Below are 49,198 nucleotides of genomic sequence, written 5' to 3' on the forward strand. Positions count from 1 at the left end.
TTGAATCTATGAGCCTAGAAAAATAATGCCTCAGATTAAGGAAGAATTTATTTGTTTTTTACCTCAGTTCTTTGTTATGCAACGTAATTATTTAATTTTCATTTTTTCAGGATTCCAATACCCAATATGACTTACAATCTTGCCTTTTTCGTCATAGGTAGTGACATTTATTCCCTCAAAAGTAGCTTCTTTTCCATCATTGGTAATTCCTTTACCTGTCCATTTAGAGGTAGCAATTAGTCCATTAACGTAAATGTAGTCGGGATAAAGTCCAGCTGATTTGAATGCGGACATAAAGTTTTCACCAATCTCAATAATTTCTTCTCTGCTATTGGGTGTTGGGCTACCATATGGGTCGTTAATATATGCATTGTCAGCAAATGAGTTCGCCCAAGTCGTGGCATCTCCACTTTGGGTTGCTTTGAAATAGTCATTGGTCCACTTTAATACTTGTTGCTCATTTATTTCTGGAATCTCTCCTAGAATTATTTCCCCTTTCCCATCTTCAAAAAAACCATTAATTGAAGTTACTGTTAGCCAACCTCTTGCATCTTGATATTTTCCAGTTCCTCCAGTAAATTCACCTGATACTTTTATAGTGACCTGACTTCCTTCAACTTCGAATTTTTGAGATGTATAGGATAAGAATAATAAATCGGTTTCAACCGCAGAACCTTCTAACTCAAACATGCTAATTTTCATTGTTCCAAATAGTTCGTGTTTTCCATTGAACATAACTCGGTTTGCTGTTGCTCCATTAATGTGAGTGTTACCTTTTTTTCCCCTTTCGAATTCCCAATGCCAAGAACCTGTTAGTTGGCCTGCTTGAGCTAAAATAAATGGTTCTTTGTTTTGAATAGAATAACCTTCTGCGAATTGATATCCTCCAATTACTTTAAATTTTAATGTTTCTTGTGCTTTCATCACTGTAAATGTTATTAGTGTTACGAATAGTATTATACTTTTTTTCATCATGTTTAATTTTGTTGATGTAAAAGTATTCCAGTAAATCCAGCCTGGATATAACAAAAGAAGGAAGCAATGTTCTATTTCTCGGATTGGTGTTCTTTCCGGTAATTAGCGGGTGTTTTTAGCGTATTTTTTTTGAAAAATTTACCAAAATGCGAAGGTGAAGCAAAGTTTAAGGTATAAGCAATTTGCTTAATATCTTCATTGCCATATTTTAAAAGATTCTTTGCCTCTAAAAGAAGTCTTTGGTTGATATAGTATAAAGCATTTTTTCCTGTAGAAGATTTGATGGCATCGCTCAAGTGATTTGGTGTTACGTTTAGTAAAGCTGCATACTCTTTGATACTCCTTTTCGACAGATAATAGTTGTTGATTAGATTCTGATATTTCACAAACAGTCCTTGATTTTTGGGTAATTCATCGACTGTTCTCACTCTTTTCTTATACAAGTCAAGGCATTTGTAAAGTACTACCTGTAAATAATGCCTTAGAATTTCTTCTGAAAATGAATTTCTCGGTTGATGATATTCTGAATAAAATTCTTCGAAAATATCAATCACCCGTTGTTTTTCTTCTGGCTCGATTGGGATGGCGTTTAGCTTATCAAGTCGAAAGAACGAAAACTGACCTTGAAAGTCTTCAGGTTTTATCGGGAGAAAGCCTTGTTTAAAGTTTAAAATGTAGCCGTCAATTTTTTGATCCCTTACCCATGAGTATATATGATTTGGTGAAATAAAGTATAGTACACTATTCAGGTCGTTTACTTTCTGGTCATTTATGTTTAATTCAGAGTTTCCAAATCCTAGTATGAACGATACTTGATGAAAATCTTTCGTGTGTGGTTGAATAGATTCGATTGAGTCCTTAGTAAAGTCAGAAAACCTGTAGATGTGAAGACTAGAATTTGAAGTTTGCACTGGCACATTGATATGCCTGTACAAATCATTCATTTGTTTAAAATTAAGAATATTGTTTTTATCAGTCATTCATCTTATGTGGCATAACGTTTCTTGTATGTTGCGTTTGCCTGCCGAAGGTGGCATATGCAATATACGAATTGTTGTAGTTAGTTTTTCTTAAGGGCAAAAAATGTCCATTAACAAATATTCATTTTTTAGTTCGACAAAAAAGCACCCATCTTTCGAGTTATTATTTACTTCAATAGCAGATACAAATCTGTCAAAATCTATATAGTCTGAAAGATTTCCACAAGATTCTTTCATCTTCATTTTCAAGTTTTCAAGATTAATAGGGTTGTAGGTTCCACCATCCAAATCAGTACTAAAATCACAGTCATCAACTTGAACTTTAGAAACAGCATTTAGCCAAAAAACAAAAGCGTTTTCAAATGATGATTTTTTTCCTTTCAATATAACGCCATTCACTTGTTTATATTGATACTCAAAATCGTATTGATTTAAATTGATTAACTTCTTTTCATAATTCTTAAATTCTTTTAAGCTAAATAATTGATATTTCCTTAATGATATGAAATCAAGAAGCCCTCTTTTATTTAAAATACTATAGAACCAATAATTTGAATTCTTTTCATTAATTCCAATCGGTTTTATGAGTTGTTGGTATATTGTTTCGGCTACATCAAAATCAGAACAAATTGCAATTTCAAATGATATTTGATTATCACTTTCAATTCCAATAAGAGAGTCTCTAATATTTCTCTTTTCAGTTTTTTCGATATGAATGAATATACTTTCTAATTGTTCATCTAATTTTTTAGTTGGATGTTCAGAAATTATATAGAAATACTTATTCATTATTTGTTTTCTCAATTAACCACAACGTTTAATATATGTGTCGTAGCAGAGCAAAATGTTACCTTGCTTTTCGATTTTTTCTGCGCATTGGTTGCTAACTTTTACTTTTTGCAAGCATTGCGTCTTACCAAAAATACAAGAACCTTTCGATTCATTACTTAGCTGCTATGATCACATATATGTTGTTGTGGCCAGTTTATTTATTTAATATTGTTATCATAATCATAATATTCCAGAGAGAGAATAAGTCACTTCCTTTTTTCGTAATAAAAATCGTTTCTTTTCCGTCAAATTCAGTAACTAACAATTCGCGTTCGTTGCGTTTTTTAATTTTTTTGAGTTTAGTTTCACCAGCTTCTGCTTTTTCGAAATATTCTTTCCGATTTTTAGAATCCACATCTTCAATTGCATCTAATTTTACAGAGTTGAGTTTTGTTCCATCATACCCAATAATTCTTTTTGTTCCCAATGCTGTCCAATTATTCTTCGAATCCGTAAATAGTAAGATTATTTTCCCACTATCTTTTTCGTCAAAATGATTTAAGTATTTCATTTTGAATTCGTCAGTCAAGTTCTCAAATAAAAATGCAGTTTTATTCGGTAGATTATGTTGAGAAGCTCTCCATTTAATTCTATCTTCTATAAATTCGACTGTTTTTCGCATTCAGTTTAATTGGCTACAACATGTTTATATACGTACTGGTACATATATTTCTATTATAATTTTTGACTGTAGCCGTTTGTAACTATTTATAAACGTTTGTAAACGGTAAATATAGCGTAAGTTATAATTTCATAAAGAAACGTAAATTTCCCTGTAATTAAAAATAGGAAAGTGAGAATGTGTAGTTTATTAAGAAATCAAACTTGCTTTTTCTTGTTATATAATCGATAGTAATACCAGGCGGCAATACCACCAATACAAGAAAACAAAGCCAACATCCAGAATACATGCTGGTGTCCTTGTATTCCTGGTGAGTTGTCTAAAAGATATCCCATCGCAGGGCCGGCAAAGATATCGGGGGTATACCCGATTAAAGAAATGAGTCCAACAGCAGTTCCGGTTAATACCAATGGAATTTGACCACGTTGCATCACAGCAAAGTACAGAGAACGTGCTGCATACACTCCCGTTGCTACTACTAATATGGAAATAAAGAATAATGTGGTTGCCGATGTTGTGATTATACCCATCGCAAATAATAATGCTCCAAAGAATGATATTACAAAACTAACTACCAACCAGAAGGTAGTTCGTGTACGATCAGCTAATACTCCGATCAAGACGCCAATTATCGGACGGATAAATAATAGAAAAGTGCCTACTTGCGCAGATTTCACCTGGTCGTATAACATTACATCTTTTGCATAGAGTGAAAATACATCCGTAATTTTGTAGCCTACGTATGCACAAAGAATAATGATCATTAGTAACCATACAGAGGGTAATCGAAGGACAGCCGTAATTTGTGAGATTGTGATTTTTTCCAAGATGATCTCTTGCTCTGTTTTTTGATCTAATTTCATAAAGAACCACACAAGAATACCGACCAGACTTACAATACCAGAAGATACCAATATAACTTGTTTAAAAGCAGCTCTGCTTTCTAATACTGTAGCTTCCGAAATTTCAGAACTAATGAATAATGAAAAAATAAACACGCCCATTGCGCCAAATAGTGCTCCCACTAATCCACGACCACCATCTAGAAATCCAAATGCTTTTCCCTGTGATGTCGATCCGCCCCAAACTCTGGTTGCTTTAATCATAGGTGCCCAGAATAAAAAAATAGTTGTAAATCCCCAATATCCATATAATATTTTAAGTGTAGCATATCCAGGAAATGTAGCATAGACCAATCCTCCAAGAGCTGTCATCCATAGTGCCACTGCTATTAGTTTTCTAGGAGGAAATTTATCGGCAATCGGACCTCCAAAAAGATACGATAGTAAAGCAACTATACCGTATACAGAAAAGCAAAGCCCTAACTGTAGGTTGTCTAGTCCAAATGCCTCTAGTACTGTAGGTCTAAAGACCCGTGCAAGTACAAAGGGAAGAATAAATACAGATTCTCCAGCCAAAATAAGTAGTAAAAGAAAGTACCAGGGAGCTTTTTTTTGGTTCATAGAGTTTTAAAGGTGTGCTTTTATATATATTGATATTTGCTTAAAGATAGTGTTTGTAATTGGTTTTGAGATACAAAGAGAATTTTTGAGGATAAAAAATAAACCATCTATGCCTAGGTAGCACTTCCATAGGTTTAGTGTGACTGCAGAGCATTAGGTTTTGATAGAAAAAGGTGTGGTTTGACATTTAGGATCTCCAGGAGTTCCTTCTCCTTTGGGGAGAAGGTTAGGATGAGGGGATTTCAGAATAAAACCCTCATGACTGAATCTAGTTCAACGTAGGCTTCAATCTTCGGGAATTCTAACATAAAAGTAAGGAAATAGAGGGTAGGGAGTTGGACGTTTTCTACCAGTTATAAATTCTGATCTTCTACATTCATTCGCATACGAACCAGGTATTTTTCAAACCCTGCTTTTTCATAAGCTCTAATAGCTCTTGGATTTTGGTCATAAACATCCAACTGAATTTCGTCAATACCCTTCACTGCAAACCAATCTGATATATACTGAATGATTTGTTGGCTAATTCCTTGTCCTCTAAAAGCTTCTTTTACATACATAAAACCAATATATCCCATTTGACTTTGTTTGAAGAATTCTTTTCGATCTCTGATCTGACCATAACCACTCCCCACAATTTCTCCTTCAACCTCTACAACTACGACTTCCGTGTGATCAGCCTTTATGTAGTCGCCAAGATCATAATAGTTGATTTTTTCATCGGTTTTTAGGGTAGGATCCATAGGTCTTTCTGCTTGTACGATTCCTTGTTCAAAATCGAGTAGTATAGGCAGATCTTCAATTGTTGCAGCACGTACGATCATTTCTCTAATTCTTTTTAAAAATACTAAGTACTAAATGTAAGAAAAGTATCGGTTGCACGATGAGTATAATTAGGAAAAGTATTAGCTGAACAAGGAATAATGTTTCTTTGGTTTCCCAATCGGATTCAGAAGTAAAGAGAAGAGGGAGTAGAGTAATAACAAGAATTCCACCAAGAGTTCCAATTACGTGGATGTGTGTTAATAGAAGTCTTCTTTTTTTATTCAGTTTGTGAATAGCATAATAAGTTAACCCCATTCCAAAGAATAAAAAACAAAGAAAATTTAAAAAATGAATTATGGAAATGACGAAATACGTATCATGAATATTGACATCCAACGTCTCATCATCAAAAGAAAAACCGTATATCCATAAGATTGGAATCAAACTCCAAAAAATGATATACGGTTTATGGATTATGTAGTTCACCAGAAATTATTCTCCTAAGAAAGGATATCTATAATCAGCAGGTGTAACAAAAGTTTCTTTGATGGTTCTTGGAGATACCCAACGTAATAAATTAAGGTATGATCCGGCTTTATCATTCGTTCCTGATGCTCTAGCTCCACCAAATGGTTGTTGTCCTACAACTGCACCAGTTGGTTTATCATTAATATAGAAATTACCAGCGGCATTTTCTAAAGCTTTGGTAGCTTCTGCGGCAGCATATCTGTCCGTAGAGAAAATAGCTCCTGTTAATGCATATTCACTAGTGCCATCAACTAAAGCTAATGTTTCTTCCCATTTGTTATCATCATATACGTAGATCGTAATAACCGGTCCAAAAAGCTCCGTACACATGGTTGTGTATTTAGGATCTTCTGCTAGAATAACTGTTGGTTCGATGAAATATCCTTTGGATTTATCATAACCACCACCAGCAATGATTGTTGCTCCATTATCTTCTTTTGCTTGGTCAATATATTTGGCTAGCTTGTCAAAAGAACCTTCGTGGATTACAGCAGTAATAAAATTACTCATATCTTCTGGTGATCCCATTTTAAAGGATTTGATATCTGCTTTTAAGAATTTCTCAACATCAGCCCATAAACTTTTAGGAATATATGCTCTGGATGCTGCACTACATTTTTGTCCTTGGAATTCGAATGCTCCACGAGAAATTCCTGTAGCCACTTGTTTAGCATTTGCACTAGGGTGCGCAACGATAAAATCTTTTCCACCTGTTTCTCCTACGATTCTTGGGTAGGTTTTATAGTTATGAATGTTAGTTCCGATTTTAGCCCATATGTCTTTAAATACATGAGTACTACCAGTAAAGTGAATCCCTGCAAAATCTGGACTTGCCAATACTGTATCCGTAATCATTACAGGATCTCCATATACTACATTGATAACTCCGTCAGGTACACCAGCTTCTTTAAAAATGTCTACGATTACTTTTGCTGAATAGATTTGGCTATCACTAGGTTTCCAAACTACTGTATTTCCCATCAAAGCAGCACTTGCAGGTAAATTTCCAGCAATTGCGGTAAAATTAAATGGAGTGATTGCATAAACAAAACCCTCTAGAGGTCTATATTCTAATCTGTTCCAAGCTCCAGAAGTAGAATCTGGTTGATCTTCATAGATCTGAGTCATAAATTCTACATTAAAACGTAGGAAATCTATAAACTCACAAGCAGCATCAATTTCAGCCTGGAAAATATTTTTAGATTGGGCAAGCATAGTTGCCGCATTAATTTTAGCTCTATAAGGTCCAGCAATTAATTCTGCAGCTCTTAAGAAAATAGCAGCACGTTGTTCCCAAGCTAAATCTGCCCATTTTTTACGAGCTTCGATAGCTGTATCGATAGCTGTTTGTACATGTTGCTTTTCGGCTTTGTGATATGTTCCTAATAGATGTTTGTGATCGTGCGGCGGTGACATTGTTCCTGTGTCGCCAGTTCTGATTTCTTCTCCATTTATATATAGCGGAACATCAACAGATGAATTGTACATTGATTTGTATGTTGCCAAAACTTCTTCTCTTTCGGGAGTTCCTGGAGCATATGATTTTACAGGCTCATTTATCGCTGTTGGAACTTGAAAAAAACCTTTTCCCATGATCTTGTGTATTTAGTTTGATTTGTAAGATGTGTTAGTATACTTCAAGCGGCAAAGATAGGAAATTATGTAGGGTAATATTGATTTTAACCTTTTATAAACATCTGCGGTATGTATTTTTTTTCGTAAGTTGTGCGAAATTTATCCGACCCAAAAATCTATGTGTACAGTAACGTTGATCCCCACCCAAGAAAATGGTTTTATATTAACCTCTAATCGTGATGAGGCCATAGACCGGAAAACATTAGTGCCTGAATTTTATCAAGTTGATAAAACCAGAATGCTATTCCCAAAAGATGCTGTGGCTGGAGGAACCTGGATAGGAATAAGTGATAAAAATACGATGATTTGTCTTCTTAACGGAGGTTTCGAAATTCATGAAAGACTCGTTTCTTATAGACAAAGTAGGGGAGTGGTAGTAAAAGATCTTTTAGGAGCAAACAATTTACAAAAAGCTATTTTAGAGTATGATTGTAAAGGAATTGAGCCTTTTACAATAGTTGCGGCTAATTGGCAATCGGATCTTGAGTTTTTTGAGTTGGTTTGGGATGGAAAACAAAAACATTTTAAAGTTTTAGAAAAAGAAACTCATATTTGGTCTTCTTCTACTCTCTATACTAATGAAATGAAGAAAACGAGAGAAGGTTGGTTTGGTGTATTCGAAGATGAGAATATATTAGGTGCCGATACATTGTTGGATTTTCATAAGAATGCAGGAATTGGAGATAAGGATGTAGATCTGCAAATTGATAGAGGTTTTTTGAAAACAAGAAGTATTACTCAGATTGTTAAAAATGAAGAAGAGCTTGCAATGCGTTATGAAGATCTTCAGAATAAGGAAGTAAATGTCGTTACTTTTGAGGCAATAACAGCTTAGTCGAAACAGATACTAAGTTACATTTTGAAAATAAGTATAATTAAAATTTTAAACGTGTGATGAATTACACGGGCAAAATAATATCCCTTGCTTTTCCAGATACTTTTGTTCGCTTTTCTGACGAAGAAAAAAAATCAACTGGTTTACTGCAGTTTTTTGGTTTAGGAAAAAACGGAATTATTAAAGCTGGCCATGCAGCTTTTGTCCTTATAGAGAATAAAACAGGTCTTGCAGAATATTATGATTTTGGAAGATACATAACTCCTCCTGGCAAAGGAAGGGTGAGAAGTGCAGTAACTGATGTGGAATTAGAAATACCCTTTAAAGCCGCTTTTACAACTGATGGTAAATTATCTAATATTGAAGAGTTTCTTTTATGGCTAGAAGCAAATCCCGAGAAGACTCATGGTAGTGGTCGTCTAGTAGCATCAGTTTGTGATTATATCGACTACGATAAAGCAAAAGAGTATGTTCTGGAGACTCAAAACAAAGGAAGTATCCCGTATTCTACTTTTAGAAAAGAAGGAAGTAATTGTTCTAGAATAGTTACGGATACAATTCTAAGCAGTACTGATAAATCCAGAATAAGAACACCGTTATTACGTAATAAATTATTTACTCCAAGTCCTTTGGGTAATGTAGAAAAAGGATCTATGGAGAATAAGATATATCAAGTAGAAAATGGAATTTTGATAGAGTACCCGAATTCTGTTTTTAAAGAGAATCTTACTAATTATTTTGATAAAAGAGCACCGAAATTAGACGAGAAAAAGAATATTAAACTACCTGATTTCTTAAAAGAAGCTCATTTTTTGTCAGGAACAGGGAGTAGTGCGTATTTTATTTTAAAAGAATCTTCGTCAGTATCTTTATTTGAAATTAGAAGATATACAGAATATGGGTATGAGGATTTTAGAGGTCTTTTTGAAGCAAAATCAACTTTTTTTCATACTAAAAAATATAAGTTTGTGTATGATTCGCACTGTAAATACTGCCATATAGAACAAGAAGGTAAGATAATACGATTTGATCTTGTAAAGCAACTTAATTCAAAGCAAAAGGAGAACTAAGCTTAAAACTAGGGATAATTACTTTGAATTTTCGAGTGGATGTGAAATTCACCATGTTATAGTGGCCTTTCATGGCGCCAAACGGTGAACTTAAGAGACATCCACTATTATAAGTATGGGATTCTCCTGGTTTTAATACTGGTTTTTTGCCAATGACACCTTCGCCTTCTACAATTTCTGTACTGCTTAATGCATCTTTGATTTCCCAAAAACGAGAGGTAAGTTGCACAGAGTCTTTACTTTGGTTTTCTATGGTAATTCGGTATCCAAAGGCAAAATGAATCTTATAGTTCTTAAAGAACGTACCCTCGAAGGTGGTGTCCACCGAAATTTTTATGCCTCTGGTTATTTGCTCAACCATATTAAAAAATAAACATTGATCCTACAATAGTTATAACAGATCCAATTCCTGCTAAGATAAAAAATAATACGTTCACTAACAGAAATTTAACAATAGTTTTCGCTCTTCCTTGCTGATAAAATTTACGCATGGCTTTATACAAATAAAATAAGAAAACTAGCATTGCAATACTCGATGTAACTTCGCTTTTGGTGATTTGATCAATTAAAACCGCTATTCCGATTAGTATGAAAAACATAGTTTGTGTATGAAAGATAAAAACCAAGTGCTCCATATAATTAAAAGGTTTTCTTATATAAAGTAACCACATTATTAAGGCAAAGAATGGTAGAAAGAAAAATATGATAAAAGGGAGTTTATTAAAAACAAATATGAGCAATTCCATAGGATTGTCATTTAGATTTTTTGTTTTAATACTTCTTGTGTATAAATATTTGGTGTATGTATTTTGTTTGTGTTTTAGACTATCTAAGGCTACTGATGGTAATACCTCTTCGGTTTTTTTATAATGAGACTTATACGTTTTCCAGCGTTTGTTTATTGCTGTGAACATACTCATTGTATCTAATTGTGCTTCTGTAAAATATATTTGTTCCGATGAATTCTTAGTGGTTTTTGATGAATCTGATGAACTTGTATTAATTTCAATAACGCCAGCTTTTGTACGTTTTGAGTCTTCTGCTGCTAGTTTTTGACCACTATTAAATTGAAGGGCCATTTGGTCAAAATCGATAAATAGTCCGTTAATGATAAAAAATAGTATGGAAACACTTAAGAAAAACCTGAAAGGGTTGGCATATTTTATTCTTTTACCTTCTATATAATCTTTAGAGATCATTCCCGGTTTAAACAGTAAGCCAACTACTGTGTGTCTAAGTCGTGAATCATATGAGAATATACTCGCGAAAAACTCATTAAAAAAATCTTTGAAAGAAAGCTTTTTTGTGGTGTTAATCTGACCGCAATTATGGCAATAACGATCAATAATGTCAAGTGGAACACCGCAGTTTAAGCATTCATTACCCCTATACTTTTTAAGAAATCTCCCCTTTTCTTTCATTTTTAGTTGATAGTTTTCGTAATGGGACTAAAGTAAAGGTATTTCATTACAAAACATAAAAAAAAATGATGCGTACGGATTGTGTGTAAACATTAAGAGTATATAGCAAGAAAACGCAAACGATATAATTGTGATGTAGGAAAAAATATTTATAACGTTTTAGGTCTCTTTTAGTTATGCTTTTAGGCAATTTTATTGGTTTTTTATCGAAAAAAATAATTTAACCTTTATCGATGTAGGTAGTTTTAATTATTTGATTTTTAGTTTCTTAAGTGGTGTTTTTGATTGTTTGAGTAATGGTTTTTAGAAGATCTAGCATGTACTTTTACGTAGTTGTATTACGGTATAACTATAATGTTTTATTAAATGCTTTAAACCAGATAAATGAAAAAAACAATACCTTTCTTAAAAGTAGCTTTAGTGCTTGTGTTTATTTTTTTAAATTTTACTCCTGTAAATGCTCAATACAATGTAGATGCACCATGGATGCCTGAAATTTTATCAAAAGAAAAATCTAATAATAGTGCTTTTGCATTTGATGAAGTTGTAAATGCTTTTAATAGTTATTGGAAAGAGAAGGATGATACTGTTAAAGGAAGTGGACATAAACCCTTTATGAGATGGCAGGAGTTTTATAAGAATGCTGTTATGCCGGATGGCACGCTACCTACTCCTGATTTCTATTGGAACATTTGTAAGCAGAAACAATCTAAAAAAACTTTTGGTCATAAGATGGCAAATACTTGGTCGCCAATGGGACCTTTTGATCACGATCCTTCTAATTCTTGGTCACCTGGACAAGGTAGAATTAATGTAGCAATTGTGGATCCAAATCAATCTAATGTGATGTATGTAGGTGCTCCTGCTGGAGGAATCTGGAAATCTGTAGATAGTGGACAGCATTGGGAACCATTGTCAGATTACTTACCTCAGATTGGAGTTTCCGGAATTGCAATAGACTATAATAATTCTAATATCATCTACATTTCTACAGGTGATGACGATTCTAGTGATGCACTTGGTATTGGTGTTTTGAAATCTGTAGATGGAGGTGTAACCTGGAATAAAACAGGTCTTGATGCTGCTGATAGATATGAAATTGGGAATGATATTTATATAGATCCTAATAATTCTAACAAATTATGGGTAGCTACAAGTAGAGGAGTTTATAAAACCGAAGATGCCGGAGTAACTTGGGTGAAAACATTATCTGGTAATATTAAGGACATTAAGATAAAACCTGGAGATACTAATGTAGTATATGCAGCAACTTCCAATACTTTTTATAAGTCAACAGATGGAGGAAATAGCTTTTTTGCGATTCGTAATGGATTGCCAGCTAATTCTTCTAGATTGGTTATTGATATAACTCCTGCTAATCCCGAGTATGTGTATTTGTTAAGTGCTGATTTTAACCGTTCATTTCAAGGGTTATATAAATCTACGGATGGAGGTTCTAATTTTACCAAAACTCAGGAGACAATAAATATTTTTGAAAGTACTCAATCTTGGTATGATCTTGCTTTAGCGGTTTCCGATCAGGATCCTAACGTAGTATTTGTTGGATGTTTAAATGTTTGGAAATCTGTTAATGGAGGAGATGATTTTACTAAGATTAATAACTGGAGTAGTCCAACTCAGGTAACTTATACTCATGCGGATATTCATTTCTTACGTTATTATAATGGAAGATTGTTTTGTGGAAGTGATGGAGGTGTTTATGAATCTCAAGACAATGGAGGGTCATTTACTGATTTGACCAAAGGACTTCAGATTGGACAGTTTTATAAAATTTCGGTAGCAGAAAACAGTAGTGTTGATTATTTGGTTGGAGGTTTACAAGACAATGGAGGGTATGCTTTGGATGGTTCTCAATGGAATGTGTATCACGGAGCAGATGGAATGGATTGCGCAGTAAAAGGAAATAATCCGGATACATATTTTGGTTTTATACAATACGGAAGAAATCTATATAAGACAGAAGATAGGGGTAAAACCCGAAGTTTTCTTGCATCAGGACCAGATCGTGGAAATTGGGTTACTCCGTTAGTTTCTGATCGTAATGGTAATTTATATGCAGGGTTTAAGAGTTTTTATAAACTTGAAAATAATTCTTTTGAAAATCAAACAGAATTTGACTTTGGAGGGAATAATATAGAACATATTGAGTTGGATCCTTCTGATGTGAATATTATGTATCTTGCTAATGATTTAAGTTTATACAGAAGTATGGACGCAGGAGCTACTTGGTCTAAAATCTATTCTTTTCCAACATCGATCACTTCTATAGAAGTTCATAATGATGATAATCAAATTATTTATGTTTCTACTTCTGGGTCTGTAAGTGGAAAGGTTTTTCGCTCAAGTGATCAAGGAAATAATTTTATAGATATCTCCGGCAATCTTCCCGAAGAAGGAAAATTTGTGGTTAAACACCATAAAGGAACCGAATCGATATATTTAGGTACTTATTTAGGAGTGTACTTTAAGGATGGAGATCAGTATTGGCAGGATTATTCAGTGAATCTTCCTAATGTAGCTGTAAGAGATTTAGAAATTAATTTAAAAGATAATTTTTTAGTAGCAGCTACCTATGGTAGAGGTGTATGGAAAGTACCGTTAGAAATTGAGTTAGCTCCAGATGATGCAGCACCTTCAGTTCCTACCAATCTCATAGTTTCAGATATTAGTCAGACTTCTGTAGCTTTAAGTTGGAGTCCATCATCAGATAACATTGCTGTAACAAGTTATGAGATATACGAAGATGAGGATTTTGTGAAATCCGTAACTGACATAAATACTGTAGTTACTGGATTATCTCCTAATACAAATTATAATTTTAAAGTAGTGGCTAAAGATCGAAAAGGAAATCAATCGATTGCTAGCGAAACTACTTCGATAACTACAGAAGGTTTAACTGAAATTACTTTTAGTTTTTATAAACCGGCAGCCTGGGGTGATGTTGTGAATGCTTACTTTTTTAGTGCAGCTTCTAATTCAACATTGTTAGGAACTAATGAATGGCCAGGTCAACAAATGAATAGATATCCTGGTACCAACTGGTATCAGTATACTCTGGCTTTAACTGAAGGAGTTAATCCTAATGACATAAGAATCGTTTTCAATGCTAATGATAATCAAACCGATGATTTGGCAAGAAGTACAAGCGGGTGGTATCAGGATGGTATTTGGAGCGACGAGTGTCTAAATGATTGTGAAGGATTAAATGCAACGGTAGTAGATATTTATTTTAAAACACCTACTTATAGTTGGAATGGAGCTTCTAATATTTATGTGTTTGATAATAAGCGAAATATTAGATTAGAAAATACAGCGGCTTGGCCAGGGCAGAATATGAATACTATATCGGGATCTCCTTGGAGAAAATGGTCTTTTGTAGTTCCTAATGGAGTCTCTCCGGATGATGTAGGGATTGTATTTAATGATGGTAACGGAATGCAAACCATAGATTTAGAAAGAAACAGAACAGGATGGTTTACTGTTGGTTATATAGATAACGGCAAGTATGTAGGATTCTGGAGTGATTCTTGTCCTTCTTCTTGCGATCAAATACCATCTAATGAAGAATTAGAAACTACACAACCTGCTTTTAAACCTTTGTTTGCTCAAGTACAAAAAGCATTTATATCCCCTAATCCAATTAGTGGGCAGTCAATGTTGAATTTTCAAGCAAATAGTACTGGTGTTTTAGAGATTACTGCTGTAAATGTTTTAGGTCAGAAAAAAGTAATTTACAATCAGAAAATCGAATCTGGTGCGCAAACTGTAGTGTTGAATAGAAATGATGTAGATAGTAAAGGAATTTATTTTTATGTAATTTCTGTTAACGGAGTAAAACAGGAAACTTTAAAAGTAGTCGTAGAATAATAACTGAGGTGTTAGTCTAAAAAGGTGGAGCATTAAACTCCACCTTTTTTAATTAGTTATATTTCTGGAATTTCCAATTCCTTTGCCAATAGCTCTGTCATATCTAGCTCCTGGAGCTCTATAATATGGAATTACCATATATTCATTTTCGGTTTCATCAAAATTACCGCTTATGAAACCTGGGTCTATAGTTCCATCTGGTTTTACTAAGACATATTTGTAATTATTGAAACCTTGTTTGAATAATCTTTTTGTCGTATAAATTGCATTCTCTTTGTCATATGTTAGTCGTGTAGATGCATCTGTTACGTAATTATTAAAATTACCATAAATATGGATTTCGCCGCCATCCAATGGCTCATAGGACTCAAGAGAGAAGTGTATCCAAGCATAATCAGCCTCTGTGTTGCTATTTTCAGCTCTTAAATTTCTCACCACAAAACTACCATTGATATCAGGATAATATGTGTATATCCTATTACCTCTAACGATATCGGTGTATAGATAATTATGATAAATCTCTTGAAGATCAATTCCTCTAATATTTGCAGTAGGTGATCTTACTTCTTTATTGTCAAAGAAAAGATATTCATTGCCACCCCAGAAACTAGATTCTGTGTCATATTTATATACCAAACTATTTGCGATAGTGAATTGTGGGACTAAGTTGGTTATAGCATTTTTTAAGTCATTATTTTGTATTACTAATGTCTTTACATTACGCTTTGGGTTTTTTAAAATTTCACTAGGAGAGCTGATTTCAAACTGAACGGTTTGTCGTGTGTCTATATATTTCAGGTTTCTAGATCTTTTTGTATACACTTTTACGTTCGCCAAACTTTCATAAACTATAAATTTTCTGGAGAAAACAATTTCATCATCATCATCATAAATTTCAATCATATAATTCCCACTTACTTTTAGACCTCTAGTGTCTTCATTTGGGATTCTTAACATATAATGACTGTATAGCTGTAAGGTGTTAAATGAATTTTCGTAATTGACAATTCGGATATCATCAAAACCATTTAAGTACTCGTTTTTGTATAACGAAGAAGGAGTCCAATCAAAATTATAATGGGTTATTTTATAATAGTAATCTACTTCATCACCATTTATGTCATCAAATTGAATATTAAGTGGTTCTCCGAGTTTTATAATAGGTGTTCCCGAAAATTCTTCAGTACCAAATAATTGAATTGTTTTGATATGATCGGGTGGGTTTATTTCTTCCTTCCTTTCTTGAGCCGAAATAAATGATTGAAAGCCAATAAATAATCCTAAAATTAATAGGGTTTGTTTAAGTTTTTGTGACATTAATTCAATAGTTAACACCGTAAAGATAAACAAAATGTATGCCTGAATGGATTCATCTTGTTTTAGAGCTTAAAAATTCATTATTTAGAATTGTTATAAATAAAATCTTATAACAGAAGCAGCTTTCACTTACGTGTTTTAATTAGTAAATTTGCACGATTTTTTTAGTTAATTAACATAGACTACAAATATGTCAAAAGACATTCGTATCAGAAAAGGTTTAGACATTAAGCTGGTTGGCGAAGCAGAAAAAATTACTGCAGAAGCTACCAAAAGTAATGTTTACGCAATTAAGCCTGACGATTTTCATGGTATCGTACCGAAAGTTATTGCCAAACAGGGTACAGAAGTTAAAGCCGGCGAACCACTATTCCACTCTAAAACTAATGAAAAAATGCTTTTTCCTTCACCAGTAAGTGGTGAAGTTGTGGAAATTATTCGCGGTGCTAAACGAAAAATACTATCATTTAAAATTTTAGCAGATAAAGAACAGCAATTTGCAGACTTTGGAACAAAGGATGTAAAAGCAATGAGTGGAGAAGATATAAAGTCTCACTTGTTATCTTCTGGTTGTTGGCCTTTTATTAAACAACGTCCGTATGATGTTATCGCTAATCCTGATGTTGCCCCAAAAGCAATTTTTATATCTGCTTACGCCACTGCACCTTTAGCCGCTGATTTAGAGTATGTGCTAAATGGTAAAGAAAACGAACTTCAAGCTGCTGTTACCGCATTAAGCAAATTAACAGAAGGAGATGTTCACGTATCCGCAGGTAAAAAAGGAAATTCTCCTTTTTCTGGATTGGACAATATAACTTTACATAATGTAAGTGGGCCTCATCCCGCAGGAAATGTAGGAGTACAAATTGCTAAACTCGATCCTATTAATAAAGGAGAAGTTGTTTGGATCGTAAACCCACAAGATCTGGTTATTATAGGAGAGTTGTTATTAACAGGTAAGTTTAACTCTGAACGAATCATAGCGTTAGCTGGTTCTTCTGTTAAAAGTCCAAAATATTTTAAAACTAGAATAGGTGCTGAGGTTTCTTCGGTTATATATGATTCTGGTGTAAAAGATAATAATATAAGAGTAATAAGCGGAAATGTGCTAACTGGAGATAATGTAAAACCTGATGGGAATTTAGGATTTTATCACGATATGATTACCGTAATTCCTGAAGGGGACGATTATGAATTATTTGGTTGGAATAAGCCAATCTTCAATAAGATATCGCCATCTAGGGCATTAACTTTTTCTTGGTTGTTTCCAAATAAAAAATATGATTTGAATACCAATACAAATGGTGAACATAGAGCATTTGTAGTTACAGGTAATTATGAAACTGTTTTTCCTTTAGATATTTATCCATTACAGATCTTAAAAGCTTGTGCGGTTAATGATCTTGATGCTATGGAACAATTAGGGATGTATGAAGTAGCTCCTGAAGATTTTGCGCTGACTGAGTTTATATGTGTTTCTAAACAACCACATCAGCAGATCATTAGAGAAGGACTAGATTTAATGTTAAAAGAAATAGGATAAAGTCATGGGTTTAAAAAGTAAATTACATAACTTAAAACTTAAGTATAAGGACAAAAAGATGGCGCCAGCATTTAATGCACTCCATACTTTTTTATATCTGCCAAATGAGATTACACATTCAGGATCTCATGTTCGTGCAGCAGATGATTTGAAGCGTACCATGAACACTGTGATTATGTCATTAGTACCATGTTTAATTTTTGGTATGTTCAATGCAGGTTATCAGCATCATTTAGCTTTAGGGGAAATAGAAGCTGCGGCTAATGGTTTTTTTAGTGCTGCATTTTGGTCGTTAGATAATTTGGTTATCGGATTATGGAAAGTTTTACCGCTAGTTGTTGTCTCTTATGGAGTTGGATTAGCTGTAGAATTTTTGTTTGCAGTAATTAAAGGACACGAAGTAGAAGAAGGATATTTGGTTACCGGAATGTTAGTTCCGTTAATTGTTCCTGTAGACACTCCTTTATGGATGTTATCAGTAGCAGTTATTTTCGGAGTGGTAATTGGTAAAGAAGTTTTTGGAGGAACAGGAATGAATATTCTGAATCCTGCACTAACGATTAGAGCATTTTTATTTTTTGCGTATCCAACTTGGATGTCTGGAGATAAAGTATGGGTTCATGGAGCAGTAGAAAGAGCCAATGAGATTGCTGGAGGCGCACAATTAGATGCTATATCTGGAGAGACTATCTTAGGAGGATTAGCACAGGGTAAAAATATATTAGCCGAAACTGCTTCACATGGGAAAGAAGTTACATATTCGGTAGCTGAGGCTTTTTACGGATTCATACCTGGTTCTGTTGGAGAAACATCAGCCTTATTAATATTATTAGGAGCTGTTTTCTTGATTTTTACGAAAATCGGAAGCTGGAGAATTATGGTAAGTGCGGTATTAGGAACATTAGTAATGGGATTGATATTTAATGGAGTTACTAATGCAGGATGGATAACAGAATCCAGTAAGTTTTATGGATTAATGAGTTTAGAATTCTGGAAACATTTAATTGTGGGAGGAATAGCATTTGGTATTGTATTTATGGCTACCGATCCGGTAACAGCATCTCAAACTAATAAAGGAAAGTGGATCTATGGATTCTTGATAGGATTTATCTCTATATTAATTAGAGTATTTAATCCGGCATATCCTGAAGGTGTATTCTTAGCAATTTTGTTGATGAATGTATTCGCTCCTACGATCGATCACTATGTGGTTCAAGGAAATGTTAAGAAAAGAATGAAACGTCTAAAATTAAAAACTGCTTAGTTATGGCGATTAATACAGATAAAAATTCATATACAATCATCTTTGCCGTCGTAATGGTGTTGGTGGTTGGAACAGTGTTAGCAGGTATATCTTCGGTGTTAAAACCAAACATTACTGCCAATAAAATAACAGAAAAGCAACAGAATATTTTATTCGCAATGGGTATTGCGGATACAGAAGATCCTAACGAATTTGTGCCTGCAGAAAAAGCACAGGAATTGTTTGATCAATATGTTGGTGATGAACAGTATATTATCACAGGAAATTCTGCTCAAAAAACAACTGATGCTTTTAATATAGAAGTTAAGAAAGAAAATGATAAGCTAAAGCAGGATCCGAACTATGAGCGTAAAATGCCTTTGTTTATTGGTAAGAAAGATGGAGAAGAATTTTATGTAGTACCTATGAGAGGAAATGGTCTTTGGGATGCAATCTGGGGATATGTTTCTTTAGATAAGGAATTCAAAACTGTGAAAGGTGCATTTTTTGATCATAAAGGAGAAACTCCTGGATTAGGGGCTAATATTAAAGAAGCTTATTTTAGAGATGATTTTATAGGAGAGCATATATTAGATGCTTCTGGAAACTATAAAGGTATTACCGTGAAGAAAGGTAATGGAGATCCTAAGAATGTCAGAAAAGATGATAATGCAGTAGATGCTATGGCTGGTGCAACAATTACTGGAGATGGAGTAACTGCAATGGTGAAGAAAGGAATTAGAATGTATCAACCTTATTTCGAAACTTTAAAAAAATAACAAATGGCTGAAGTAACAGAAGAAAAAGTTGTAGCTAAAGTAAAAGAGCCTAAAGAGCCTTTGTTTTCGAAGAAAAACAAGAAATTATTAACAGATCCATTAGCGGATAATAACCCAATTACAATACAAGTATTAGGTATTTGTTCTGCATTGGCAATTACGGCACAGTTAAAGCCATCAATTGTAATGGCAATCTCAGTAATTTTTGTTCTAGGTATTGGTAATGTAGTCATCTCGTTAATGAGAAATATCATACCATCCAAAATTAGAATTATTGTTCAGTTAGTGGTAGTAGCTGCTTTGGTAATTGTTGTGGATCAGGTATTAAAAGCATTTGCGTATACATTAAGTAAAGAGCTTTCAGTATTTATTGGTTTGATTATTACCAACTGTATTATTATGGGGCGTTTTGAGGCCTTTGCTTTGGGTAACGGACCTTGGAAATCTTTTCTAGACGGTATTGGTAATGCTGCTGGATATGGAGTGCTGCTAATTATTGTAGCGTTTTTTAGAGAATTACTAGGATCTGGTACTTTATTCGGAGCAAAAGTATTAGGAGATCCAATTGAAAAAACTGGATTATATGCATATGGATATGAGAATAATGGTTTTATGGTATTAGCGCCAATGGCATTGATTACTGTAGGAATTATTATCTGGATTCAGAGAAGTAGAAATAAAGCATTAATTGAAGATCATTAAAATAAAGAAACATGGACTATTTAGAATTATTTTTAAAATCGATCTTTATAGATAATATGGTATTCGCATTCTTTTTAGGAATGTGCTCATACCTTGCGGTTTCTAAAAAAGTATCTACTGCAGTAGGTCTTGGAGCAGCAGTTATATTCGTTTTGGCAATTACGGTACCTTTAAACTTTTTATTGGATAAGTATATCCTTAGAGAAGGTGCTTTAGTTTGGTTAGGACCAGAATATTCAGACTATGATTTAAGTTTCTTAACCTTTATTCTGTTTATTGCTACCATTGCAACGATGGTACAGTTAGTAGAAATTATAGTCGAGAAATTTTCGCCATCATTATATAACTCTTTAGGTATTTTCTTACCGCTTATAGCAGTAAACTGTGCAATCCTTGGTGGATCACTGTTTATGCAACAAAAGGAATTTGCTACTATTACTCACGCTGGTGTATATGGTATAGGGTCAGGAATCGGATGGTTCTTAGCTATTCTTGCTATTGCGGCGATTAGAGAAAAGATCAGATACTCTAACGTGCCTGCTCCATTAAGAGGATTAGGAATAACATTTATCCTCACAGGACTTATGGCGATAGGCTTTATGAGTTTTGGAGGAATGCTAACTGGAGGAGAAGAAGAAGAGACCAAGAAACAGGAAACTGTTCAGGTAAAAGAAAAAACTGCTAAAGAAGTAGCAGAAAACACTAACGTTTCAATACTTAAATAATATGATATTTTTAGCGTCAACAGTTGGAACAATCGCTATCACCATTATTTCATTTTTGGTGCTTACATTGGTTTTAGTAGGAATTTTATTATTTGCAAAAGACAAATTATTACCATCAGGACCGGTTAAGATTACTATTAATGGTGAAAAAGAGATAGAAGTAGCTTCAGGAGGTACTTTATTATCTACATTAGGTAGTGAAAAAATATTTTTACCATCGGCTTGTGGTGGTGGTGGAACTTGTATTCAGTGTGAATGTCACGTATTAGAAGGTGGAGGAGAAGCATTGCCAACAGAAACACCACACTTTTCTCGTAAGGACTTACAACACGGAGCTCGTTTGGCTTGCCAAGTGAAAGTAAAACAAGATATGAATATTGAGATTCCAGAAGAAGTATTCGGAATCAAGAAATGGGAAGCTACCGTTGTTCGTAATTACAATGTAGCATCTTTTATCAAGGAGTTTGTAGTAGAAATCCCTGAAGATATGGGGTACAAAGCTGGAGGATATATTCAGATTGAGATCCCACAATGTGAGATCAAATATGCTGATATTGATATTACAGCACATCCAGAAGAGCATGAGACTCCAGATAAATTCCAGGCAGAATGGGATAAGTTTGGCTTATGGCCATTAGTGATGAAAAATAATGAAACCGTAGAGCGTGCATATTCTATGGCTTCTTATCCTGCAGAAGGTAGAGAGATTATGCTTAATGTGCGTATTGCTACACCACCTTGGGATAGAAGTAAGAATGGATGGATGGATGTTAATCCTGGGGTTGCATCTTCTTATATTTTTGCGCAGAAGCCTGGTGATAAAGTAACTATTTCTGGACCTTATGGAGAGTTCTTTATCAATGAATCAGAAGCAGAGATGTTATATGTTGGTGGTGGAGCCGGAATGGCGCCAATGCGTTCTCATTTGTATCACCTATTCAGAACATTACAAACTGGACGTAAAGTTACCTATTGGTATGGAGGACGTTCTAAAAGAGAATTATTTTACTTAGAGCATTTCTATGATTTAGAGAAGAACTTCCCTAATTTCAAATTCTATCTGGCACTTTCTGAGCCATTAGAAGAAGATAACTGGAAAGTTAAAAGTGATATAGATGCAGAAGGTGATGGATTCGTTGGATTTATTCATAACTGTGTAATTGATAATTATCTGAATCATCACGAATCCCCAGAAGATATAGAATTGTATTTCTGTGGACCACCATTGATGAACAAAGCAGTTCAGAAAATGGGAGAAGATTTTGGTATTCCTGATGAGCATATCAGATTCGATGACTTCGGAGGGTAAATATATCCGATCTTTCTAAATAATTATAAAAAAGAGGCTGTCTAAAAAGTATTTAGGCAGCCTCTTTTATGGTGTCATTATCTATATCAGTTAGAATTTGAATTGGAGCCCTATACTTAAATCTTGAATTCCAGATCGATAATCAGTCCTTTTATTTTCAATTTGGAAAAAATCTTCTGATGTTTGACTTTTGAATATGGTTCTGGAGAATTTCCATAAATCAGCTTTTGCAAATACTGAAAATTTCTTGGTAATAAAGAAGTTGATCCCTGTAGATATGGTAGCACTTAATTGATGGACTTCTGATTCAGTATTACGGTTGAGAAAAGTGGATGTTCTTTTCTCTGTAGTTTTATCAAGAGCCAGTTCGGCGAATACATTAAACCTTTTTTTTGGCATAAAATAATATCTACCGTTTATTCCTATTCCAAAACTATTGATTGAAGAAAAGTTGCTAGATTCACTTACTAGAAATTCTGATTGTAATCCTAAAGAAATATTAGAGGTCAAGAAGTAACCTGCTGATGGTCGAATATAGAACGCATCAATAGAGTCAAAACCTCCATAGTTTAAAGCTGTTGAGATAAATATATCTCCTTTATTAAAACCATAACTCTTTTTTTCTTCTTGAGAATATGCCATAGAAGATATAAACAAGGCAATGAGTGCATACTTAATTGTTTTCATATTACTTTTTGTTTTGTATTATTTACCTTAAGACGAATAAAGAAATGGATACACGTAATAATTGTATTTAATTTAATGTTATACTCCTTTAGTAATACTCTTGGGCGTATTGTTTAATGAATTGTTGATACAAAATAGAATGAAGAAATACCTAATGATAATAGGCGGAATAATAGTTTTAATTGTAATTTTTAAAGTAACTTCTAAAGGAAAACAGTTAACAAATCATGTAAAAGGAGCTATGAAAAATATCGTTTCGGCTCCTGATTATATTAATGAGTCAGGAGATGCTATTAGTACCAGAGTTACACTCCCTGAAGGATATAGGAGAACAGTATATCCAGAAGGTTCTTTTCAGGAATATCTTCGTCATTATCAATTGAAAAAGCATGGATCACCGATTATTAATTATGATAATACCAGATACTTCGCACAGCATTGGCATGATGCCATTTTAGAAATTCCTGTTCCTGCTAATGGATTGCAACAATGTGCGGATGCTTTAATGAGAATGAGAGCAGAATATTTATGGGATCAAAATAGAAAAGATAAAATAGGTTTTAATTTTACCTCAGGACATTATTGTTCCTGGAAAAAGTATGCAGAAGGATATCGTCCTAAAATAAAAGGTAACAAAGTGACTTTTCATAAAACAGCTTCACCGAATGCTTCTAAAAGCAATTTCTATAAATATCTGAACTTGATTTATACCTATGCAGGTACTTTATCATTGCATACAGAACTTCCTAAAGTAAAAGTAAAAGATTTGACCATTGGTGATATGTTAGTCAAACCTGGATCTCCAGGGCATATCGAAATCATAGTAGATGAGATTGTAAATGACCAAGGAGATAAAATGTTCTTGCTTGCACAGGGAAATACACCTGCACAGAATGTTTGTTTGCTTAAAAATTTTGAAGATACCAGTATCTCTCCTTGGTATCGTTTTAAAGAAAATACTTCAGTGTATACGCCTAGTTATTATTTTGAGGAAGCATTATTTATTAGGTTTAAGTAATATTAGAATAAAGAAACGTTTACTCAATCAAAGAGTATGTTTACTCATTTTCGGTTTTGTCAATGGTTAATAATGTAGAGTTTTACTTCAAATTGAAAAATACACTAACCATGAAGAAATCAATATTATTTATATTCTTTGTTTCATTTACAAGTTTATACTGTCAAGAAGTTCCTGTTGTTCAGTTAAATGATTCTACTCAATTGAGACTTTCAGTGTTGAAAGTAGATGTGAAAATTGTAGGGAACTTTGCTATCACTACGTATGATATGAAATTCTATAATGGTCTTGATCGTACATTAGAAGGAGAATTATTGTTTCCTTTGGGTCAAGGACAAGCTGTTTCAGGGTTTGCAATGGATGTTAATAGAGAAATGAGAGAAGCAGTTATTGTAGAAAAAGAACTGGCACGAGTGGCTTATGAGAGTACAGTTAGGCAAAATATAGATCCTGGTCTTTTAGAAAAAGCTCAAGGAAATAATTACAAGGCTAGAATCTATCCAATTTTACCAAGAGGATATAAAAATATCATAATTACTTATGAGCAAGAATTATTTGACAATAATAATTCAATGGTTTATGAATTACCTCTTGGTTTTACTGAAAACCTTGATGAGTTTTTACTTAATATAGAAGTGTATGGAAATAAAATGCCCTCGGTAAGGAGTGATGATTTGGTTTTTCTTCAAAGAGATAATAAATATCAGACATTAGTAAGTGAAAAAAATTATGCAGCCTCTTCTTCAATTATTGTTGATATACCAAAAAACTTAGATTCTAGTCAGGTAATTACCTATGATAATTTCTTCTATATAAATAAACAGTTAACACCTAATTCAAGACTAAAAAGAAAACCAAAAAGTATTACAATTTTATGGGACTCGTCTTTTTCTAATAATCATAGAAAAGTTAAAAAAGAATTAGAGTTATTAGACTCATATTTCGCCTATTTAAAAAATGTCAAAGTTCAATTTATATCTTTCAGTAATGAAATAAATAGTAACGAAGAATATAAAGTTGTTAATGGTGATTGGTCAATTTTAAAAGAACAAATTGAAAAGATAGCCTATGACGGAGGTACCTCTTTATGTTTCTTAGATGATATGAAAATAAAATCTGACGAGATTTTGCTCTTTACAGATGGGTTAATCAATCTGGGTAGTTTTACTAAGAAAATTAACAAAAGTATATATACCATTAATTCTTCTGTTTCGGGAAATCATGAATATATGAATAGTATCGCCACAACTTCTGGAGGGAATTATATAAATCTTACTCGATTCTTAGCAAAAAATGCACTAGAAATATTAAAACAAGAAACGTATCAGTTTTTGGGAATAGCTAAAAACAATGACGTAGAAGAAGTATATCCGGATCAAAACACCAATGTTTTATCCGATTTTTCTTTATCAGGAAAGTTTAAGGAAAATACTGCTATCAAATTACTTTTTGGATACAGGAATAAGGTGACAGAAGAAATTGAAATCCTTATTACTACAGAAGCAGAAGATAAAACGATAAAAAGACTATGGGCGAAGCAAAAACTTATTTCTTTAAATAAAGATAAAAAGACAAATAAAAAAAAGATTATCTCCCTAGCAAAACAATATAAATTAATTACAGAATACACTTCTATGTTAATTTTAGATAGAATAGAAGATTATGTTAAATACCGTATAGAACCACCAAAAGAATTAAAAACAGCTTATAAAGAGCGAATTGCTAATATTGAGGAAGAAGAACTTTTTAGAAGAGAAGAAATAGAAGAGAGACGAGCAGATTTGTTTAAAGGTTATAAAGATTTACTAACCTGGTACACTGCAAAGTTTCCTGAAAAAGTAATAAAACAAAGAAATCAAGTTAATTCCAGTAGCGAAAACAATAGTTCCTCTTCTCAAAATACGAATACAAATTTGTCTTCAGAACAGCATTCTGAAATTGTTAGATCATCTGTTGAAACCAGAGTAAATCCAATAGATACAACAAAAAGAATTGTATCTGGAGTAATTACAGATGATAAAGGTCTACCACTACCCGGTGTAAATATTATCGTAAAAGGAACTACAAATGGTACTCAAACGGATTTTGATGGTAATTTTCGTATTAATGCAGAAATTCAACAAGAGCTAGAGATCTCATATATAGGTTTTGCATCTAAAAACATTACTGTTGGAAATGCAAATACTATACAAATTAAGTTAGTAGAAGATGCAGCACTTTTGGAAGAAGTTGTAGTTACGGGATATAGTACTCAAAAGCGAAAATCAATGACAGCATCAGTTACAACGGTAATAACTGAATCATTTTCTGAAGCTATTGCTGGAGTTTCTGTAGAGAAAGGTCAAGTGGGAGCGAATTCTTCGGTTGAGGTAAGAAGTGCAGCTTCTCTTGCTAATAATTCTCAGCCATTGTACATAGTGGATGGTGTTCCAGTGCAGGGAAATCCAACAAATAAATTATTACCTGATGAAATTGAATCCATGCAAATCTTAAAAGAAGCGAGCGGAGCTGCATTGTATGGTGCTAGAGGACATAACGGTATAATAGTTATTACAACTAAAGAAGGTAAAGAGAAGAATTCAGAAAAAATAGAAGAATTGAATCAAAAAATTTCGAATAAAATAGAATTAAAATCCTGGAATCCTGATACTGCTTATTTAAAAACTCTAGCAAAAGAAAAGACAATTAAATCTGCGTACTCAAAATATTTAGAAATTAGAAACCAATATGCTAATACTCCTTCTTTTTATCTTGATGTTGCAGATTTTTTTGATAAAAAAAATAAGCCTTCGATCGCAATCAAAATATTAACAAATCTAATGGAAGTAGATTTGGATAATCACGAGTTAATGAAAGCGTTGGCATATAAGCTAGAATATTTTGGTAAATACCAAATGGCTGTTTTGGTGTATGAAAAAGTATTGGAATTAAGGGCCGAAGAACCACAATCTTATAGAGATTTAGCTTTGGCCTATGAAAGCGTAGGCAAAGTTCAAAAAAGTTTTGATTTACTATATAAAATATACAATGGAGATTTGTTAGAGAAAGATGAGGATGAGCGATTTTTAGGAATTGAACAATTAGCATATGTAGAACTTAATAGATTGATCTATAAGTATAAAAAGAAGCTAAGATTACCCAAATCTGTAAAAAATAAATTTAAAGAAATTCCGGTGGATGTTCGAGTAGTAATCGATTGGAATCATAATGATACAGATATAGACTTATGGGTAATAGATCCAAATGGTGAAAAAGGATATTACAGTAATTCAGAAACAGAAATAGGAGGTAGGTTATCTGATGATATAACGGAAGGCTATGGTCCTGAAGAGTTTATGCTTAAAGATGCTATTAAAGGTAACTATAAAGTAATGATTGATTATTTTGCTGATAATATTCAGAAAATATCCGGCCCAACTATTCTTAAAGTTACATTGTTTACTAATTATAGTAGGAAGAATGAGTCAAGAAAGATAGGCATTGTTAGATTAGATAAACAGGAAGAAGAAATAGAAGTTGGAAGCTTAAAGTTTTAAAAGAAATTGTTTAATAGTAGTATCTTTGTCTCGCTATGACAAGGATACTAACTAAACAAGAATTACATAACCTGGCAATGAACATTGTTGGTGAAGAATTAGAGAAAAAAGGGTTTGAGTTTATTGCTATTAATAGCAAACTTGGTAAAAATCCACAGTTTGTCTGTATTGATACATCAAATCAACGTTATTTTGTGATTGTAAAAGCGATTGCGTATCCGGATAATCCACATAATTACGATATGGTTTGGATGGAAGCGTTTAAAAAACATGCCTTAGAACATGAAGCTAAAGTATTTTATGCAGGTGTGGGATTACAGAATTCTACGAATCCAAATAAGCCCGTTTTTTTAAATGAAGAATATGTTTTGGAATATGCAGGATTACAAATGATCGAAACGCATCTTAATTAAGCAATATGGTTCATAAGTTTCTTGTTTGTTCTCTAATGATATGTTTGTTTTCTTGTAACAAAACACACAAACAGTATCTAAATTATACAAATGGTAATGCGTTTGGAACTACTTTTTCTGTTCAGTTTATAGATGAAAAAGAGATTGATCTCACTGAATCATATGATAGTATTATAGCGGTTATAAATACTTCAATGTCAACATATCAAAATGATTCTGATATATCTAAAATTAATAGAGGGGATACTATCGTTTTGGTGGATACGCATTTTAGAAATGTGTTCAATACTTCAAAAAGAATCTACAAAGAAACAGAAGGAGTTTTTGATCCTACAGTTGGCGTTTTAGTGAATGCATGGGATTTTGGCCCAGAAGGTAAAATCATAGCGTTAGACAGTCTTAAAATTGATAGTTTATTACTTTCTGTTGGTTTAGATAAAGTGGAGTTAAGAAATAATAAAATCGTAAAAAAATATAAGAATACATTTATTGATTTTAATGCTTTGGCAAAAGGATATGCCGTAGATGTATTTGCTGAGTTTTTGGAGACTAAAAATTTTGAAAATTACTTGGTAGAAATAGGAGGAGAGATCAGAGGAAAAGGAAGCAATCTTATAAAGCAAAAACCTTGGAAGATTGGCGTGGAAGATCCTAATTTTGATCAAACACAATCCTATAGTAAAGTACTTTCTTTACAAAATGAAGCAATGGCTACCTCCGGGAGTTATCGTAAATTTAAGTTGGATGAGCAAGGAAATAGATACGCGCACATTATCGATACTAAAACAGGGTATCCTCATAAATCCAACCTCTTGAGTGTTTCGATTTTAGCTAAAACGTGTATGGAAGCAGATGCATACGCTACTGCTTTGATGTCTATGGGACTAGAAAAATCCAAACATTTTCTAAATAATCATCCGGAATTGAAAGTTTATTTTATTTATGAAGATGAGAAAAAGGAATTAAAAACACTTTCTCTAAATGGCTTTCCTGAAAGCTAATTACTCTTTGTAAAATCCCTTTGGCTCTTCCAAACATTATGTTCCCTCATTTACACTATTAAATCTTCGGGTTAATAGCTAGTTTTATTTTAGCAATATAAATATCAGATACATCATTACTGAATTTGTTTTTTGAGATTATTCTTAATCACGTTGTGTTATCAATGTAACAATGGAACAAAAATTGATGCTGACATAATAGGCTAAAACAACTAACTAAAACTTAATTCATCAATATGGGCTACAATGATGAGATCAAAATTTTTAATGGTATATTGAAAGGAAATGAAAAGGTGTTAAAAGATTTTTATACCAGGAATTTTACTGTAATTAATAGTTTTATAATTAAGAATTCTGGTACTGAAAGAGATTCTGAAGATATATTTCAGGATGCGCTTATTATATTATATCAAAAACTAAAATCCGATTCTCTGGTTATAAATTGTTCAATACATACATATTTTTATGGGGTTTGTAAAAATATATGGAGAACCAGATTAAGAAAAAAGAGTAGGATATCGTGTGGTAATAATGTTGATGATTTAAAGTTGGAGGATAGTACGAATATTATAAATGAGATAGAACAAAGCGAAAGAGAGAAATTGTTTAGAAAGCACTTTGTAAACCTTAATTGTAAATGTAAACAAATATTAAGCTTGTTTTTAGAAGGGAAAAGTATGAGGGAAATAGGTTTGATAACTGGTCATTCTGAGGGATATGTTAGGAAAAAGAAGTTTGAGAGTAAAAAGCAATTACTAAAAATGATCGAAAACGATTCATTGTTCTCAGAATTGATGTTTATATCAAAGCCTGAGGTTATAAGTAAAGAAGTTTCTTGACAATTAATAGATTATAAGAAGTTGTATTTATGGCTTATAACATACCGGAAGTATTTCTCCAGCAGCAAGGCAATATTTAATCACTTCTTCTTTAGAAAGGTCATTAGTATAATCAACTTCGTTTACTTGAAAACCTATCGATCGTAGTTTATCGAAATAATCTTTACCATAAACTCTTACATGATCATATTGTCCAAAAATTTTAGCACGTTCTTTAGGGTCTGTGATACTATTATCTTCAAAAGTAGTTGCTCGACTGAGTTCTTGTGGAATCTGTAAAATTGCCATTCCACCAGGTTTCAGAACTCTTAATAGCTCCTGCATTGCTTTAGTGTCGTCAGGGATGTGTTCTAAAACGTGATTACAAAATATAATATCATATTCGTTTGTTGCAAATGGGAGATTACATATGTCAGCTTTTACATCTGCCAGTGGAGAGTTAAGATCCGTAGTTGTATAGTCTAAATTTTTTAAATTTTTAAATTTTTTAAAAAAAGCCTGTTCTGGGGCAAAATGAAGAACTTTTGCTTTAGCACTGAAAAAATCTGTTTCATTTTGTAGATATAACCAAAGTAATCGGTGTCTTTCTAAAGAAAGGGTAGAGGGAGAGAGCACATTTTCTCTTTGATTGCCATAGCCATAAGGCAAGAACTTAGAAAAACTTTTTCCGTCGATTGGATCGGTATATTTATTTCCTCTTAAGAAAAATGAAATTAGTGGTCTCGCCACATAACTCAAACGAATTAGTAGTGGTCTAGGTATTGTGTTTAATATAAGTTTAAAGAGTTTTTTCATGGATAAAGGTTACAACAAAGGACACAAAGAAGTCTCAAAGCTTCACGAAGTTTACATAATAAAACGTTTGATTCCATTTTTAAGCAAACTTACATGGAAATTAATAAGAAGACCAAGTTTATACTCTCCTAATTTTAAATATGTAAGAACTTGAGCAGAATGGACATCCGTAAAGTGCTCAACTGTTTTTAACTCTATTACTACTTTATTTTCGACTAAAATATCAATTCGATATCCTTGGTCAAGTTTAATATCTTTATATATAACTGGTAAAGGTTTTTCTTTGTGAAGTTTTAAGCCTTTCTTCTTCAGCTCATAGCATAGACATTCCTGATATGCAGATTCAAGTAAACCTGGTCCCAGGTTTCTATGTACTTCTATTGCACACCCAATAATAATTTTAGATATTTCATCCTCTGTCATTTTTCTTTGTGAGTCTTGGCGAATTCTTTGAGAAACTTCGTGAAATAAAAAAAAGTATTGTAACTACACAGCTAATAATTCTTGTCTAAAAGCATCTTCTTCATCGGATTCGATACCTAATGCTTGATAGATATATTTAAACGTAGAAAGAATCTCTGGTTTACCATCTATAATAGCGACATCATGTTCAAAATGCGCACTAGGCTTTCCATCTGCGGTAAGAATCGTCCACCCATCTCTCAATTGTTTGATACGTTGCGTGCCCATATTTGTCATAGGTTCTATGGCCACTACCATTCCTTCAATAAGTTTTTTACCTCTACCACGTCGTCCATAATTAGGCATTTCCGGATCTTCATGCATTTTACGACCTAATCCATGTCCTACAAGCTCTCTAACTACTCCATATCCAGCTTCTTCTGTAAATTTCTGGATAGCATATCCTACATCACCTACTCGTTTTCCAACTTTTAATTCTGCAATACCTACATAAAGTGATTCTTTAGTAATCTTTAATAATCGATCAACTTCTGGAGACACTTCTCCTACAGGAAAAGTATATGCGTGATCTCCATAGAACTCGTTTTTAATAGCCCCACAATCGATAGAAATAATATCTCCTTCTTTTAATGGAGTATTATTAGGGATACCGTGTACTACCTGCTCATTGGGACTCATACATAAGGTGTTTGGGAAATCATATAATCCTAAAAAACCGGGAACAGCACCATGATCTCTTATGAATTCTTCAGCTAACTTATCTAGTTGTAAAGTAGTTACTCCTGGTTTTACCTCCGTAGCAAGCATACCTAGTGTCTTAGAGACAATTAGTGCACTCTCGCGCATTAATTCTATTTCTTCACGTGTTTTAACGATAATCATAATGTTCCTAATTATGGGAAGGCAAATTTACAAAGAATATTATTAGTGAAACTGTATTTAGAGAATTCGATATTGATGAAATATTTAAAATATTTAGTTGGATTATTATGTTTAAAACAGCAATCATGTCTTTTAAACATCGATGAGAAATATTTTTTCTAATAGTTTTAAAATGCAGTATAACTATATCCTTGAAGGTTTTTATCATTTTTTTTGAAAAAAATAAAAAAATTACGCAGCGTTTTTACTTTTTCAGGTTTAATAGATAGAAAACCCAATATAATATTCATTTAAAAAAAGTAAACCATGAGAAAATTATTGATTTGTACAGTAACTTTAGGATTAATAGCAAGTTGTAGCGTAGAAGATATGGATGATACTATATCAATCCAGAATAGTGATAAAGAAAATTTTGAAATGTTTAATAGCCTGGATGGTGCTATGGATAGTTTTGATTTAATTTCGGAACAAGCCTTTGTAGATGTTCAAAGTTCGTCCAAAAGTTTTCAGGAAAGTTGTGTTTCTGTTGAGCTGTTAGTTTCTAACCGCGAAAATCCTTTGTTAGGTTTTGAGGAATATGATTATTATAGTAAAATGATTTTGAACTATACTGAAGAGCAATGTCAGTTTGATGATTGGACTGGTAAGTTGGAGTATTATGTTGCCGGAGTATTTAATCAGAAGTGGAAAGATTCTACAATATTCAAAAACGTAAGAGGGAATGATGGTTATATGTTTGACGGTTATAGAGTAGCTGAGCAAAATGAAACTTTAAGTACAGAAACGACAAAGGTGTTCGATGTAATCATAGATGGAGTTATTACTGAACCTAACGGAGACTCTTATCATTATACTGCTAATAGAAATTTTGAGTTTGAGAACCGATTTACTGCAGAAGAAGTTATTACACTAAAGGAATCCTCATCATTAGAAGGTATTACTGAGACATTCTTTATGAGATCAGAGTCTGTAGAAGGCGCACCATTAGTTTATAAAGTTGCTTGTTTTAATAGATATAATTTTTTAAAGTACCCTGTTCAAGGATCGTTGGATTTCTCAAGTAGTTTTGGTGTTAATTTCAATATTGATTTTGGAGATGGAGCTTGTGATAAAGAAGTTATATTAACAGGTGATAATGGAGAATCTATTGTTTTTGATTTATAATAGGTAGTTTAGTTAACTATGAAAACCGTCTGTACACCTACTTACAGGCGGTTTTTTTGTGCATTTTTTTGAGTTTAATTATTCCTCTATAAAGATTCAAAATCACTTTTAGATAATAATTTGAAATTAAAAGTATTATGCTTGATAAAATAAGGAATAATAGAAATGTAAAAAGTAAAGCTTATCCTTACTCGTATAAACAGGAATCTGTAGAAATAGTAAGAAGCTTACTCAATCATCTTAATATATAATAATTAATATATAGTAAATGTTCTTGATTTTATAGTAAAGTATATGCGGATTGAATCAATTCGTTATTGTACTTATATTCAAATACTTTCTTCTTCTTTTGAAAGTAAAATTCTTGACATATTTAGGTGTAATTGTTTTGCCAAAACCTTTCCAAGGCTTCAAGAATTTTTAACGCAAAACAAATCTTATACTGGTGAAAAAAGATTTTCAAAACCCCGCTTTGTAACGTCAAAGTCCTACGCTAGATAAAATTTTATCTCAAGCCTCGAATTGACGCTTTTCTTTAACATTTCCTTCAAAAAGCACAACAGATTATACTTAATTCAAGTGTAGGATTACCAGAGTTGATATGGCTAATATTCAGAAACACTTAATGTTGGTGTAAAATTCTCATCGGAATTTCATTTTATCCAAAGTGTTTTTATTATTTATTACAACCTTTTCCTGTAATTACAAATATATCCTCTTCTTTAGTTAATTGTAATTTTAACGCAGTTGTTAGCTTTTTTAATATTTGAGGAATATTGGCGTTTTCAAAAGCCCCAGAATATTTGCAGTTAAGAATATTAGCGTTTTTCAGCCAAATTTTAGCATCGTAATTCTCTCCAAGATCATGAATAATTTCATCAACAAGAGCATCCTGGTAGTATAATTTTTTTGTTTTCCACGCAAATCGATTCGGAGATTTTTCTAGTAAAGAAAAACCGTTTTGATCAACGCTAAAGCTTTCTCCAGGAATTAAAGTTCTAACTTCTTTAGTACTATTGTGGACCACTTTGGCTGTTCCATCAATAAGAGTCATAAGATCTCCTTTAGTATCGGAATGTATCGCAAAAGAATTACCTGTAACTTGTATTTTGGAATATTTTCCGAACATGATAAATGGTTTAGAATCATTATTCTTAATATTAAAAAATACAGTACCAGTTATATCCGCTCTACGATACCCTTGTTTCGTAGCGGTAAAATTTACGTTGCTATTTTTTCTGACTACAATGGTACTGGAATCAGGAAGTTTATTGTATTTAGTGTGCTCGGTAGAAGCGTATTTATCTGAAGCCGTATAGGTGACCGTTATGACTCCTTTTTCAATAATCTCATCTTCTGGTTCTAAGGTTGTAACATCTATTTGTTTAGCGATTGTATCTTTTTTAGATCCTTTTACATCTTCTGAGGTAGCATATTCTGTTATTATTTTATTACTTTCTTCTGGAGTAGAAGATATTGTGTCATTTGTGTTAGTTACTAGGTTGATATTTTCTTTTTGAATTGGAATTTCGGTACTCGTCTCTTCTATGTTTGTTTTTGATCCTTTATGATTCTTAAAATAGTATAAAGTAACAACACCAAGAAGCATTAGAACAATGACACCAACCGTATACCAATAGAACGAACTTTTATCATCTGATTTTTCTTGAACAGCATCAAAAATAAGGTCAAAGCTGTCCCTAGATGATTCCATAACATCATCTTTAAATTTTGTTTGTAAAAATTCTTTTAAAAGGTCCTTGTCCTCTTTCATTTGGTTCTCGTTTAGAGATAGCGATTAGTATTTTTCAATTCCGATAGCTCTCATATTTTCTAAAAGTTTTTTCCTTGCTCTTGTGTAATTTGATCTAGAAGTACTTTCTTTTATTTTTAATATTTTTCCTATTTCTTTATGCGAATAACCTTCAATGGCATACAGGTTTAACACATATCTATATTGCTCAGGCAAATCACTGATTAATGTTCTTAACTTTTCTGCCGAAAGTTGTTTTGAGAATTCATCTTCTTCAATCTCTCCTAATTCTTGAGCTTCATTCTCTTCTATTAATTCTGAATTATCTATTAAAACAGTTTTTTTCATTTTATGCCAATGATCAATTGCACTATTTACAACGATTCTTTCGATCCAACTTCCTAATGTTCCCTTATGCTTATATTTTTTAATATTTTTAAAAACTTTGATAAAGGCATCTTGCACTATATCTTCAGCGTCAGATTGATTTTTGCAATAGCGAAAACTTACCGCAAGCATTCTGGGCATAAAGGCATTATATATTTTTTCCATGGCATCCCGGTTATTCTTTTTACAGGCTTTAACCAGTCTGTCTTGTTCTTCTTTATTCATGAATAAGGGTTAGTGCTTACTCTCATAAATTATAACTGAGAATGTAGGATTCCGCTGCGTATACTATTTATAAAATAGTATAATTAAATGTTAAATATACTAAAATGAAATTTTGATATAAAAAAAGCAGCCACACATTAAGTGTGGCTGCTATATAACTTTAGATACTTAAAACTTATTTAATTAGTGACTTTTGGGTCATTGCTGCAGGTTGATCTACTCCTATAAGCTCTAGAATTGTTGGTGCTATGTCTCCCAGTACTCCATCTTTTATTTGTATCATATCAGTATCGATAAAGATAATAGGAACCGGATTTGTTGTATGAGCTGTGTGCGGAGATCCATCGGGATTAATCATTGTTTCGCAATTACCGTGATCCGCAATTAATATGGTGCTGTATCCATTTTCTAGTCCAGTTGTTACGACATCCTTTACGCATTCATCTACAGCTTCGCATGCTTTGATAGCAGCTTCCATAACACCGGTATGACCTACCATATCACCATTAGCAAAATTAAGGCAGATAAAATCAGCTTCTCCTTTTTGTAATTCAGGAACCAAAGCATCTCTTAATTCATAGGCACTCATTTCTGGCTTTAGGTCATAAGTCGCTACTTTCGGAGAATTTCTAAGGATTCTGGATTCGCCTTCAAAAGGTTCCTCTTGTCCACCAGAAAAGAAGAAGGTAACGTGAGGATATTTTTCGGTTTCTGCAATTCGAATTTGTTTCTTACCAGCTTTAGATAACACTTCTCCTAAAGTTTCCGTAATATTATCTTTATCATAAATCACGTGTATTCCATCAAAATTCTCATCATAATTAGTCATAGTCACATAATACAATGGTAATTTATGAGTATTGTATTCGTGCATATCCGATTGGGATAGCATTTCTGTAAGTTCTCGACCTCGATCCGTTCTGAAATTAAAGAATATTACTACATCATCATCTTTGATTGTAGCGACAGGAGATCCATTTTCTTCTATCACGATTGGTTTTATAAATTCATCAGTGATGTCATTATCATAGTTTTTCTGAATACTCTCGATGGCATTAGTGCTGGATTCTCCGGTTCCGTTAACGATAAGGTCATATGCTAGTTGTACACGTTCCCATCTTTTGTCACGATCCATTGCATAATATCGTCCCACTACAGAGGCTAATTTACCTGTGGATTCAGCCATATGTTTCTGAATGGCCGTAATATGATTTATTCCTGATTTTGGATCTACGTCACGACCATCTGTAAAAGCGTGTAAAAAAACATTTTCTAATCCCTTAGAATTCGCTACGTCTAATAATCCTTTTATATGATTAATATGAGAATGAACTCCTCCATCACTTACTAATCCTAAAAGATGGACATTCTTATTGTTTTCCTTAGCATAACTAAGTGCATCCGTAAGTGTTTGTTCATTTTTTAAGGTATCATTTTTTATAGCTAAGTTAATTTTGGCTAAATCCTGATACACTATTCTTCCTGCTCCCAGATTCATGTGACCTACCTCGCTATTTCCCATTTGTCCATCAGGAAGGCCTACATGAAGACCATCAGTTCTTAAAGCCGCGTTAGGATATTTTGTGTATAAACTATCAATAAATGGAGTTTCGGCATGATCTATTGCAGAAACTTTAGGATCTGGAGATGTTCCCCATCCATCCAGAATCATTAAGATTACTTTTTTGTTCATTTTCTTTATGTAATTTGATGTTTTTCGATCATCTATAATTAGTGATTGTTGAAAAGCATAACAAGAAGCTAAATTACGATATAGAATAGAAGCGCCCAAAAGTCAGTAAGTATACATCTCTAGTTTTTGTTGGTTCGGATTATTTATTTGGATGTTTTTTTGAAGAACTATTAATGTCCCCTAATTGTCAGGGTTTAAAATAAATAATTCTCATGATTAGTCATATTTTAATGATGATAACTTAATTCTTTGGTAACTGAAAATAGAATGGTAAAATTTAATTTTAGATACTCATTTGATTACAAAAATTACTATAGAGTTTTGGTTTGTTAATTTTTGTAAAACGTTATCAGAATATTTTGTTAGAAACAGGTTAAAATTCTGTTATTTATATTTTGAAGTGTAACAAAATGTGGGTTCGTGAAGTCATATAGTATATCAAATAAACATAATTTAATAAATTCACAACATCATGAAAAAAACAATTGTAACCGCATTGATGATTATGTTCATCACATCTGTAAGCTTTGCTTCAGAAGAACCAATGACTACTGATAGTCATAATTACGAACTAAAAACGTATAAATTAAGCGCTTTTTGTATGGCAATCGTAAAAGGAGACCTAGATACTGTAAAAAAGATGATAGAGTTAGGAAGCGATGTAAACAAAAAATCAGAAGGGAAAACACCTTTAATGTATGCTGCGCGATATAATAGGGCAGATATCCTTAAATTATTAATAGCAAAAGGAGCAAAGGTTAAAACCAAAGATAGCAAGGGGTACACTGCAATGAAATTTGCTAAATTATCAAATGCTAAAGATGCGATAGCTATTCTTAAAGAAGTGTCTTAAAAATTTTTTTAAAAATAAATCAATAAAACTTCGCTTAGAATATTCCTAAGCGAAGTTTTTTTATTGTCCGTTGTATTCTTTTATAGCTTCCTGAATTTTTTCGATACGATTATCAGGATCTGGATGGGTACTCTGAAATTCTGGAGTACGATTAGGACCAGCTGCATTTTTCAGAATTTGCATAACACCAATCATTTCCTGTGGATTATAACCAGAATTGATCATGAATAAAACGCCTAATTTGTCACTTTCTAATTCATCATCTCTACCATTACCCAAAAGTACATTTTGGCCTATTCCATTTACAAGTCCTCCTGCATCAGCGCCAACAGAAGCTCCTGTAGAAATAGTTTTCCAAAACTCATGTTCAGCAATTCGTTCTGCAGAATGTCTTCCTAATACATGTCCAATTTCATGTCCCAATACACCAGCTAATTGATCTTCGTTCTGTAATTTAGAATAAAGAGCAAAGGTTATAAAAATTTGACCTCCTGGTAGTGCAAACGCATTTATCGTATTAGGATCCGCCAAAAGATGAAATTCATATTGGTATGGTGATTGTCTTGCCATCGTATTTGCAATAAGCTTGTTTCCTACGTTGTCTACATAATTCTGTAACTTTTGATCTGGATAAAGACCACCATGTTGTCGAGTTATCTCTGGTTCACTCTGTAGTCCGATTGCTATCTCCTGATCAGTGGTCATATTAATGTTTTGGACTCTATTCGTATACTCATTAAGCGTTTTGTTGTTACACTTCTTAAAGAAGGCAAAAGCTACGATAGCAAGTCCTATCAATATTCTTATTTTTAATCCACCACGTCTCATGGAGTTTTATTTTTAGTTAATGTAAATACGTTTTTTTCAGATACATAAAGTTACTAAATATAAAAGTTGCTTACCAATAAATGCAAAATAACATTTTTGGTAAGCAACTACTAGAGGTATTGTGTTCGGGCTATTGAACACATATAGTGCTAATTAGCATAGTTGATGTATGGTTAACGATAAAAAAGTTGAGTATAATAATATCTGCCGTCTTGATCTTTTATTGCAGAAATACCCGTATACGTATAATTACCTTCTATATTTTCTTTATGTCCAGGACTATTAAGCCACCCATTTACAACACTTTGTGCATCCGTATAAAATCGTGCTACATTTTCTGCTGTACCTGTTGCATTTTCTTTATCACTTAAAACGTCCCCTCTTTGATTAAAATTATCATGACTGATCTGGTTTACCGAAATCATATATTTAGTATGATCAATAGCTAATTGCTCTGCAGTTCCGTTTTTGGATAGGGCAGATAATCCTAAACCTTGACGATGTTGATTGACAAGTGTAAATATAGCGTCAGAAATATTAGTTTCATTAGTAAGTTCACTTGTTTCTATATCCGTAATCTCAGTATCATCTTCAGAAGAACATGATGCTATTGTTATGATCATCAGTGTTATATATAAAAATCTTAAAATACTTTTCATAAGATATAGGGCTTTCATATTATAACTTAAAGAAATTAGTTTTAGTATGTGTTACAACAATTTAGGGTTAATGTCCAATACGTTTTGATCCATATATTGTTGTATGAATTCTGAAGTGAAATTAGAACTCCCCATTAATACTGTTTTTTGCAACTCAGATTTTATATCAAGTTTTTTAAATTCTTTAAGCATTGGAACCGATGATGGAGCGTAGGAGTAATGCCAAGGCTCATATTTAAATCCTTTTCGGCCTTTTTTATTTGTATAAACGAGATAAAAACCAAAGTCATTAGCGTTATGGTCCATCCACGTCTTAAATCTGGTAAAAGGACCTTCGTTATGAAAATGCTTTTCTAAAAGTACGCTTTTAGGTTGTTTAACACTTCCATCAACAATATCCATATCGGTACCCCAATGATGACGTGATGTACCAGGAATGGTAGAATATTCAATTATTTTATGGATCGCTTTTATGGGTGATAATCCGCTAGCGGTATATCTTTCATATTTACGTTCCCAAATACGGTTTTGGTGCTCATAATCCCTATAACTGGAAACAACTTTAAGTTTAATACCTTGCTCTAAGGCTGCACTTTTCATTTTTAGAAAAGCTTGATGCGCTTTTTTACGTAATTTATGCCCTTCACCAACAAGTTTAGGATTTCCTTTTCCCATAAGATCACCTTTGGTATACCGCGACTGAAAATCAGTAAATGATATGGAAGATAATCCTACCAGTCCCATAGCGCTTACTTGAATAAATTTTTTTCTTTGCATTATTAACAAAATTATCCTTTTGAATCAGAAAGAGTGATCCTTACAGTTTATAAATGTATCTGTAATTTAAGAAATTAAAATGAGACACCGCAGTTAACCATCTTATCATGATGCACTGCGGTGTTTTTTTGACCTTAAAAAATTCGAATATTTAATAATAAAATATTTTGTAATTATGATAGTACACCATCTACTATACCATATTCGATAGATTCATCAGCATCCATCCAGTAATCGCGGTTAAAATCCTTCAATACTTTATCGATATCTTGACCACAATTATCTGCTAGAATTTGAGCACTTAATTCTTTGGTTTTTAAAATTTCTGTAGCCTGAATTTCTATATTAGAAGCTTGACCTCTAGCTCCACCACTGGGCTGGTGTATCATTACCTTAGCATGAGGTTGGATAAATCTACGTCCTTTTTCGCCCACACTTAAAAGAATTGATCCCATAGAAGCTGCTAATCCTGTGCAGATAGTAGAGACAGGACTTTTTAATGCTTTAATCGTGTCATACATAGCGAATCCTGATGTTACATAACCACCCGGACTATTGATGTATAATTTTATTTCTTCATTACTAATCATATCCAGATACATCAATCTGTCAATTACATGCTTAGCTGATTTATCATCCACTTGACCCCACAGAAAAACACTACGTTCTTCTAGAAATTTTTTGTCTATTATATCCTGGATTTTTCCTGATTTCTCTTTCATGTGATTTATGATTATTTTTTCTAAATGTAGTTAAAAGTATAATTATTTTTACAAAATATCACGAAATAAATGATAACATATTTTATACGTATATAAATAAATACAAGATTTTAAAACCTGAGTTCCCAGAAGCCTTTATCATTAATTCAAAAAATTAATGGTACATAGTTTTAATAGTTACATTTTTAATTGTCTATCAAATAAGTTTTATCTTAATGAAGGATATTGGATATGCTTGTGCAATTACGTAAAAAAACTATTGGGCTAGAAATCAGTTACGGTAAAATACCAATCTGCATCATCAACAAATAGTGTAGAACTACCGTTAGTTCTTACGTAAATTTGTGCTGTAAAGGTATTGTTAGATTGGGCAGTTACTTGCATTGATGATTGAAAAATACTTGGATCGTTAACAGTTAATTGAATAATATAGTCATCAGTACTTCGTCCAGTATTTAACGTAACGGTATAATTCCCTGTACTATTTCTAACAACAGTAGCTCCTTGTATTCTCAAGGCAGTTCCGTTTCCAGCAACTTTGCCCATTGCTTTTATTGGATTCTCAAAAAATGCCCCTCCATCGGTTCCTGCTGTGATATTATTGTTTGCATTTGTACTTACAATAGTAGTATTACCTGAGCCACTATTATTATTAATTTGTTGCCAGTCGGTACCATCGCTTTTTACCCATAAAACGGAGTTAGCAGATATTGCCGTTTGATCCGTGTTGGTCAGATCGACATAGGTACTAATATCTCTAATTGCATTTGTGCTATTTTTAATAATATATATTCTTCCTTGACGAGTATTAGCATCAGGAAGTGTAATGTCATGAGTTCCAGTAATTACAATGGTATGATGATCTTCTGTTAAGGTTAAATTTCCTGTAGTACTTATTATAGACGTCGAAACGGAACCTTCTATTTGTAGTGTAGAATTGGCTATGGCAAAACCAGCGGAAGAATCATCATAATCAGCATCCACTGGTACTTCTTGGGTATTTAAGTTAATTCCAAATCTAGTTGTAGCATCTGCAGTATTATTACTTCCTTGAACTCTAAAGAGTTCTCGATGGAATTGTCCTCTTCTAAAATCATATCTTTTAAATACTATAGGTTCGGCACCATCATCACCTATTATAAATTCTAACCTTCCATCATTGGAAGGTCCTGCAGATCCTATTTCAAATAAGTCGGTTTCACCCGCACTACCTTTAAGTCTAAAACTTCCATTGGTAGTTGTAAAAAATATAGGTCGATAAAAACTTGCTCCAGCAGCAGTAAATTGAAGAGCAGAAGTAGTTCCATCTCCATTTAAAAGTACAAGTGGTTGGTCATTGTCTGTATAATCTGGAAATCCTTGAACTAACCCAAGAGTTTGTCTCCTTCCAAATTGTAATAATGGTAAGTTGTTGGATCTAATTTCCATTCGAACATCATCAATATGTCCAAGAAAAGAAGTAGTCGGAAGTCCAGTATTACCATCTACTAACCAATTATCATTAGATGTAGAAACCCAGTTTGTACCATCAAAGACAAAAATTTTACCTTCTTCAAGGTTATATAAAATAGCACCGGTAGCAGCTCCTGTTACTCCGTTCATTTCTACTGTAGTGGCAGCGGTTGGTAATCCCATAACTGAGCCTGCATCTATCTGAGTATATGCCTGAGTTAAATATAGAATAAGTATAAAAAATAATAGTCTTTTCATAAAATATTATTGGGACATAAAATTAAATCTAAAAAGTATCAATAACTTTTTAATAAGTAACTAAGTTACTATTTTTTTGTTTTTTCCCTTGAAAGTCTTAAAAGTATTTTAATAGATATTTAAGTGTTTTAAAACTTATAATACATAAGGATCATTATCTTGTAATATATAAATAACCTGCTCTATCTTTTATTCCATTTGCGAATAATACATAATAATAGGTTCCTACAGGTAACTCTTCTCCTTTTGCAATAGTTGCACGACCCTGGGAAATACCATTAAAAGCTTCTGAAGTTTGTTGAACTTCGTGATATGCTTTTCGGTTATACACTAATACACCCCAACGATTATATATAAACAATTCGTTATCTGGGAATTGTGCTAGTCCTTGTATAACAAAGGTGTCATTAAACCCATCTCCATTTGGAGAAACAGCAGTAAATACCTCTAGGTCACTGTCCAGTATTCTATTAGAAGTACCGAAGGTAAGTACCACATAATTATTAGGGATAATAATGTCAGAGGTAATTTCACCGGTGTCAAGATCTCCCGTTACTGCAGTATTTCCAAGATTAACCCACTGTTCTAAGTTTGGATCCCATCCTACAACTCTTAAATCGGCTAAATCATTGACCAAGGTGGGAATATTACTATTGGTATCCCAAGTTAGCGTTACCCTGGTTTCTCGATCTCCATCTACGTCCCAAAACTCAAAAATGCTAATTCCAAATAACAGATCACCAAAATTGTTTGTGTCAAAATTATCTGAGAAAAAATTAGGAAAATTTGGATTTTCGAAAAAATAAGCTGCTCGAGCGGTGTTGTTAGCTGCCTGACTCTCTATGCGAGCTGGTCTATGACGAAAATCATCACCAATAGGAAATGAAAAATCAAGCAAACCAGTGATAGTTGAATAACCATCAACATAACGATCGTTGTTTTCTCCTAAGTAGGGAGCGTCATTAAGATAATCCAAAGAAACATTTATTTGATTTCTTGGTGTAAAAACTCTTCCGTTAGTAAACTCTTGGAAATTATTAACACCTACTGCCACTTCTAGAAATAAATCATCTAATACATCAATTTCCATATCATAGAAAATTGGACGATTTGTTCCCGAAATTGTTAAACTATTTTGATTGTAGAAACCAGTGAATCCAACATTTTGATCAAAAGTACCATCATTGACCAGATCCATATGAAATCCTACTTGACCTTGATCATGAATTTGTATGTTCCCAAAGTTATGAAATGCAGTCTGGGCACTTAATACAAGCGAAAACAAAAACAGATATGTAATAATTATTATTTTCATTTTATTCGCTTAATTTGGTTTTACTCTATAAGTGATTCTACGGTTCGTTATTACGGTTTTGACAATAACATTTAGAGTACCAGTGGTAGTTCCAGCAAGCGGAATGTTTTGATCATTTGAAATATCACTGGATGAGATAGTATTATCAAGTGCTCCAACTTGAGTTCCAATAACATCAAATGTAAAAGTACAACTATTACCTGCATTTAAATTAATTCCAGATATAGAAAAACTATTAGAGCCTGAAACCGCAGTAATAGTTCCTCCACAAGAAGAAGTAGCATCTGGTGTTGTTGATATGTTCATGCCAGAAGGTAAATTATCTGTTAACGATAAGCTTGTAAGATCTACACCATCAGAAGGATTGCTGAATTGTATAGTTACCGTAGATTCTTCGCCATAATTTATTTGAACAGGGCTAAAGGATTTACTAGCAACCGTCGGAAAAGCTACTTGCGTCGAGTTAGCAAAAACTCCTCCCCAAATGCCTTCATTGGCACTTCCTAAATCAACAGTAGCTGTTGTAGCATTATTAGGGATTAAACCACTACTATCAAATATATCGATATCTAAACCCCAATTATAACTTTGATTAGGGTTTCTAGTTCCAGTGTCAATTCCAAAAGTAGAAATTGTACTATTTAAAGTATTATTTGCAGGATTCAAAGCATTAGAAAGAGCTGTTCCGTTAATTGCTACAAAATCTCCAACAAAGGCCGCACCTGCTTCTCCATCCATTCCAAAATACCCAGTTTTAGTATCAAAGGCTCCTGCTGAAGGAGTCAATAACCCTGTAAGAGTAAAGGAATCATTAGCTCCAAATCCGAAAAAGTCGAAACCATCCCAGATATTTACACTTCTGGTTAGATCAGCGGGATTTTCATAGACAATAACCATGGTCCACCCACCAAAAGGTCCGGTAAAAGCACTACCTGTGGTTAACGCAATATCGGCTATAGTATAGGTTCCTGATCCGGCACCTTGTACTAAACTCGTTACATCAGCAAAAGACTGGAAAACAGCCCATCCGTTAAAGGATGAATTTTCATAATTTGAAACATCCGCAGTTACAGTAGAGTAAGTTCCAGAACTAGGAACTCTAAACCGAACTTGATCTGTTCTTAAAATTGAAGGATCCGGATTATTTATTCCAGCGAATGAAGAACTATAAGTTCCGCCCCAGTACAATCCTGCCCAACTAACAGTGGCACCTGCGGGTAAGGACAGATTAGAACTACTCGAATTGATAGTAGATCCATCAATTGAAGTATACCCCATTACAACCGGAGGATTGTTGGCAACAGGGCTTGCACAATTAGCAGTACAGGTAAGATTGGTATTACCAATCATATCAAAATTTCCTCTAAGATTGATAGCAAATCTCTCTTCATAAGGTCTTGGATTATCAGTCTCATTGTCTGTTATGGTAATAACAGCCTGATCACTTACATCCACAGATGGATCACTTGGATTACTAAAGCTAATAGAAAAATCTTCATCTATTTCTATATCAAGATCATCTGTAATTGAAATTGAAATATTTTGCGAATCTCCAGAAGTACCAGAGAAAGAAAGTGTATTAGTGATAAGATTAAAATCACTACCCGCAAAAGCAGTATTGTTAATTGTATTGACATCAACAGTAAAAGGGCCTGTTGCATTAGTACCTATATGATTTACAGTGAAGTTTACAGTACCTGCATTTTCGTTAACAGTGGCATCATTAATGGAAATTCGAGGTCCAGCAAGTGTCGCTGTAAATACAATGTTATCAACTGTAATTGCTTCATTCCCCCAGTTATTATCTGCTCCAGAAAATCTAATTGAGGAATTTGCTGAAATTTGGTTTGGAGTTAAATTTACAATCGGTATCGAATTAATTTCAGTTGTGTTGATCGTAGCTACTGTTTCATAATCACCTAAGGCATTATTAAATAATTCAACTAGAAGAGTCTCATTACCTCTGAATCTTGAATCATAATCCAAAGTAAGAGTTACATTTGAATAAGCTGATAAATCTAGATCTCTTCTTATTGATCTCCCATCGAGATTAAAAAAAGTAAGTGTGTTATCAAGTGCAGCAAATGCTGGGCCAAATCCAAATGCAGGAGAGTGTATAAAAACACGACCGGCGGTTGGGTTCGTAGTTTCATTGTTTTCTATCCAATTACTTCCCCAATTTTGGTTTCCATTATCATTATTGTTATAAGCTACCGGAGCAAAGTCGTCTATAAAAGTATCTTGGCCAAGTGCGTGGTTTATAGTTAAGACTACTGATAGTAAAAGAAAATATAATATGTTGGTCTTTAGTTTTTTCACTGGGCTATTTTCGATTTATCTTACTACAAAAACTACATTAATTAAAGAATTAAAATCTGCAGGAGTGTTTATAATATCATAGGTCATTTCTCCGTTTGCATCTATTGCAACATTAGCAAAAACCGCTGGGTCAAAAAATGTTACATAATAGTATAATTCATTGGCTAAATATGTTGGTATAGTACCTGGCGATCCTGTACTTGATGCAGAAGTAGCTGCATTAGCTAAAGTGAATTGCTCTATATACTGATCGTATAAATTAACACTTTCGTCTCCTGGAGCAGCTGTATTTGCCGAAATAGTACTAGCATCAATAGCAATAGAAGGAGGGTAGAATATTCTGGATGATTTAGTAGTATTTAACTCAACTACTGATCCATCAGCATTAACACCTAAGGCTTTGGTCGCTGTTGCCGTACCTTCAAAATTAGGGGTTGGTTCTCCATACTCTGGTAAATCTAATTCACCATCATCTTGAATTTTCATAGCAAGTCCCAATGTAGAAGCAGAAGAAACGTTTCCAATAGTATTAAAAGAAATACCATTATTAGTTCCTGAATCTAATATAATAGCCGCATCAAAAGCATTGCCAGAATTCCTGAAAGCCAAACCTATTTGATTCGAATTATTTGTTCTTCTTAAAGTTATATTTTCACCAGAAGATAGATCTGTATTAAATTGTAATGTGTTAGTAGCCATATTTACAGCGCGATTTGCTGTTAATGTTCCATCTGAGTTATATAAATTTTCACCATTAATGATTTCCCATCCCGTACTTGTAAAACGGTATACTTGATCATCATCTAGATTGTATACTAATGCACCGATTTCCGGACCAACAATACCATTGATTTCTGTAAAATCAGTGGCAGTTGGAAGCCCTAATAGATTACCAGCATCTATTTGCGCAACTATATTAGATACATAAAAAGTGAATAATAAATAAAAAATTACTTTTCTCATGTTTTGGATCTTGAAAAATTTGATCTTTAGCTTACTAAATTTTAAAAATATTGAAAGATTAGTAAATTAAGGTAATCTAATTACTGTAAACATAAATCCTAGATCTGCTAAATCCAAGTTTGTAGTACCATTGTCATTATCCCCAGCTCTTATTCTAAATCCAGTTGAGGAAATAGTAGAGGCTATGTATCCAACTGTAGGATCATCATATCCACTACCACCATTATCTGGACAATTACCACCGCAGTCTTCAGGTGTGATCTGTATGATATAATTAGTGCTTCCAATATCAGGGAACGTAATGTCAAATAATCCTTGGCTTACACGTGTAATCGTAGCATTGTAGACTGTTTTAGATGCTGTTCCCGATAATTCATTAGCGTTATGTCTACCTGCTGCCCATATCTGAGGTAATGCAGCTAGCTCAGTTAAAGCTTCCTGAACATTAGTTTCATCTGTACCATCATTATCGACATCTAAATCTGGATTTAGAGGGACATCTGGTGCTTCTTGATCATCAGTCGCAGGGTCTCCTTGCGCTCCTGTAGCACCGGTTGCTCCTGTGCTTCCTGTAGCACCCGTTGCTCCCGTGTTTCCTGTTGCGCCAGTTGCTCCTGTATTACCTGTAGCACCAGTTGCTCCGGTACTTCCAGTGGCACCGGTTGCTCCTGTATTTCCTGTAGCTCCGGTTGCTCCTGTGCTTCCTGTGGCTCCAGTTGCTCCTGTGTTTCCTGTAGCACCGGTTGCTCCTGTATTTCCTGTAGCGCCAGTTGCTCCTGTACTTCCTGTAGCACCCGTTGCTCCCGTGTTTCCTGTTGCGCCAGTTGCTCCTGTATTACCTGTAGCACCAGTTGCTCCGGTACTTCCAGTGGCACCGGTTGCTCCTGTATTTCCTGTAGCTCCGGTTGCGCCAGTGCTTCCTGTGGCTCCAGTTGCTCCTGTGTTTCCTGTAGCACCAGTTGCTCCTGTGCTTCCTGTAGCGCCAGTTGCACCTGTATTTCCTGTAGCACCCGTTGAGCCAGTGCTTCCTGTGGCACCAGTTGCTCCTGTGTTTCCTGTGGCACCAGTTGCTCCTGTGCTTCCTGTAGCTCCGGTTGCTCCCGTGTTTCCTGTAGCGCCAGTTGCTCCCGTGCTTCCTGTAGCACCAGTTGCTCCTGTGCTTCCTGTAGCGCCAGTTGCACCTGTATTTCCTGTAGCACCAGTGCTTCCTGTGGCACCAGTTGCTCCTGTGGCACCTGTACTTCCTGTAGCACCGGTTGCTCCTGTGCTTCCTGTAGCACCCGTTGAGCCAGTGCTTCCTGTAGCGCCAGTTGCTCCTGTGTTTCCTGTGGCACCAGTTGCACCTGTATTTCCTGTAGCTCCGGTTGCGCCAGTGCTTCCTGTAGCACCAGTTGCTCCTGTGCTTCCTGTAGCGCCAGTGCTTCCTGTAGATCCGGTTGCGCCAGTGCTTCCTGTAGCTCCTGTGCTTCCTGTAGCGCCAGTACTTCCTGTAGCACCCGTTGAGCCAGTGCTTCCTGTAGCACCAGTTGCGCCAGTGCTTCCTGTTGAACCAGTTGCTCCTGTGCTTCCTGTTGAACCAGTTGCTCCGGTACTTCCAGTGGCACC

The 49,198-nt window shown here is 33.7% G+C and carries 43 protein-coding genes; 16 read left to right on the plus strand and 27 right to left on the minus strand.

Features of this window, described 5'->3' with window-relative positions; genetic code table 11:
- Nucleotides 1-87: 87 nt before the first annotated feature.
- The 8 genes from Q0829_RS27025 to pruA all read right to left on the minus strand — a co-directional run bounded on the left by Q0829_RS27025 (nt 88) and on the right by pruA (nt 7,757).
- Nucleotides 88-972 carry a nuclear transport factor 2 family protein gene (locus Q0829_RS27025; protein ID WP_298549096.1) on the minus strand — a complete coding sequence of 295 codons (885 nt, stop codon included), beginning with the start codon at nt 970-972 and terminating at the stop codon, nt 88-90.
- Nucleotides 973-1,046: 74 nt separating this feature from the next.
- Nucleotides 1,047-1,919 carry an AraC family transcriptional regulator gene (locus tag Q0829_RS27030; RefSeq protein WP_298549097.1) on the minus strand — a complete coding sequence of 291 codons (873 nt, stop codon included), beginning with the start codon at nt 1,917-1,919 and terminating at the stop codon, nt 1,047-1,049.
- A 126-nt stretch (nt 1,920-2,045) separates the two neighbouring features.
- Complete coding sequence (locus Q0829_RS27035; protein ID WP_298549099.1) at nt 2,046-2,744, minus strand: hypothetical protein; 699 nt, start codon at nt 2,742-2,744, stop codon at nt 2,046-2,048.
- A gap of 196 nt (nt 2,745-2,940) precedes the next feature.
- Nucleotides 2,941-3,408: a hypothetical protein gene (locus tag Q0829_RS27040; protein ID WP_298549101.1), complete on the minus strand. Its 468-nt coding sequence runs from the start codon at nt 3,406-3,408 to the stop codon at nt 2,941-2,943.
- A 197-nt stretch (nt 3,409-3,605) separates the two neighbouring features.
- Nucleotides 3,606-4,871 (minus strand): MFS transporter, encoded by a 1,266-nt coding sequence (locus tag Q0829_RS27045; RefSeq protein ID WP_298549103.1) that lies wholly within the window; start codon nt 4,869-4,871, stop codon nt 3,606-3,608.
- A 353-nt stretch (nt 4,872-5,224) separates the two neighbouring features.
- Nucleotides 5,225-5,695, minus strand: coding sequence for a GNAT family N-acetyltransferase (locus Q0829_RS27050; protein WP_298549105.1), 471 nt, complete (start codon nt 5,693-5,695; stop codon nt 5,225-5,227).
- A 4-nt stretch (nt 5,696-5,699) separates the two neighbouring features.
- Nucleotides 5,700-6,122, minus strand: a complete 423-nt coding sequence (locus tag Q0829_RS27055) for a hypothetical protein (protein WP_298549107.1) — start codon at nt 6,120-6,122, stop codon at nt 5,700-5,702.
- Nucleotides 6,123-6,128: 6 nt separating this feature from the next.
- A complete protein-coding gene (pruA, locus tag Q0829_RS27060) occupies nt 6,129-7,757 on the minus strand; it encodes an L-glutamate gamma-semialdehyde dehydrogenase (RefSeq protein WP_298549109.1) in 1,629 nt (542 codons plus the stop codon).
- Between the two features lie 160 nt (nt 7,758-7,917).
- Between pruA and Q0829_RS27065 the strand changes: the two genes are divergently transcribed.
- Nucleotides 7,918-8,634, plus strand: coding sequence for an NRDE family protein (locus tag Q0829_RS27065; protein WP_298549111.1), 717 nt, complete (start codon nt 7,918-7,920; stop codon nt 8,632-8,634).
- Nucleotides 8,635-8,693: 59 nt separating this feature from the next.
- Nucleotides 8,694-9,704, plus strand: a complete 1,011-nt coding sequence (locus Q0829_RS27070) for a DUF6695 family protein (protein WP_298549195.1) — start codon at nt 8,694-8,696, stop codon at nt 9,702-9,704.
- Here the strand turns inward: Q0829_RS27070 and apaG are convergent.
- Both apaG and Q0829_RS27080 read right to left on the minus strand, forming a co-directional pair.
- Complete coding sequence (gene apaG, locus Q0829_RS27075) at nt 9,679-10,065, minus strand: Co2+/Mg2+ efflux protein ApaG (RefSeq protein WP_298549114.1); 387 nt, start codon at nt 10,063-10,065, stop codon at nt 9,679-9,681. The two genes, Q0829_RS27070 and apaG, sit on opposite strands and share 26 nt — an antisense overlap.
- Nucleotide 10,066: 1 nt before the next feature.
- Nucleotides 10,067-11,125, minus strand: coding sequence for a DUF3667 domain-containing protein (locus Q0829_RS27080; protein WP_298549117.1), 1,059 nt, complete (start codon nt 11,123-11,125; stop codon nt 10,067-10,069).
- A gap of 384 nt (nt 11,126-11,509) precedes the next feature.
- Here Q0829_RS27080 and Q0829_RS27085 point away from each other — a divergent pair, with 384 nt between their 5' ends.
- Entirely contained in the window at nt 11,510-15,013 is a 3,504-nt protein-coding gene (locus Q0829_RS27085) for a starch-binding protein (protein ID WP_298549119.1), read from the plus strand.
- Nucleotides 15,014-15,061: 48 nt separating this feature from the next.
- Here the strand turns inward: Q0829_RS27085 and Q0829_RS27090 are convergent, their stop codons facing one another.
- Nucleotides 15,062-16,330: a DUF5103 domain-containing protein gene (locus tag Q0829_RS27090; protein ID WP_298549122.1), complete on the minus strand. Its 1,269-nt coding sequence runs from the start codon at nt 16,328-16,330 to the stop codon at nt 15,062-15,064.
- A gap of 190 nt (nt 16,331-16,520) precedes the next feature.
- Here Q0829_RS27090 and Q0829_RS27095 point away from each other — a divergent pair, with 190 nt between their 5' ends.
- Genes Q0829_RS27095 through nqrF form a run of 6 tightly spaced genes read left to right on the plus strand, consistent with a single transcriptional unit; the run spans nt 16,521 to nt 22,631 of the window.
- A complete protein-coding gene (locus tag Q0829_RS27095; RefSeq protein WP_298549126.1) occupies nt 16,521-17,873 on the plus strand; it encodes a Na(+)-translocating NADH-quinone reductase subunit A in 1,353 nt (450 codons plus the stop codon).
- A gap of 4 nt (nt 17,874-17,877) precedes the next feature.
- The gene (locus Q0829_RS27100) at nt 17,878-19,137 is read left to right on the plus strand and encodes an NADH:ubiquinone reductase (Na(+)-transporting) subunit B (RefSeq protein WP_298549129.1); all 1,260 of its coding nucleotides are present in this window, start codon (nt 17,878-17,880) and stop codon (nt 19,135-19,137) included.
- A 2-nt stretch (nt 19,138-19,139) separates the two neighbouring features.
- A complete protein-coding gene (locus tag Q0829_RS27105) occupies nt 19,140-19,895 on the plus strand; it encodes a Na(+)-translocating NADH-quinone reductase subunit C (RefSeq protein WP_298549131.1) in 756 nt (251 codons plus the stop codon).
- Nucleotides 19,896-19,898: 3 nt separating this feature from the next.
- Entirely contained in the window at nt 19,899-20,597 is a 699-nt protein-coding gene (locus Q0829_RS27110; protein WP_298549133.1) for an NADH:ubiquinone reductase (Na(+)-transporting) subunit D, read from the plus strand.
- A gap of 11 nt (nt 20,598-20,608) precedes the next feature.
- Nucleotides 20,609-21,322 carry an NADH:ubiquinone reductase (Na(+)-transporting) subunit E gene (nqrE, locus tag Q0829_RS27115; RefSeq protein ID WP_298549134.1) on the plus strand — a complete coding sequence of 238 codons (714 nt, stop codon included), beginning with the start codon at nt 20,609-20,611 and terminating at the stop codon, nt 21,320-21,322.
- Between the two features lies 1 nt (nt 21,323).
- On the plus strand, nt 21,324-22,631 hold the full coding sequence (gene nqrF, locus Q0829_RS27120; RefSeq protein WP_298549136.1) for an NADH:ubiquinone reductase (Na(+)-transporting) subunit F: 1,308 nt from the start codon (nt 21,324-21,326) through the stop codon (nt 22,629-22,631).
- 90 nt (nt 22,632-22,721) lie between these two features.
- Here the strand turns inward: nqrF and Q0829_RS27125 are convergent, their stop codons facing one another.
- Nucleotides 22,722-23,318, minus strand: coding sequence for an outer membrane beta-barrel protein (locus Q0829_RS27125; RefSeq protein ID WP_298549139.1), 597 nt, complete (start codon nt 23,316-23,318; stop codon nt 22,722-22,724).
- Nucleotides 23,319-23,457: 139 nt separating this feature from the next.
- Here Q0829_RS27125 and Q0829_RS27130 point away from each other — a divergent pair, with 139 nt between their 5' ends.
- The 5 genes from Q0829_RS27130 to Q0829_RS27150 all read left to right on the plus strand — a co-directional run bounded on the left by Q0829_RS27130 (nt 23,458) and on the right by Q0829_RS27150 (nt 30,125).
- On the plus strand, nt 23,458-24,336 hold the full coding sequence (locus tag Q0829_RS27130) for a DUF4846 domain-containing protein (RefSeq protein ID WP_298549141.1): 879 nt from the start codon (nt 23,458-23,460) through the stop codon (nt 24,334-24,336).
- A gap of 110 nt (nt 24,337-24,446) precedes the next feature.
- A complete protein-coding gene (locus Q0829_RS27135) occupies nt 24,447-27,872 on the plus strand; it encodes a VIT domain-containing protein (RefSeq protein WP_298549144.1) in 3,426 nt (1,141 codons plus the stop codon).
- Between the two features lie 35 nt (nt 27,873-27,907).
- Nucleotides 27,908-28,285 carry a Na(+)-translocating NADH-quinone reductase subunit F gene (locus tag Q0829_RS27140; protein ID WP_298549147.1) on the plus strand — a complete coding sequence of 126 codons (378 nt, stop codon included), beginning with the start codon at nt 27,908-27,910 and terminating at the stop codon, nt 28,283-28,285.
- A gap of 5 nt (nt 28,286-28,290) precedes the next feature.
- Nucleotides 28,291-29,286 carry an FAD:protein FMN transferase gene (locus tag Q0829_RS27145; protein ID WP_298549150.1) on the plus strand — a complete coding sequence of 332 codons (996 nt, stop codon included), beginning with the start codon at nt 28,291-28,293 and terminating at the stop codon, nt 29,284-29,286.
- Between the two features lie 236 nt (nt 29,287-29,522).
- Nucleotides 29,523-30,125 carry a sigma-70 family RNA polymerase sigma factor gene (locus Q0829_RS27150; protein ID WP_298549153.1) on the plus strand — a complete coding sequence of 201 codons (603 nt, stop codon included), beginning with the start codon at nt 29,523-29,525 and terminating at the stop codon, nt 30,123-30,125.
- A gap of 27 nt (nt 30,126-30,152) precedes the next feature.
- Here the strand turns inward: Q0829_RS27150 and Q0829_RS27155 are convergent, their stop codons facing one another.
- From Q0829_RS27155 to map, 3 genes are all read right to left on the minus strand, one after another.
- Nucleotides 30,153-30,920: a class I SAM-dependent methyltransferase gene (locus Q0829_RS27155; protein ID WP_298549156.1), complete on the minus strand. Its 768-nt coding sequence runs from the start codon at nt 30,918-30,920 to the stop codon at nt 30,153-30,155.
- A gap of 51 nt (nt 30,921-30,971) precedes the next feature.
- Nucleotides 30,972-31,343, minus strand: coding sequence for a GxxExxY protein (locus Q0829_RS27160; protein ID WP_298549158.1), 372 nt, complete (start codon nt 31,341-31,343; stop codon nt 30,972-30,974).
- 63 nt (nt 31,344-31,406) lie between these two features.
- Entirely contained in the window at nt 31,407-32,225 is an 819-nt protein-coding gene (gene map / locus Q0829_RS27165) for a type I methionyl aminopeptidase (RefSeq protein WP_298549160.1), read from the minus strand.
- Between the two features lie 306 nt (nt 32,226-32,531).
- Between map and Q0829_RS27170 the strand changes: the two genes are divergently transcribed.
- Entirely contained in the window at nt 32,532-33,389 is an 858-nt protein-coding gene (locus tag Q0829_RS27170; RefSeq protein WP_298549162.1) for a hypothetical protein, read from the plus strand.
- 676 nt (nt 33,390-34,065) lie between these two features.
- Here the strand turns inward: Q0829_RS27170 and Q0829_RS27175 are convergent.
- From Q0829_RS27175 to gpmI, 3 genes are all read right to left on the minus strand, one after another.
- Complete coding sequence (locus Q0829_RS27175) at nt 34,066-35,163, minus strand: FecR family protein (protein ID WP_298549165.1); 1,098 nt, start codon at nt 35,161-35,163, stop codon at nt 34,066-34,068.
- Nucleotides 35,164-35,187: 24 nt separating this feature from the next.
- On the minus strand, nt 35,188-35,754 hold the full coding sequence (locus tag Q0829_RS27180) for an RNA polymerase sigma factor (RefSeq protein ID WP_298549166.1): 567 nt from the start codon (nt 35,752-35,754) through the stop codon (nt 35,188-35,190).
- 175 nt (nt 35,755-35,929) lie between these two features.
- Nucleotides 35,930-37,447, minus strand: a complete 1,518-nt coding sequence (gene gpmI, locus Q0829_RS27185) for a 2,3-bisphosphoglycerate-independent phosphoglycerate mutase (RefSeq protein ID WP_298549167.1) — start codon at nt 37,445-37,447, stop codon at nt 35,930-35,932.
- 472 nt (nt 37,448-37,919) lie between these two features.
- Between gpmI and Q0829_RS27190 the strand changes: the two genes are divergently transcribed.
- Nucleotides 37,920-38,300 carry an ankyrin repeat domain-containing protein gene (locus Q0829_RS27190; protein ID WP_298549170.1) on the plus strand — a complete coding sequence of 127 codons (381 nt, stop codon included), beginning with the start codon at nt 37,920-37,922 and terminating at the stop codon, nt 38,298-38,300.
- A gap of 60 nt (nt 38,301-38,360) precedes the next feature.
- Here the strand turns inward: Q0829_RS27190 and Q0829_RS27195 are convergent, their stop codons facing one another.
- From Q0829_RS27195 to Q0829_RS27235, 9 genes are all read right to left on the minus strand, one after another.
- On the minus strand, nt 38,361-39,128 hold the full coding sequence (locus Q0829_RS27195; protein WP_298549173.1) for a M48 family metalloprotease: 768 nt from the start codon (nt 39,126-39,128) through the stop codon (nt 38,361-38,363).
- Between the two features lie 173 nt (nt 39,129-39,301).
- Nucleotides 39,302-39,787 carry a CAP domain-containing protein gene (locus Q0829_RS27200; protein WP_298549175.1) on the minus strand — a complete coding sequence of 162 codons (486 nt, stop codon included), beginning with the start codon at nt 39,785-39,787 and terminating at the stop codon, nt 39,302-39,304.
- 51 nt (nt 39,788-39,838) lie between these two features.
- Nucleotides 39,839-40,564 carry a M15 family metallopeptidase gene (locus Q0829_RS27205; RefSeq protein WP_298549178.1) on the minus strand — a complete coding sequence of 242 codons (726 nt, stop codon included), beginning with the start codon at nt 40,562-40,564 and terminating at the stop codon, nt 39,839-39,841.
- Nucleotides 40,565-40,737: 173 nt separating this feature from the next.
- Nucleotides 40,738-41,286, minus strand: coding sequence for an ATP-dependent Clp protease proteolytic subunit (locus tag Q0829_RS27210; RefSeq protein ID WP_298549181.1), 549 nt, complete (start codon nt 41,284-41,286; stop codon nt 40,738-40,740).
- Nucleotides 41,287-41,550: 264 nt separating this feature from the next.
- Nucleotides 41,551-42,996, minus strand: a complete 1,446-nt coding sequence (locus Q0829_RS27215; RefSeq protein WP_298549184.1) for a hypothetical protein — start codon at nt 42,994-42,996, stop codon at nt 41,551-41,553.
- Between the two features lie 154 nt (nt 42,997-43,150).
- On the minus strand, nt 43,151-44,311 hold the full coding sequence (locus Q0829_RS27220; protein WP_298549186.1) for a gliding motility-associated C-terminal domain-containing protein: 1,161 nt from the start codon (nt 44,309-44,311) through the stop codon (nt 43,151-43,153).
- A 9-nt stretch (nt 44,312-44,320) separates the two neighbouring features.
- Nucleotides 44,321-46,630 carry a Calx-beta domain-containing protein gene (locus tag Q0829_RS27225; RefSeq protein WP_298549188.1) on the minus strand — a complete coding sequence of 770 codons (2,310 nt, stop codon included), beginning with the start codon at nt 46,628-46,630 and terminating at the stop codon, nt 44,321-44,323.
- 15 nt (nt 46,631-46,645) lie between these two features.
- The gene (locus tag Q0829_RS27230) at nt 46,646-47,593 is read right to left on the minus strand and encodes a hypothetical protein (protein WP_298549191.1); all 948 of its coding nucleotides are present in this window, start codon (nt 47,591-47,593) and stop codon (nt 46,646-46,648) included.
- A 66-nt stretch (nt 47,594-47,659) separates the two neighbouring features.
- On the minus strand, nt 47,660-49,198 hold a 1,539-nt coding region (locus Q0829_RS27235; RefSeq protein ID WP_298549193.1), incomplete at its 5' end, for a hypothetical protein.

The sequence above is a fragment of the uncultured Aquimarina sp. genome, from assembly GCF_947492405.1.
Classification (GTDB): Bacteria; Bacteroidota; Bacteroidia; order Flavobacteriales; family Flavobacteriaceae; genus Aquimarina.

Coding starts and splice junctions, on each gene's coding strand:
- Q0829_RS27220 (WP_298549186.1), bottom strand. CDS start 44,311: ATGAAAATAATAATTATTACATATCTGTTTTTGTTTTCGCTTGTATTA.
- Q0829_RS27110 (WP_298549133.1), top strand. CDS start 19,899: ATGGCTGAAGTAACAGAAGAAAAAGTTGTAGCTAAAGTAAAAGAGCCT.
- Q0829_RS27230 (WP_298549191.1), bottom strand. CDS start 47,593: ATGAGAAAAGTAATTTTTTATTTATTATTCACTTTTTATGTATCTAAT.
- Q0829_RS27095 (WP_298549126.1), top strand. CDS start 16,521: ATGTCAAAAGACATTCGTATCAGAAAAGGTTTAGACATTAAGCTGGTT.
- Q0829_RS27090 (WP_298549122.1), bottom strand. CDS start 16,330: ATGTCACAAAAACTTAAACAAACCCTATTAATTTTAGGATTATTTATT.
- Q0829_RS27170 (WP_298549162.1), top strand. CDS start 32,532: ATGAGAAAATTATTGATTTGTACAGTAACTTTAGGATTAATAGCAAGT.
- Q0829_RS27045 (WP_298549103.1), bottom strand. CDS start 4,871: ATGAACCAAAAAAAAGCTCCCTGGTACTTTCTTTTACTACTTATTTTG.
- pruA (WP_298549109.1), bottom strand. CDS start 7,757: ATGGGAAAAGGTTTTTTTCAAGTTCCAACAGCGATAAATGAGCCTGTA.
- Q0829_RS27085 (WP_298549119.1), top strand. CDS start 11,510: ATGAAAAAAACAATACCTTTCTTAAAAGTAGCTTTAGTGCTTGTGTTT.
- Q0829_RS27190 (WP_298549170.1), top strand. CDS start 37,920: ATGAAAAAAACAATTGTAACCGCATTGATGATTATGTTCATCACATCT.
- Q0829_RS27200 (WP_298549175.1), bottom strand. CDS start 39,787: ATGAAAAGTATTTTAAGATTTTTATATATAACACTGATGATCATAACA.
- Q0829_RS27215 (WP_298549184.1), bottom strand. CDS start 42,996: ATGAAAAGACTATTATTTTTTATACTTATTCTATATTTAACTCAGGCA.
- Q0829_RS27130 (WP_298549141.1), top strand. CDS start 23,458: ATGAAGAAATACCTAATGATAATAGGCGGAATAATAGTTTTAATTGTA.
- Q0829_RS27180 (WP_298549166.1), bottom strand. CDS start 35,754: ATGAATAAAGAAGAACAAGACAGACTGGTTAAAGCCTGTAAAAAGAAT.
- nqrF (WP_298549136.1), top strand. CDS start 21,324: ATGATATTTTTAGCGTCAACAGTTGGAACAATCGCTATCACCATTATT.
- Q0829_RS27030 (WP_298549097.1), bottom strand. CDS start 1,919: ATGAATGATTTGTACAGGCATATCAATGTGCCAGTGCAAACTTCAAAT.
- Q0829_RS27205 (WP_298549178.1), bottom strand. CDS start 40,564: ATGCAAAGAAAAAAATTTATTCAAGTAAGCGCTATGGGACTGGTAGGA.
- gpmI (WP_298549167.1), bottom strand. CDS start 37,447: ATGAACAAAAAAGTAATCTTAATGATTCTGGATGGATGGGGAACATCT.
- Q0829_RS27210 (WP_298549181.1), bottom strand. CDS start 41,286: ATGAAAGAGAAATCAGGAAAAATCCAGGATATAATAGACAAAAAATTT.
- Q0829_RS27155 (WP_298549156.1), bottom strand. CDS start 30,920: ATGAAAAAACTCTTTAAACTTATATTAAACACAATACCTAGACCACTA.
- Q0829_RS27080 (WP_298549117.1), bottom strand. CDS start 11,125: ATGAAAGAAAAGGGGAGATTTCTTAAAAAGTATAGGGGTAATGAATGC.
- Q0829_RS27145 (WP_298549150.1), top strand. CDS start 28,291: ATGGTTCATAAGTTTCTTGTTTGTTCTCTAATGATATGTTTGTTTTCT.
- Q0829_RS27025 (WP_298549096.1), bottom strand. CDS start 972: ATGAAAAAAAGTATAATACTATTCGTAACACTAATAACATTTACAGTG.
- Q0829_RS27150 (WP_298549153.1), top strand. CDS start 29,523: ATGGGCTACAATGATGAGATCAAAATTTTTAATGGTATATTGAAAGGA.
- Q0829_RS27105 (WP_298549131.1), top strand. CDS start 19,140: ATGGCGATTAATACAGATAAAAATTCATATACAATCATCTTTGCCGTC.
- Q0829_RS27135 (WP_298549144.1), top strand. CDS start 24,447: ATGAAGAAATCAATATTATTTATATTCTTTGTTTCATTTACAAGTTTA.
- Q0829_RS27160 (WP_298549158.1), bottom strand. CDS start 31,343: ATGACAGAGGATGAAATATCTAAAATTATTATTGGGTGTGCAATAGAA.
- Q0829_RS27140 (WP_298549147.1), top strand. CDS start 27,908: ATGACAAGGATACTAACTAAACAAGAATTACATAACCTGGCAATGAAC.
- Q0829_RS27050 (WP_298549105.1), bottom strand. CDS start 5,695: ATGATCGTACGTGCTGCAACAATTGAAGATCTGCCTATACTACTCGAT.
- nqrE (WP_298549134.1), top strand. CDS start 20,609: ATGGACTATTTAGAATTATTTTTAAAATCGATCTTTATAGATAATATG.
- Q0829_RS27035 (WP_298549099.1), bottom strand. CDS start 2,744: ATGAATAAGTATTTCTATATAATTTCTGAACATCCAACTAAAAAATTA.
- apaG (WP_298549114.1), bottom strand. CDS start 10,065: ATGGTTGAGCAAATAACCAGAGGCATAAAAATTTCGGTGGACACCACC.
- Q0829_RS27040 (WP_298549101.1), bottom strand. CDS start 3,408: ATGCGAAAAACAGTCGAATTTATAGAAGATAGAATTAAATGGAGAGCT.
- Q0829_RS27195 (WP_298549173.1), bottom strand. CDS start 39,128: ATGAGACGTGGTGGATTAAAAATAAGAATATTGATAGGACTTGCTATC.
- Q0829_RS27070 (WP_298549195.1), top strand. CDS start 8,694: ATGAATTACACGGGCAAAATAATATCCCTTGCTTTTCCAGATACTTTT.
- map (WP_298549160.1), bottom strand. CDS start 32,225: ATGATTATCGTTAAAACACGTGAAGAAATAGAATTAATGCGCGAGAGT.
- Q0829_RS27125 (WP_298549139.1), bottom strand. CDS start 23,318: ATGAAAACAATTAAGTATGCACTCATTGCCTTGTTTATATCTTCTATG.
- Q0829_RS27100 (WP_298549129.1), top strand. CDS start 17,878: ATGGGTTTAAAAAGTAAATTACATAACTTAAAACTTAAGTATAAGGAC.
- Q0829_RS27175 (WP_298549165.1), bottom strand. CDS start 35,163: ATGAAAGAGGACAAGGACCTTTTAAAAGAATTTTTACAAACAAAATTT.
- Q0829_RS27065 (WP_298549111.1), top strand. CDS start 7,918: ATGTGTACAGTAACGTTGATCCCCACCCAAGAAAATGGTTTTATATTA.